This is a genomic window from Mesorhizobium sp. CC13, from assembly GCF_039907765.1.
In the GTDB taxonomy this organism is placed as follows: Bacteria; Pseudomonadota; Alphaproteobacteria; order Rhizobiales; family Rhizobiaceae; genus Aminobacter.
The window spans coordinates 1-57,671 of record NZ_JARDJI010000007.1 but is presented as its reverse complement, the minus strand read 5'-3'; the positions used below and the strand labels follow the sequence as shown (position 1 = coordinate 57,671).

General features: G+C 61.9%; 45 protein-coding genes (1 of these 45 running past the window's edge). 18 read left to right on the top strand and 27 right to left on the bottom strand.

Going from position 1 to position 57,671, the window contains the following annotated elements:
- From gpt to PV773_RS12065, 3 genes are all read left to right on the top strand, one after another.
- On the top strand, positions 1-398 hold the 3' portion of the coding sequence (gene gpt / locus PV773_RS12075) for a xanthine phosphoribosyltransferase (RefSeq protein WP_347966571.1). The gene continues 100 nt to the left of window position 1, outside the view; 398 of the gene's 498 nt are visible here — the last part of the coding sequence; the start codon falls outside the window, past its left edge; the stop codon is at positions 396-398.
- A gap of 157 nt (positions 399-555) precedes the next feature.
- Positions 556-1,041: an NUDIX hydrolase gene (locus tag PV773_RS12070; protein WP_347966570.1), complete on the top strand. Its 486-nt coding sequence runs from the start codon at positions 556-558 to the stop codon at positions 1,039-1,041.
- A gap of 678 nt (positions 1,042-1,719) precedes the next feature.
- On the top strand, positions 1,720-5,526 hold the full coding sequence (locus PV773_RS12065) for a vitamin B12-dependent ribonucleotide reductase (RefSeq protein ID WP_347966569.1): 3,807 nt from the start codon (positions 1,720-1,722) through the stop codon (positions 5,524-5,526).
- Positions 5,527-6,008: 482 nt separating this feature from the next.
- Here the strand turns inward: PV773_RS12065 and PV773_RS12060 are convergent, their stop codons facing one another.
- Genes PV773_RS12060 through PV773_RS12050 form a run of 3 tightly spaced genes read right to left on the bottom strand, consistent with a single transcriptional unit; the run spans position 6,009 to position 9,755 of the window.
- Entirely contained in the window at positions 6,009-7,055 is a 1,047-nt protein-coding gene (locus PV773_RS12060) for a glutathione synthetase (RefSeq protein ID WP_347966568.1), read from the bottom strand.
- Between the two features lie 13 nt (positions 7,056-7,068).
- A complete protein-coding gene (locus tag PV773_RS12055; protein ID WP_347966567.1) occupies positions 7,069-8,934 on the bottom strand; it encodes a flavohemoglobin expression-modulating QEGLA motif protein in 1,866 nt (621 codons plus the stop codon).
- Positions 8,931-9,755 carry an N-formylglutamate amidohydrolase gene (locus tag PV773_RS12050; protein WP_347966566.1) on the bottom strand — a complete coding sequence of 275 codons (825 nt, stop codon included), beginning with the start codon at positions 9,753-9,755 and terminating at the stop codon, positions 8,931-8,933. The genes PV773_RS12055 and PV773_RS12050 overlap by 4 nt, the downstream gene beginning before the upstream one ends.
- 826 nt (positions 9,756-10,581) lie before the next feature.
- On the opposite strand from PV773_RS12050, the gene PV773_RS12045 reads away from it, so the two are divergent.
- Positions 10,582-10,815 (top strand): DUF2188 domain-containing protein, encoded by a 234-nt coding sequence (locus PV773_RS12045; protein ID WP_347966565.1) that lies wholly within the window; start codon positions 10,582-10,584, stop codon positions 10,813-10,815.
- 364 nt (positions 10,816-11,179) lie between these two features.
- Here PV773_RS12045 and PV773_RS12040 read toward each other — a convergent pair whose 3' ends face one another.
- Positions 11,180-11,485: a hypothetical protein gene (locus PV773_RS12040; RefSeq protein WP_347966564.1), complete on the bottom strand. Its 306-nt coding sequence runs from the start codon at positions 11,483-11,485 to the stop codon at positions 11,180-11,182.
- Between the two features lie 1,018 nt (positions 11,486-12,503).
- Here PV773_RS12040 and PV773_RS12035 point away from each other — a divergent pair.
- A complete protein-coding gene (locus PV773_RS12035; protein WP_347966563.1) occupies positions 12,504-13,172 on the top strand; it encodes a BA14K family protein in 669 nt (222 codons plus the stop codon).
- Positions 13,173-13,323: 151 nt separating this feature from the next.
- Positions 13,324-14,871 (top strand): FAD-dependent oxidoreductase, encoded by a 1,548-nt coding sequence (locus PV773_RS12030; RefSeq protein ID WP_347966562.1) that lies wholly within the window; start codon positions 13,324-13,326, stop codon positions 14,869-14,871.
- A 73-nt stretch (positions 14,872-14,944) separates the two neighbouring features.
- Here the strand turns inward: PV773_RS12030 and PV773_RS12025 are convergent, their stop codons facing one another.
- The 3 genes from PV773_RS12025 to PV773_RS12015 all read right to left on the bottom strand — a co-directional run bounded on the left by PV773_RS12025 (position 14,945) and on the right by PV773_RS12015 (position 16,034).
- Positions 14,945-15,292 (bottom strand): hypothetical protein, encoded by a 348-nt coding sequence (locus tag PV773_RS12025; protein WP_347966561.1) that lies wholly within the window; start codon positions 15,290-15,292, stop codon positions 14,945-14,947.
- Positions 15,293-15,346: 54 nt separating this feature from the next.
- Positions 15,347-15,571: a hypothetical protein gene (locus PV773_RS12020; protein ID WP_347966705.1), complete on the bottom strand. Its 225-nt coding sequence runs from the start codon at positions 15,569-15,571 to the stop codon at positions 15,347-15,349.
- Positions 15,572-15,800: 229 nt separating this feature from the next.
- Entirely contained in the window at positions 15,801-16,034 is a 234-nt protein-coding gene (locus tag PV773_RS12015) for a hypothetical protein (RefSeq protein WP_347966560.1), read from the bottom strand.
- A 344-nt stretch (positions 16,035-16,378) separates the two neighbouring features.
- Here PV773_RS12015 and PV773_RS12010 point away from each other — a divergent pair, with 344 nt between their 5' ends.
- On the top strand, positions 16,379-16,663 hold the full coding sequence (locus PV773_RS12010; RefSeq protein WP_347966704.1) for a DUF1236 domain-containing protein: 285 nt from the start codon (positions 16,379-16,381) through the stop codon (positions 16,661-16,663).
- 249 nt (positions 16,664-16,912) lie between these two features.
- Here PV773_RS12010 and PV773_RS12005 read toward each other — a convergent pair whose 3' ends face one another.
- Complete coding sequence (locus tag PV773_RS12005; protein ID WP_347966559.1) at positions 16,913-19,447, bottom strand: NAD-dependent epimerase/dehydratase family protein; 2,535 nt, start codon at positions 19,445-19,447, stop codon at positions 16,913-16,915.
- Positions 19,448-20,166: 719 nt separating this feature from the next.
- Between PV773_RS12005 and PV773_RS12000 the strand changes: the two genes are divergently transcribed.
- Complete coding sequence (locus PV773_RS12000; RefSeq protein WP_347966558.1) at positions 20,167-21,219, top strand: flavodoxin family protein; 1,053 nt, start codon at positions 20,167-20,169, stop codon at positions 21,217-21,219.
- A gap of 402 nt (positions 21,220-21,621) precedes the next feature.
- Here PV773_RS12000 and PV773_RS11995 read toward each other — a convergent pair whose 3' ends face one another.
- The 6 genes from PV773_RS11995 to PV773_RS11970 all read right to left on the bottom strand — a co-directional run bounded on the left by PV773_RS11995 (position 21,622) and on the right by PV773_RS11970 (position 29,692).
- Positions 21,622-22,044, bottom strand: coding sequence for a CHRD domain-containing protein (locus tag PV773_RS11995; RefSeq protein ID WP_347966557.1), 423 nt, complete (start codon positions 22,042-22,044; stop codon positions 21,622-21,624).
- A gap of 974 nt (positions 22,045-23,018) precedes the next feature.
- Positions 23,019-23,930 (bottom strand): DUF427 domain-containing protein, encoded by a 912-nt coding sequence (locus tag PV773_RS11990; RefSeq protein ID WP_347966556.1) that lies wholly within the window; start codon positions 23,928-23,930, stop codon positions 23,019-23,021.
- A gap of 7 nt (positions 23,931-23,937) precedes the next feature.
- Positions 23,938-25,986, bottom strand: coding sequence for an ABC transporter ATP-binding protein (locus tag PV773_RS11985; RefSeq protein ID WP_347966555.1), 2,049 nt, complete (start codon positions 25,984-25,986; stop codon positions 23,938-23,940).
- Positions 25,983-26,864, bottom strand: a complete 882-nt coding sequence (locus PV773_RS11980; protein WP_347966554.1) for an ABC transporter permease — start codon at positions 26,862-26,864, stop codon at positions 25,983-25,985. The genes PV773_RS11985 and PV773_RS11980 overlap by 4 nt, the downstream gene beginning before the upstream one ends.
- A 1-nt stretch (position 26,865) precedes the next feature.
- Entirely contained in the window at positions 26,866-27,876 is a 1,011-nt protein-coding gene (locus PV773_RS11975; protein ID WP_347966553.1) for an ABC transporter permease, read from the bottom strand.
- A gap of 52 nt (positions 27,877-27,928) precedes the next feature.
- Complete coding sequence (locus tag PV773_RS11970; RefSeq protein WP_347966552.1) at positions 27,929-29,692, bottom strand: ABC transporter substrate-binding protein; 1,764 nt, start codon at positions 29,690-29,692, stop codon at positions 27,929-27,931.
- A gap of 34 nt (positions 29,693-29,726) precedes the next feature.
- Between PV773_RS11970 and PV773_RS11965 the strand changes: the two genes are divergently transcribed.
- Positions 29,727-30,584, top strand: coding sequence for a LysR family transcriptional regulator (locus PV773_RS11965; RefSeq protein ID WP_347966551.1), 858 nt, complete (start codon positions 29,727-29,729; stop codon positions 30,582-30,584).
- A 42-nt stretch (positions 30,585-30,626) separates the two neighbouring features.
- On the opposite strand, the gene queC is transcribed toward PV773_RS11965, so the two are convergent.
- The 5 genes from queC to PV773_RS11940 form a co-directional block, all read right to left on the bottom strand.
- Positions 30,627-31,334: a 7-cyano-7-deazaguanine synthase QueC gene (queC, locus tag PV773_RS11960; protein WP_347966550.1), complete on the bottom strand. Its 708-nt coding sequence runs from the start codon at positions 31,332-31,334 to the stop codon at positions 30,627-30,629.
- Between the two features lie 20 nt (positions 31,335-31,354).
- Positions 31,355-31,711 (bottom strand): 6-carboxytetrahydropterin synthase QueD, encoded by a 357-nt coding sequence (gene queD / locus PV773_RS11955; protein WP_347966549.1) that lies wholly within the window; start codon positions 31,709-31,711, stop codon positions 31,355-31,357.
- On the bottom strand, positions 31,708-32,343 hold the full coding sequence (queE, locus tag PV773_RS11950; RefSeq protein WP_347966548.1) for a 7-carboxy-7-deazaguanine synthase: 636 nt from the start codon (positions 32,341-32,343) through the stop codon (positions 31,708-31,710). The genes queD and queE overlap by 4 nt, the downstream gene beginning before the upstream one ends.
- Before the next feature lie 189 nt (positions 32,344-32,532).
- Positions 32,533-33,168, bottom strand: a complete 636-nt coding sequence (locus PV773_RS11945) for an ANTAR domain-containing protein (RefSeq protein ID WP_347966547.1) — start codon at positions 33,166-33,168, stop codon at positions 32,533-32,535.
- A 114-nt stretch (positions 33,169-33,282) separates the two neighbouring features.
- A complete protein-coding gene (locus PV773_RS11940) occupies positions 33,283-34,416 on the bottom strand; it encodes a transporter substrate-binding domain-containing protein (RefSeq protein ID WP_347966546.1) in 1,134 nt (377 codons plus the stop codon).
- Between the two features lie 642 nt (positions 34,417-35,058).
- Between PV773_RS11940 and PV773_RS11935 the strand changes: the two genes are divergently transcribed.
- The 6 genes from PV773_RS11935 to PV773_RS11910 all read left to right on the top strand — a co-directional run bounded on the left by PV773_RS11935 (position 35,059) and on the right by PV773_RS11910 (position 43,208).
- The gene (locus tag PV773_RS11935; protein WP_347966545.1) at positions 35,059-37,119 is read left to right on the top strand and encodes a hydantoinase/oxoprolinase family protein; all 2,061 of its coding nucleotides are present in this window, start codon (positions 35,059-35,061) and stop codon (positions 37,117-37,119) included.
- Positions 37,120-37,161: 42 nt separating this feature from the next.
- Positions 37,162-39,168 carry a hydantoinase B/oxoprolinase family protein gene (locus PV773_RS11930; RefSeq protein WP_347966544.1) on the top strand — a complete coding sequence of 669 codons (2,007 nt, stop codon included), beginning with the start codon at positions 37,162-37,164 and terminating at the stop codon, positions 39,166-39,168.
- A gap of 151 nt (positions 39,169-39,319) precedes the next feature.
- Complete coding sequence (locus PV773_RS11925) at positions 39,320-40,594, top strand: allantoin permease (RefSeq protein WP_347966543.1); 1,275 nt, start codon at positions 39,320-39,322, stop codon at positions 40,592-40,594.
- Between the two features lie 102 nt (positions 40,595-40,696).
- The gene (locus PV773_RS11920) at positions 40,697-42,112 is read left to right on the top strand and encodes a flagellar biosynthesis protein FlgA (RefSeq protein ID WP_347966542.1); all 1,416 of its coding nucleotides are present in this window, start codon (positions 40,697-40,699) and stop codon (positions 42,110-42,112) included.
- Between the two features lie 14 nt (positions 42,113-42,126).
- Positions 42,127-42,546: a helix-turn-helix domain-containing protein gene (locus tag PV773_RS11915; RefSeq protein ID WP_347966541.1), complete on the top strand. Its 420-nt coding sequence runs from the start codon at positions 42,127-42,129 to the stop codon at positions 42,544-42,546.
- Complete coding sequence (locus PV773_RS11910) at positions 42,543-43,208, top strand: XRE family transcriptional regulator (RefSeq protein ID WP_347966540.1); 666 nt, start codon at positions 42,543-42,545, stop codon at positions 43,206-43,208. Before PV773_RS11915 ends, PV773_RS11910 begins: the two co-directional genes overlap by 4 nt.
- A gap of 139 nt (positions 43,209-43,347) precedes the next feature.
- On the opposite strand, the gene PV773_RS11905 is transcribed toward PV773_RS11910, so the two are convergent.
- From PV773_RS11905 to PV773_RS11885, 5 genes are read right to left on the bottom strand one after another with little or no spacing between them, the layout of a single operon-like run.
- Positions 43,348-44,532, bottom strand: a complete 1,185-nt coding sequence (locus PV773_RS11905; RefSeq protein WP_347966539.1) for a M20 aminoacylase family protein — start codon at positions 44,530-44,532, stop codon at positions 43,348-43,350.
- A gap of 30 nt (positions 44,533-44,562) precedes the next feature.
- Positions 44,563-45,336, bottom strand: a complete 774-nt coding sequence (locus tag PV773_RS11900; protein ID WP_347966538.1) for an amino acid ABC transporter ATP-binding protein — start codon at positions 45,334-45,336, stop codon at positions 44,563-44,565.
- Positions 45,323-46,234 (bottom strand): amino acid ABC transporter permease, encoded by a 912-nt coding sequence (locus tag PV773_RS11895; protein WP_347966537.1) that lies wholly within the window; start codon positions 46,232-46,234, stop codon positions 45,323-45,325. Before PV773_RS11895 ends, PV773_RS11900 begins: the two co-directional genes overlap by 14 nt.
- Before the next feature lie 6 nt (positions 46,235-46,240).
- Complete coding sequence (locus PV773_RS11890) at positions 46,241-47,113, bottom strand: ABC transporter substrate-binding protein (RefSeq protein ID WP_347966536.1); 873 nt, start codon at positions 47,111-47,113, stop codon at positions 46,241-46,243.
- A gap of 32 nt (positions 47,114-47,145) precedes the next feature.
- A complete protein-coding gene (locus PV773_RS11885) occupies positions 47,146-48,120 on the bottom strand; it encodes a nitrate ABC transporter substrate-binding protein (protein WP_347966703.1) in 975 nt (324 codons plus the stop codon).
- 99 nt (positions 48,121-48,219) lie between these two features.
- Between PV773_RS11885 and PV773_RS11880 the strand changes: the two genes are divergently transcribed.
- The 3 genes from PV773_RS11880 to PV773_RS11870 all read left to right on the top strand — a co-directional run bounded on the left by PV773_RS11880 (position 48,220) and on the right by PV773_RS11870 (position 54,795).
- Positions 48,220-49,554, top strand: coding sequence for a PLP-dependent aminotransferase family protein (locus tag PV773_RS11880; protein ID WP_347966702.1), 1,335 nt, complete (start codon positions 48,220-48,222; stop codon positions 49,552-49,554).
- 515 nt (positions 49,555-50,069) lie between these two features.
- The gene (locus PV773_RS11875) at positions 50,070-54,461 is read left to right on the top strand and encodes a chemotaxis protein CheB (RefSeq protein WP_347966535.1); all 4,392 of its coding nucleotides are present in this window, start codon (positions 50,070-50,072) and stop codon (positions 54,459-54,461) included.
- Positions 54,421-54,795 (top strand): response regulator, encoded by a 375-nt coding sequence (locus PV773_RS11870; protein ID WP_347966534.1) that lies wholly within the window; start codon positions 54,421-54,423, stop codon positions 54,793-54,795. The genes PV773_RS11875 and PV773_RS11870 overlap by 41 nt, the downstream gene beginning before the upstream one ends.
- Before the next feature lie 213 nt (positions 54,796-55,008).
- Here PV773_RS11870 and PV773_RS11865 read toward each other — a convergent pair whose 3' ends face one another.
- The 3 genes from PV773_RS11865 to PV773_RS11855 form a co-directional block, all read right to left on the bottom strand.
- The gene (locus PV773_RS11865; protein WP_347966533.1) at positions 55,009-55,257 is read right to left on the bottom strand and encodes a hypothetical protein; all 249 of its coding nucleotides are present in this window, start codon (positions 55,255-55,257) and stop codon (positions 55,009-55,011) included.
- Positions 55,258-55,346: 89 nt separating this feature from the next.
- Positions 55,347-55,811, bottom strand: a complete 465-nt coding sequence (locus tag PV773_RS11860) for a YbaK/EbsC family protein (protein WP_347966532.1) — start codon at positions 55,809-55,811, stop codon at positions 55,347-55,349.
- 254 nt (positions 55,812-56,065) lie between these two features.
- Entirely contained in the window at positions 56,066-56,947 is an 882-nt protein-coding gene (locus tag PV773_RS11855; RefSeq protein WP_347966701.1) for an alpha/beta hydrolase, read from the bottom strand.
- Between the last annotated feature and the right edge of the window lie 724 nt (positions 56,948-57,671).

Below are 57,671 nucleotides of genomic sequence, written 5' to 3'. Positions count from 1 at the left end.
AGGCGATCGTCTGCATCACCCGCGGCGGCCTGGTGCCGGCGGCGATCATCTCGCGCGAGCTCGGCATCCGCGTGATCGAGAGCGTGTGCGTGGCCTCCTACCATGATTATGACTCGCAGGGTCAGCTCCACGTGCTCAAGGAAATCACCCCCAGCCTGCTCGAGGGCGAAGGCGAAGGCATCCTGATCGTCGACGACCTGACCGACACCGGCAAGACCGCGGCCATCGTGCGCGCCATGATGCCCAAGGCGCATTTCGCCACCGTCTATGCCAAGCCCAAGGGCCGGCCGCTGGTCGACACCTTCGTCACCGAGGTGTCGCAGGACACCTGGATCTACTTCCCCTGGGACATGGGCTTTACCTATCAGAAGCCGATCGCGGACGATCACAAGGGTTGATCGCCCGTTTTTCGGGTCTCCCCCGACATTCCGACCGCTTTCGACGCCCGGCCAGCTGGCCGGGCGTTTTCGTTATCAGTCTATTTACTTTTGTTACGGAGGATTAACCTTACAATCGGTGAAACGGCAGTTGAGTCTCGGACTCGGGCAGGCGCCTATGCTGATGAATCACAACTATCTGGTCGAGCGCTTGCGCCGGCTCTTTGGAGCCTCGGCCTGCCGGCTCCAGGTCGCCGCCCTGCCCTGGCACCGGACCGCATCGGGCACCATCGAGATCATGCTGATCACCAGCCGCGACACCGGGCGCTGGGTCCTGCCCAAGGGCTGGCCCGAGGAGTCCGAACGGCTGTGCGAGACCGCCGCGCGCGAAGCGAGCGAGGAAGCGGGCCTGAGCGGCTCGATCGATACCCACGAGACCGGGCGCTACTACTACAGCAAGGAGCTTGCCGGCGGCGAGCATGTCGCCTGCGAAGTGCTCGTCTACCCGCTCGAGGTGCGCAAGGTCGCGGAAAAGTGGAAGGAACGGCGCCAGCGCACGCGCAAGTGGGTGACGCCCGGCGAGGCTGCCCGCATGGTCAACGAAGCCGATCTCGGCCGCCTCATCCTCGCCTTCGGCGCGGCACAGGCCAGGGTCGCCGCGTAGGACATCTTGCCGGACAGTATCGTCCGGCGTCGCGCAAATACCACCGGACCCGCCGCCTGGGGGCCGGATCCATGGTCTGGGGCGCTGTCCCCGACGCCGCAGTCGCCCTCTCCGGAGGGCGCCGTTCTCCCCGTTATCCACACTTGCCGCACACAAGATATTGGGGTCACAAAATCTGCATAAACGACTTCTTGACGTTCACCCCCGAGTCGCTTTTTATGACTCAAGCGCGCTAGTTGAGCGTGCGGCCGGAAAGTTTTGAGCCCGGTCTTTTTTCCCAGCTTTCGTGAGTTCTCGCTCGCATTTGCACCTGCCCTGGCGGGGTGTGGACGCGTGCGTTTCCGGGGTGCCAAGGGGTTGGCGGGTAAAAAATGGGGACTGGCGGAAATCTTCTGTTAATACTATATTTAGTGTTTGCAGGCAGTCTGGACGCTAGATAGTGTGAGTTGCCCTCGATGAGGGAGTCGCAACCAAAGTTTCAGCATGACGGGTCCGAGGCGGCTCGCAGGCTGGCGGGAAAGGCCCTCCGCAAGGAGATTTTCCAGTCGGTCGGCAGCTAATTCGGAAAATGGCAACCGGCCGCTCGGACGGCCGGAGAGAACGGGCGCGCGTCAGTCGCAATCACTACGGGCAATCCCCGGCGAAAGACGCTATATATAGACAAAAGGAAATCGACCGATGCAGATCGAGCGGCGTTTCACCAAGGATGGACAATCGGCTTATGCGGAGATCGAATTCCGCAAGGCCGTCTCCGAGATCAAGAACCCGGACGGTTCGATCGTCTTCCGGCTCGCCGACATCGACGTGCCCGCCCAGTTCAGCCAGGTCGCGGCCGACATCCTCGCCCAGAAGTATTTCCGCAAGGCCGGCGTTCCCGCGCGCCTGAAGAAGGTCGAGGAGAACGACGTCCCGTCCTTCCTGTGGCGCTCGGTTCCTGACGAGGCCGAACTCGAAAAGCTGCCCGAGAACGAACGCTACGGCTCCGAGACCGACGCCCGTCAGGTCTTCGACCGTCTCGCCGGCACCTGGACCTACTGGGGCTGGAAGGGCGGCTACTTCAAGAGCGAGGCCGATGCGCGCGCCTTCCGCGACGAGCTCGCCTACATGCTCGCCACCCAGCGCGTGGCGCCCAACTCGCCGCAGTGGTTCAACACCGGCCTGCACTGGGCCTATGGCATCGACGGCCCCGGCCAGGGCCATTTCTATGTCGACCCCTTCACCGGCAAGCTGACCAAGTCCAAGTCGGCCTACGAGCACCCGCAGCCGCACGCCTGCTTCATCCAGTCGGTCGCCGACGACCTCGTCAACGAGGGCGGCATCATGGACCTGTGGGTGCGCGAGGCGCGCCTGTTCAAATACGGCTCGGGCACCGGCTCGAACTTCTCGCACCTGCGCGGAGAAGGCGAAAAGCTTTCGGGCGGCGGCCGCTCGTCGGGCCTGATGAGCTTCCTCAAGATCGGCGACCGCGCAGCGGGCGCCATCAAGTCGGGCGGCACCACCCGTCGTGCGGCCAAGATGGTCGTCGTCGACGCCGACCACCCCGATATCGAGGCCTATATCGACTGGAAGGTGAAGGAAGAGCAGAAGGTGGCGGCGCTCGTCACCGGCTCCAAGATCGTGCGCCAGCACCTGACCAGGATCATGGCCGCTTGCGTCAACTGCGAAGGCCAGGACGACGACTGCTTCGATCCGACCGTCAACACCGCGCTCAAGCGCGAGATCAAGGCGGCCAAGAAGAGCGCGGTTCCGGAGAACTACATCAAGCGCGTCATCCAGTTCGCGCGCCAGGGCTACACCTCGATCGAGTTCTCGACCTACGACACCGACTGGGATTCTGAAGCCTACCTCACCGTCTCCGGCCAGAACTCCAACAACTCGGTCTCGCTCAAGGACAACTTCCTGCGCGCCGTCGAGGACGACGGCGACTGGCACCTGACCGCCCGCAAGGACGGCAAGGTTCTGAAGACGCTCAAGGCTCGCGACCTTTGGGAGAAGATCGGCTACGCCGCCTGGGCCTCGGCCGATCCGGGCTTGCACTTCAACACGACGATGAACGACTGGCACACCTGCGCCTCCGCGGGCGCCATCCGCGCGTCGAACCCGTGCTCGGAATACATGTTCCTCGACGACACGGCCTGCAACCTCGCCTCGATCAACCTCCTGCCCTACCGCATGGAGACCGGCGAGATCGACATCGCGGCCTACGAGCACACCGTGCGCCTGTGGACGATCGTGCTCGAGATCTCGGTGATGATGGCGCAGTTCCCGTCCAAGGAAATCGCCAAGCTCTCCTACGAATACCGCACGCTCGGCCTCGGCTATGCCAATATCGGCGGCCTCTTGATGACCTCGGGCATCCCCTACGACTCCGAAGAGGGCCGCGCCATCTGCGCAGCACTCACCGCGATCATGACCGGCATCGCCTATGCCACCTCGGCCGAGATGGCCTCCGAGCTCGGCGCCTTCCCCGACTACGACCGCAACGCCCAGAACATGCTGCGCGTCATGCGCAACCATCGCCGCGCCGCCTATGGCGACAAGGACGGCTACGAGAAGCTGTCGGTCAGCCCGGTGCCGCTGGTCGCCGCCGACCTCAAGCAGCAGGAACTGGTGAGCCACGCCCGCGCTGCCTGGGACCGCGCCATCGAGCTCGGCGAGGAGCACGGCTACCGCAACGCCCAGGCAACCGTGATCGCGCCCACCGGCACGATCGGCCTGGTCATGGACTGCGACACCACCGGCATCGAGCCCGACTTCGCCCTGGTCAAGTTCAAGAAGCTCGCCGGCGGCGGCTACTTCAAGATCATCAACCGCGCCGTGCCGGAAGCCCTGCGTACGCTCGGCTACAGCGAGAGCCAGATCGCCGAGATCGAGGCCTATGCGGTGGGCCACGGCAACCTCAACCAGGCCTCCGGCATCAACCCCTCGACGCTCAAGGCCAAGGGCTTCAGCGACGAGAAGATCGAGGTGCTGAACGCCGCGCTGAAGAGCGCCTTCGACATCAAGTTCGTGTTCAACAAGTGGACGCTGGGCGAGGACTTCTGCAAGGACGTGCTCGGCTTCACCGACGCGCAGCTCGACGACTTCGCCTTCGAGATGCTGCCGGCGCTCGGCTTCTCCAGGAAGGACATCGAGGCCGCCAACATCCACGTCTGCGGCGCCATGACGCTCGAAGGCGCGCCCTTCCTCAAGGACGAGCACCTCGCGGTCTTCGACTGCGCCAATCCCTGCGGCAAGATCGGCAAGCGCTATCTCTCGGTCGACAGCCACATCCTGATGATGGCCGCCGCCCAGCCCTTCATCTCGGGCGCCATCTCCAAGACCATCAACATGCCCAACGAGGCGACGGTCGACGACTGCAAGAACGCCTACATGCTGTCGTGGAAGCTGGCGCTGAAGGCCAACGCGCTCTACCGCGACGGCTCCAAGCTGTCGCAGCCGCTGAACGCCTCGCTGATCGCCGACACCGACGAGGACGAGGACGATGCGGTCGAGGCGCTGGTCGCGGCTCCCGCCGCCGCCAAGGCCGTCCAGGTCACCGAAAAGATCGTCGAGCGCGTCATCGAGCGGCTCTACCGCGACCGCGAGAAGCTGCCGAACCGCCGCAAGGGCTACACCCAGAAGGCCGTCGTCGGCGGCCACAAGGTCTACCTGCGCACCGGCGAGTTCGACGACGGCCGCCTGGGCGAGATCTTCATCGACATGCACAAGGAAGGGGCCGCCTTCCGCGCGATGATGAACAACTTCGCCATCGCCATCTCGCTCGGCCTGCAGTACGGCGTGCCGCTCGAGGAATATGTCGAGGCCTTCACCTTCACCAAGTTCGAGCCGGCCGGCATCGTCATCGGCAACGATGCGATCAAGAACGCCACCTCGATCCTCGACTACGTCTTCCGCGAGCTGGCCGTCAGCTACCTCGCCCGTCACGACCTCGCCCATGTCGACACTTCCGACTTCACCAACACCGCACTCGGCCGCGGCATCAACGAAGGCAAGGCCCTGCCCTTCTCCAAGGGCCTGACCCGCGGCGCCCCGCTCAAGGTCGTCTCCGGCCTCGCCGGCTCCGATCCCAAGGGTTCGGCCGCGCCCGCCTCGGCACCGGTGAAGACCGCGCCGACCGCGTTCGCGGGCTCGAACGTGCGCGCCATCTCGCCGGGCGCCACGGTGACGGCGCTCAAGTCGGTCACCTCGGAACTGCGCGAGGCGTCGACCGCCTACAAGCGCGACTACGAGGATCGCGCCAGGGAGTTCGCCGAGGACATCGCCGAGGAGGAAACCGTGACCGAGACCACCTCCGCGCTGTTCACCGACACTGCTGCCAACGAGGCGGCCGAGGCCAAGAAGCTCGCCGCCGCCCGCCGCAGCCAGGCGATGATGCAGGGCTACACCGGCAACGAATGCCTCGAGTGCCACAATTTCACCATGGTGCGTAACGGCACCTGCGAGAAGTGCGACACCTGCGGTGCCACCAGCGGCTGCAGCTGAGACGCGCTTGATGCGTGAAAATGCGACCTGACTTTGTCTCTGCAGGAAGCATTTTGGCGCGAACGCGACCTAGTCTAGTCTGGCTTTGAAATATGGCTCACCTGTCGCCTTCGGTCGCGTTCGCAATGAAATCCACGCTGGAAAAACAGGCCGCATAAGGCCAGAAACGAAACCCAGGACTCTCCCTCAAACCGGAGGAGATTGGGGTCTCAGGTCAATCGATATCCACGGAAGGTCACGGGCACGACTCGACGCGATCATGCAGGGACGGCGATCGTCCAAATGAGCAGGAACCAACAAGACAAACCGCCCTGAGGCATGAGCAGAGCGGATTCTAGACTAGTCACCCGGGCAAAAGTCTCCGGCAGGTCATTGGGAGCGATCAGCCGTAAGACAAGCCGGACACGCTCCAAACATAATTTTATCACGCAATCGCCAATGCCGCTGCGCTTCTGTCAGTTGCCCTGGATGTCCCCCGCCGCTCAAGACGTCGCCAGTTGAGAATTCGACATGGCCATCCCATAGGCCTTGCGCAATGTCAGCTTCTCTTCCAGCGAGGCGATCACGCTCATGGCAAAATCCGTTTTGTACATGGCGGCGGCCCGCGCCAGCCCGCCCGGGGTGAATACATTGATCTCAAGGAGTTTGTCGCCGACGATATCGAGCCCGACAAGGAACATGCCGTCGCTTACCAATTTGGGGCGCACCATTTCGGCGATGCCCAGCATTGTGTCCGTAACCTTGACCTTGCGTGCCGTCCCGGCTGCGTGGATGTTGGATCGTAGGTCGCCCTTGGCCGGGACGCGACGAAAGGCAGCGTAGCTGCCATCGCGCTCCAGCGGCCGACCATTCATCAGGAACAGGCGCGCGTCACCTGCCTTGGCCTCGGGAAGGTAGGCCTGCGCTATCAGATAGCCCTCGCCGCTGGCTGCCTCGAAGATCTGGTTGAGGTTGGAATCGTCGGGAGTCGCGATGTGGAAGACATTCTTGCCGCCAGACCCCTGTAGCGGTTTGACGATGCAGCCTTTTGGCTGCTTGTCGATGAAGGCACGGATTTCGGCAACGCTCCGCGATATCAGCGTCGGCGGCCTGACAACCTCCGGGAAAGCCTGAAGGTAGAGCTTGTTTTGCGCCTGAGCCAGGCCATCGGGATCGTTGATGACGAGCACGCCGCGCTCAGCGGCAAGCCGTCCGAACATGATGCCTGCGTTGGCGGCCCAGGACCGGTCGCTTGAGTCAAGCGATGGATCATTGCGCAGGAACAGAACGTCTATGTCCCCTATCGCGAACGTTCTTTTCTGGTTCGCAGCTTCCTGGAGAGCGGCATACAGCCTGTCGGACGTCCTGTAGGCGACGCCGGGCAGAACCACCACACTGACAGCCAGGCTGTCGTCCGGCCGCAGTATGAAGTCCCCCGGTTCAATATAGACGACGGAATGGCCGCGCTGGGCTGCAGTCAGTGCCAGCGTCGTGGTGGTGTAGCCGGGCATCTCGCTCTCGACGGAATTGACAAAGAACGCGATGCGCATCGACCACCTCCGGTCAGGTTTCAATCATGTCGATTGGCTCAATCCCCGCCATCGCCTTTTTGAGGCGCGGCCGTGCCGCCTCGGAGGAGAGGAAGGCCGGCTCCAGTCGGGGCGGCCCCAGCAGGCCGCGGGCGTTGAGCTCTTGAATCGCGCCGAAATGCGCGGCTGAGATCTTGCCGATCCAGAACGGCGTGAGGCTCCCGCCGCTCCTCAGATGATGGAGTACCTGCGTTACGCCGCGCAGATAAATGGCGTCCTTTGCGAGACCTCCACCACGGAAGACCCGCAAGACGACGTTGAAGGCACTGCGTTCATCTAAACCGTGATCTCTGTGGAGGAGCCGGAAGACCTCTTCGAAGGCCGCCCTGGAAAGCATGGCCTGGCATGCGATGACCCTGGCCGCGATCAGCCTCAACCGCGCTGCGGTCATGCCGCCGACCAGATATTCAGCCAGAACGGCCAGCCCCTCCTGCATGCCCTCGTATCCGGCGAGCCCATTGCGGAGCATGGAAAGCCCCTGCATATCACCATTGAAATAGGTCAGCAGGTGAACACCGACCTCGTGGCTGAGGAGCGCCGCCAAACGCTCTGGTGCGAGCCTGGTGTCGCGCGAGACGAATAGCCGGTTACGAGAAACGAGGAGGCCGGCAGGCAGGTCCGCGCGGATTTCCACCGAAGCGTCGAAATCAGGATGCATGGCGCGGTATGCGGCGATCATGTCTCGTGCTGCTGCGGCAACGGCGTCAGCACTGAGACCCTCCGCCTGGATTGCCGCTGGGGCGTCAGGCGTTTTCTCAAGAATTGCGCGTGCCCTTGCGGCCAGACCTGGCTCGACGTCTCCATAGAGCGCTCGCCCAAGCTCGACGAAGCGGGGCGTCTCGCGCGCCGCGAGCATAGATAGTTGCAGGTCGAGTTCCTGCTGCTTTTCGGAAAGCAGCTCGGTCAGGACCGGATCCTCCAGATGGTCGAGTGAAATCGAGTAGAGCTTCCGTTTTTCGGCGGAGACCTCGAACTCGAGCGGCCTGTAAAGGAGCCTCGGAGCTTGCTCGAAATCGCGTGCCCGGAACTCAAGCCATGCCGACTCGGCATTGATCGGCGTGACGGCAAGCAGGAAATCGAAAGCCGTCGCGACCTCGTCGATTGCCCGGTCGGCACGGGCCACGGCGTCTATGAAGGCGCGCCGGCCGAGCGAACGATGGGTTGCGGGCGGCTCGAGACTTGATGCGCTCAGAAAGGCGCTGACGGCCTGGAGCGCGGAATCGACCATGTTGGCGACAACAAGATCGCGCAAAGCGGGGTAGATGCGCTCGGCGCCGGGCACCTTGTAGATCCTTGCGAAACGCACGGCGAGCCATGCAACATCGTCGAGGCGATCGGAGAGCCTGGCCTCCCCGCCTGAAGCGGGGCCGAGGTCGCCCACACGGGGCGTCCGGTATTTTGCTTCCCGCTCCGACGCGGCGGCCGCGAAACGCTTGAGGGCCGCCTTCTCGGCTGTCGTTCCACCGCTCGCCAACGCGATCTCGAAAGGCGTGAGGAATGGCGCATCATCTGTCAGGAACCGGTCTTCGGCCAACTCGCCGAAATCTAGTACGAGGAATGCGCCGCAATGATCGCGCATCCTTCGTGCCACCATCCGCACCACGTCGCCGGCGATGTCGACGTCGGCTGCGATCAAATACGACGCGCTGGCGGAGGCGATATGGAATGCCGCATTCTGGTACCGCCCTATATGAACGCAGAGAAAGGGCAGTGGCCGGTCCATGTGCAGCCGGTTGCCGTTGCAGAAATCGTGACGGACTGGCTTGCCATCCTTCAGCAACCCGTCGAGCGACAGCTCGATAGCCGGCAACGAATCTGGCTCGACGAGCTTCGGCTTCATGTCATGCCCCGCAACGCCGTTTCGAGGACAGGCACAGTGGAGGCCAGCGCCACGCGCAACTGTCTGATCGCTGGCCAGTCCGGCTCGCCGCTCCATTCGTCCATGAATATCTTCTTGAACTCCACGGCGATGGCGCACCCGGTTCTGGGAAAGTTCGCGTGAACGAAACGGGTCTGTTCGCCCTTACCCTGGAAAGACACGTTCTCGCGCACGTCGAGACGTCTCCCGTCAAGACGATGGCCACGCAGCTTCTCCATGAAAGGGTCGACGACGGGCGCCCATCGCTTGCGGTCCATCGAGAACGTGCCGATGTTGATGTCGGGCGCCTGGTCCTGCGCTGCCGGTCTTGCCTTCGGGCCATCGCGGCGGTGGTTGTAGCTATGGACGTCGACAAGCACGAACTCGCCGTACTGCCTCTCGATGCCGGTGAGCACACGCCTCAACTCGCCGTAAAAGGCGTCATGGAAAGCGAGAGATTCCGTGGCAATGTCTTCGCCGGGCAGTTCTCGCCACACTTTCAAGCCCCAGGATTGTTCGGGCGACAGGTAGATTGCAACGTCGCGCGCCCGGTTCAAATCGACCTCGAAGCGCGATCTATGGACGACTATCTGTGTTGGGAAGTCGGCAATCAGGCGTTCAGTGAATGGGTCTTCCTCTCGACGCCTGCCAGGTTCGGAAAGGCACATGAGAGGTTGGCAGGCGCGTCCCACGTCGCTGCCGCTATGGATCGCGGTGCCCACGACCGGAGAATCCCCCAGCTTGATCGTCCAACCTGCCGGTGATCCGCCTAGATCCGTACTCGTTGCGCGCGAGTTCACCATCCATCGAAATGCTCGAAAGGCGCGGACGGTTCCGGTCCCTGATACCCCCCGCGGCCTGTCTGACGATCGATGTGACGCTACTGCCGTTCCTCTCCTAGGCCGGTCTGAGTTTGCCTCGCGGAATGCTCGCCCGCAAATATGCCTCGTCCCGCACGCCGGCTCGATAAAGTCGGATCAGCGTGCGGGCAATCTCTGTGGCCCAAATTGAAGTTGGGTCCTCGCCGCGATCGGTGCAGACCCTGTCGAATGCTCGTTGAAGCAAAGCCAGATCCCGCGGGCGAAGGGGTGGGTATGTATTGCGAAAACTCTTGGGTCCCACAGGAGCCTCCTACGGTAGGAACGGGAGCAAAAATCATTCGCGCCCTCAACCACCTAGAGCACGCCGGCGGTCCAGGTAGACGCCCGCCTCAAGAAAACCGCTGTCTTTCAAAGCGACGCCGGTTTGTCGCCCGACGGCACCACGCCGGCGGAACACTCCCCAACTCTTGGCGTTGTGAAACTGTCACGATGCGAAACTCTACGAGGCTTGGGAGAGCAACAATGAACAACATCATCTATCTGGTCGGCCTGGTCGTCATTGTCCTGGTGATCTTGTCGTTCTTTGGCCTCAGGTAAGGGCTTGCCAAGGCCCCGAAACACACCCTTCGATCCCCGGCTGCCAAATATCCACATCCACTCGGCGACGTGGCGCCGGGGCGGAGCCTCAGTCGAGCAGCGACCTGAAGGCAGGTTCATGCGGCCGGTGATGCGACCAATCACATTTCGGGTCGGACGCAACTCAAGCATCCGATCGGCATTCTATCGATACCGCTCGCGGGAGGTCGCCATGGTCAAGCACAACATATTCCACACCGTGCCCGGCAAGAAAGGCTGGAACGTCAAGGAAGGCGGAGAGATAGTATCCAGCCACAAGACGCAGAAGCTCGGCTGGGCTGCTGCCGTCAAGGCGTGCCGGGCGGCCTGTGAAACGGGAAGGAGCAGTAAAGCCGTGCTGCACAGGGTCGACGGCAGTATCCGAGAGGAGCGGCTCTACGACCGATCCCCCAGCCAATTGGGGTGATTGCATGCGATGAGCGCCGGCGTCCCGCCTTCGAGCGCATGTCACGATCTGTGCGCAGGCGCCCATGTCGGCCACATCGCCGCCAAAGTCTAGCGCTCAGGGCGTTGTCGCGGTGGCTGCCAGTCCGGCCCCGCCTCGATCGCCCGAACGTCTCCCTCCTGGATGGTTATGGCTCCAAGGCTCGGTACCAGAACCACCAGTTGCCCATTATCCAGTTTGTCGCGGACCTCAAGCCGCAGGTAGACGAAATCGCCCACATTTATCACGCGTCGGGCCACCGAAGATGTCCTTCCCAGAACTTTTCACGAGGTCGCACCGCGGCCTATCCCGAAAGTGCCAACCTGAAACGGGTGACGCGACACCGTCAATGCAGCTCTACATCCGGCTCGCAACATTGTCTCAAGTCCTCGAGCCGCCGGCGGGCTTCGGCTCGGAAGGGCTCTGCAACCGCAACGGCTTGGTCCCGGTCGCCCGCATCGGCCATTTCGAGGGCAAACAACAACAAGGCAAAGCTGATATTGAACGCATCGATCGCCTCGGCAAAGACCTGGCTCTCGTCCCCAGCCGATGAGACGTCGCCGATCAGTGGTCTAACTTGCGATTGAAGCTCGCAGATTGGCTCCGGCAATTCGGAGATCAACCTGGAAATCTCGTCAAGAGCATCACCCACGCCAGCCTCCCAGCGCAGTCTCCGCATCCTTTGGCCGGATGGCACTGCCAACAGCGGCCGTTCGTCTCCGGCATTCTACTCCCAAAGTCCGGTGGGCCGCAGCAAGAACGTGGCGGCGCACCGAAGGCCTGCCGTCACAGGTGCTCCTGCTGCGTGGCGCAGGATCGTGGGATCGGGCAGCCTGGCTTGGTAGGGCGCGTCATTGCTCCGGGCTATGGCGTGGCGCTCATGCTGCCCGATCGATCAGGGCGCTCGCGCCTTCCTGTGAGGCACAATGCGCACAGCAATAAATCACGTCGGCCTGTTCAACGCCGTGGCCAATTACACGGCAAGCGCAGTGGGCGCACAATGGAGCCAGCTTCTGGACCGCGCATTCGAAGCAGTCGAAGGTGTAGATCGAGCCGTCCATGTTCACCTGAAACGTCTTGTCGTAGTCGTTCCCGCATTGATCACATATTGCCATCTCTCTTCACTCCCGTTCGACAGCCCAAGCTCGGCCGAGCCGCGTTGGGCTAGTTTCACCCTCCCCACCCGCGACGAGTCGAACAAACGCTGCTGGATTTGGTTCCGCGCGGTCCAGTGGAGGTGACGGCCGGCGCAAGTCGCCAACTCCTGGACGTCGCCGCAATCGATCAGCGCTCGTCCTCATCGTCATGGACATTGCCGTGCTTGACGAAGTCGTCGTTCTCCTCGGATCCTTCATCCGGACCTAAGGGTGCGGGCCGCCGATCTTTCCGGCTCGGTTCATTGCCAGGCTGGTTGGGGTGAAATGGATCCTCACGCCGAGGCATTCCCGCATCGCGCTCAATGCCTCTGTTTGGTCGTCGTGCCGACATCAGACTTGCTCCTCGTTGCTCGTTTCGGGGTAGGAGCAATCACGCCCAAAGGATCTGGTTCCGGCCGGACGTAAAAGTGAACAGCGGCAGGCTGGAGTTGCAGGCTTCTCCCCGAAGGCTCATTCGGAACCAACCGAGGCGTCCCGCATTTTCACCTCGATCACCAGCGGGACCAGTCTGTCGTGAGAGCCGTACTGTTTGCACTAAATGGCCTTGCCCTGGCGATTTTCGTTTTCGTCAGCGGCTTGATCACGGCGACGGCATTCTTTTCGGCCGAGCCCGAGCGACATCTCGATATGACGCAGGACACTGCCGGACTCTGGACCACCCAAGCCGTGAAGGTGGACACATCCGCACAAAAATTCGAGCGTGTTGCGCCCCGACCGGTTCCGAAGCAGGCGCTCGTCACAACGGCCGAAGAAAAAGTCTCCGCGGCCCTGCCCCAGGCTGGCACCGACCTGCCTTCGGTGCCCTTTGAGCAGACCGATCAAGCGACCTTGGAGCCGCAAGTCCAGATAAACGATGCTCAGGTCGAGTGGTGCTCAAGCCGCTACCGATCCTATCGACCGAGCGACAATAGCTATCTTTCCTACAGCGGAAGACGACGCGAATGCGTCTCGCCATACTCTGACGCTGCGGGCGACGGAATTTCGTCCTATCCCCCCACGAACGATGTCGAATTTGTTGGAGCCATTCCCGAGCCGACATCGGCAGATGTGGAGCTTGCCTACCCGCAGGCCTATCCCGATCAGGAGCACGTGGAATCCTGCTTCAGCCGATATCGGTCGTATCGGCCAGAAGACAACAGCTACCAGCCATTCGATGGCGGCCCGCGGCGGCAATGCCGTTAGCCACGGGGCCTCCGGGATACTTCAGGACACGAGGAAGCGACGCCTGCGACTATAGACATGGTCGCAAGCAACGGAACGATCACGATAGCAGTCCGTTGGGCTTTTGGTCGATGCAAACGGCGCCTTCCGGCCGACCCAAAGGAGCGCAGCGATGACAGATCAAGCTTTGAGCCGTCCTTTCTGGTTTCCGTCGGAACCAAACGCAAAGAACTACCCTCAGTTGAACGGTGACCGACACGTCGACGCGGCGGTCGTGGGTGCGGGCATAGTGGGGTTGACGACCGCTCACCTTCTCGCCGCAGCGGGTTTGAAGGTGGCTGTAGTCGAGGCACGGCAAGTGGGCAGACAAGCCACCGGGCGTTCCACCGCCAAAGTGACGTCCCAACATGGGATGCGATACGCGAAGCTGATCAGGGAGATTGGCGAGACCAGTGCCCGTCGGTATGCCGGAGCCAACGAAAGCGCGGTGGATCAAATCCGTACGCTGGTGGCAGACAATGACATCGATTGCGGAATGGAGGACCGATCCGCCTGTGTTTTCGGGTGGGACAAGAATGATCGCCGGAACCTTGTCGAAGAGGCGGACGCGGCCAGCAGGCTGGGCCTGCCGGCAAGCTTTGTCGAGGAGACCGGACTACCCTTCCCCACCGCAGGCGCCGTGATCTTCGCGCATCAGGCTCAGTTTGACCCCTTCAGATATCTTCTCGGCTTGGCCGAGGTCGTCTCGCATGAAGCCGAACTGTTCGAGCATACGCGCGCGACCGAAATCGACCTTACCGAGCCGGCTCGAGTGAAGACCGAGAGGGGAACCATTGCGGCCGCTAGCGTGGTCCTGGCAACTCAGCTGCCCACCGTGGCCGAGGGCCGTTTCTACATAAAGGCATATCCTGTCGCCCACCCGCTCGTTGCGGCGCGGCTTCCGGTTGAGCACCGGCTTGACAGAATGTACATCAGCAATTCCTCGCCCATCCGCTCCCTCCGAACAGCGCGCCAGTCAGACGAGACCTATCTTATCGCTGTCGGAGACGGTTACAGGCCGGGCTCCACTGTCGACGAAATCCGAGCCATGCAGGAACTTCATGAATTCATTCGTCGCCATTTCGCCATCGAGCAGACGTCCCATTCCTGGACCAACGAAGACTTTGTGCCGATGGATGGCCTGCCCTTCATTGGACCGATCTGCGCCGGAATCGGTAACATTCATGTAGCGACCGGCTTCGGCGCCTGGGGAATCACGCAAGCAACCGTGGCGGCGCAATTGCTGGCCGATCGGATTCTCGGACGATCCAACGACCTTGCCGGACTGTTCGACCCGTCCGATAGAAGCGTCATTCGATCGGCGCCGACCTTCATCTCGGAAAACCTGCGAACCGGGGTGCGGCTAGTTTCCGACAAGTTGTTCAAGGCACGGATCGAGAATCTCGCCGACATTCCCGACGACGAGGGAGGGATCATCGAGTTCGACGGGGAATTGATCGCAGTGCTAAAGCAGGGCTCCGAGGTCGCCAGCGCGTTTTCGGCAAGCTGCACGCATCTGGGCTGCGTGCTGGGATGGAACCCGGTTGATCGCAGCTGGGACTGCCCCTGCCATGGCTCGCGCTTCGATACCGAAGGGCAGGTGATTGCTGGGCCGGCGGTATCACCTTTGAGGCCTCACCGGCTCAGAAAGGCCGCGCAAAAACTTACCCAAGCAAGCTGACCATTTGCGCGAAGATGACGAAAATGATCGCCGTCTCGCCAGCGCCTCCCGGAGATGCCAAGGCGCAAGCCTCTTAGTAGTACCATCGGCGGTACGTGTCCTGGCCAACCTGGCTGAACAGGCAGCCGAGCGCAAAGCCGACCATGCAGCCGATCAGCATGGAAGAAGAGAAAGTGCCTGGGTTGTCGCGAACTGCTTCAGAAACAGTGACGGCCCGGCTGCGCAAAGCCTGCGTCGCTCTTGAGGCGCGGTCGCTGGCGCCATCGTACCAGTGTCGAGCCTCCTCCGCGGCCTCTTCAGCCTGTTCGGCTAGAAGACGATTGATCTTGCTCACCTCGCGCTTTAGCTGGGCCACCTGCTTTTCCAGAGCCTCCTGGACCTCGCGCTGGGTCATCTTCGATGTGTTGTTGTCGTCTGGCATCGCAAACTGTCCTTTCGGTAGAGGTGAATGGTGCAAACGAACCGCGGGACAACGTCAGCCCCGCCCCTTTTCGAGCACATCGCCAAGATCGCTCCTGTCGGGATCCTCGAGGTTTTCGCCCGCGGCGTCTCGGTCGCTTTTCGGATCGTCCTTTGCAGGTAGATAGCCCCTGGGGCGGTTCTCCGGGGGGCCTTCCCACCTTGGGCGCTGCTCCGTGGTGCCTGGTTGCCCGTCCGGGTTTTGGTCCGGCGCTTCCCGAGTATCCCGAGGCGGACGTATGTGGTCGTGGCGCTTGGGCGTTTCGGACCTGCTGGGACCAGGTTCATCAGTTGGTTTGTCAGGCATATCCGGTCACTCCAGCTGCTCGGTTTTGTTGAGGAAACTGGCTAGCGGCCAGATAGGTTCCCGGACGGGGCGATTGCAGGCGCGAGCGGAAGGCGGCGAGTGAAACCGCGGAATAGCTCAAGATGTCTGATGAAGGACCGCTAGACCTGGTTCGGGATGCCATCTAAGCCAATGCCCCGAAGAGCAGGATAATTGCACCGACCACGATCAGAAGCAGCGCCGGCCCGTTGCGGCCGATTCCGAGAAACCGCATGCCACCATGACGAGGCTCCAAGGTGCGGCCTACCTCCGTGTCGGCACGACTGTTGCTGAGCTGGTCCCGATAGACAGCAGACAACGCCGACATCACCACGCCACAACCAAGCAGCAACGCACCAATCCACATGACCATGGCCATTCCGGGCTCCCTCGGCCAACTTCGGATCAACGCATAGAAGAGGATTTCGATCCGGACCGGGCCGGACCGGGGGAAGCCGTCACGTCGCCTGGGTGTTCCGTCAATTTTTGAGCGGCGTTCCTAGGTCGATGGCAGACTTCGTGGGCGCAAGGATCGCGGAACCAGCCATCTGATCCCGGCCCACCCATGTGGTGCCAGCCAGAAAACGCGGACACGTTAAGGTAGCGCTGCCAATCCGCCTTTGTCGGAACCCCTCACGTTCGGCCACGTTGTGCAGTGTGGTTTCCGCCCATTTCGGCAACCAAAGCCAGGAGAACGTGATGAAAAAGCAAATTGCAGCCCTGATGTCCGGGCTCATCCTCGCCGTCAGTGCGACCGTTGGCTACGCACAGACAGCCGTGGTCATCCAGCCAGAGCAGCAGACCCTTATCAGAGAGTATGTGAAAAAGAAGCCCCTCGCCTCGATCACACTGCCGGGTCTGGAACTTAACATCGGCAGCAAGCTGCCTGAAACTGTCGAGCTACACGCCGTCGAAGTGCCAGACGTCACGTATCAATATGTCATCGTCGACGGTCGCACGGTGCTGGTGGACCCTGGCACTCGCGAGATCGTCTACGTCATGGACTAGGTTCAAGTTGGACCAGAAGTGTCAGTTGCGCCCCAATCAAACTCCCAGCGGCAAAGGAACTCCGGCATGAAGCCTCGCAGCGACCCTCTTCACCAAAAGGTGGCGAGGGTCTGCGCGTCGATGTGAGTCATCGCACGACCTGTCACCGACTCTGAGGGCGAGAGCAGGGTGGGGCCGTTTGGCCGGCTAAACCCACTTCTACAGCGGTTCTGGTCTTGACCGAATCTACAGGGATTCCGGTCGGTGCTCTCACACGACGTATCGATCCCAAGGGCCGTAGTGCTCGTCGCTCCTTTTTCCGCGCGGCAAGCTGAGGCAGATCACCAGGATGCCCGCAACGATGTCGTTGAAGGTCGCGCCGATGGTCACGCCACTGAGCAGCCACGGGGCTGCGATCAGCCATATACCAAACACAACATTGAGCAACCGTAGCGGCCGAGCCACTTCAGCCATGGCGCAGACCGCAATGGTTATGATCATGGCGCCCGCTAGGTGATTGGCGTTTGCGGCGGCACCCACGGCGTCGAACACCAGCGGTGAAAACATGAGCCAGGCGCCAACGATGCAACTTGCAACGAGTGTCCAGGGAGCCGTCACGCCTCGGAGTGCTGCCTTGGATTGAGCGGGGAAATTTGCAGAAAAACCGGGATCGTTCCTGTCGGTTTCTCCATTGGGCTCTGGACCACCCTGGAAGAAGGTCCGCCAGAACGGACGGCCTTCGCGCGTGCTGCGCATCATGTACTGCCCCATCGCCACGACCTCATCGAGCGTGAATGGGATCATGATCAGCATGCCGGCCGCCGCGATCAGGCAGAGCGTGCAATAGGTGCCTATCATGACTGGCTGGATGATGATGAAGAAGATTGAGACGCCGCCAAGCGGTACTACGAGAATAAAGAAGAATGTAACCATCCAGGGCATGGTGCGCCAGCGGTCAGCGGTGCCCATCGCGCCCATCAGGGTCTCAACCATATAGGCCACGGCTCCGAGTCCAGCATCAGCAATCGGCCATGCCCTCGACACGTCGGACGTGATGATGAACTCCGTACCATTCTTGTCGTCGCTCCCGGAGAAGAACGGCTCCCAGATCGCCCCTGTATGTCCGAGCTGATAGGCAGTGAGGTAACGCGCAATGAGGAACCCGAAGAAGCCGAGTGCAATGATGGGCAGGCGCTGAAGCCACGACGACGGGGAATAGGTCCAGCCGGGCGGAACAGTGCTCTTGTCCATCATCCCTTCGTGGCTCATGCCAGGCATCATCGGAACGAGCACCGAGAACGAGATGGCCAGCGACCCGACTATGATGTCATTCAACGTCGCCGCTGCACTCGGCGTCCAAAAGACCAGGGGCGCAAATAGAAGCCAGAGGCCAACGACCGTTGTGCCCCACTGCGCAACTGAGAAGCGGGGCGACAGTGCGAGCGCGCCGAAGAGCATCAGCAGCACCCCGGACGCGATATCGCTCCAGCCCGTGAGTGCATTGCGCAAGGCGGGATCCCATAATCCGCGCTCGTCTGTAACAGAGCGTACCGTACCAGCCGCCGCCGGATCAAAAAGTGCGAGCGACACCGGACTGGTAAGAAGCCAGGCACCAAGAGCGAAAACCAGGAAATGAACCCAAAGCATTTGCTGGCCCATTTCCGTCATATCCGCCATGTGTCCAGGCTTCATTTTGTCGTGTTCGGCGTGAAAAGTCCGGGCTCGCTCTCGTGCCTTTGCTCCGCTACCGGCCACCTTGGAGGCATTGAGCTTGTTTGCCCGGTACCAGGCGGCAGGATCGGCCTTGAGCGCATCGATCATCCGTGGCAGCGTGTCACGCAAGGAATGCCGCGGTTGCCAGTCGAGAAACTCGCGGGCGCGGCTGATGTCGATGGCGTAGTGGTCGTCGGCGATATCGACCATCCATGGACGAACGAAGGTATCCTCACCGAGCAGGTCCTGCTGTACCCATGCCCCGGTCTTGGCCAGAGACTTGGAGACCTCCTGCGTCTCCCAGGCCTCATCGTGAATCAGCCGACCGATCTCAGCTTGCAAGTCGCCGTAGCCAATGACTTCGGGTTCGCCTAGAAGCAGCGCCAGCTCGGACGGAAGTTCTTTCCGTTTCGCTATCATGCGCGCCAGTGCAACTGTGAGATCGTCCAGATGCAAATACGACTGTCCGGTGCGCAAGTCGCCCGGATAGACGTGGCCGATTGGATCCCGTTCGAAGATTCGCGCAATCTGATGGGCGAGGAAGGCGTTGCGACATAGGTCGTCATAGACACCGGCCGGCCGCAAATAGACGACTGGTATCGAGCCGTGCTGGGTGTGGACAACACGCTCGGCTTCGATCTTGGACGCACGATAGGGAAGGTTTGACTCCAGCGGCCAGTCTTCGTTGATTACATCGCCAGGTCGCCCTGCCTTGTGCGCCAGCATCGAACTCGCGAAAACAAATTGTTCCACTTCGAACGGCCGCAATGCGCGCAGCAGCCTTTCGGTGCCGCGGACGGTTATCTGCTCATAGAGCGGATTTGGCTCTCCAGTGAGATCGAAATACGCCGCGAGATGAACCACACAGGCAATGCGGCCGCCATAGGCCGTTCGCACGCGTTCCAGGCCGGCCGCAAGGGCTTCTTCAGACCTCAGGTCAATACAGACGCACTCGGCCGCTGGAGGCGGTTGCCGTGTTGCAGCCGTGTCGAAACCGACGAGGGCAAACCGCCCTGCGAGCCTGTTGACCAAGGCAGATCCGATGAACCCGGTGCTGCCCGTCACGATGATCGTCTCTTTCCGTTTCGGCACTTGACCCTCCAAAGCTCTCGATGGACGACATTGGGCGACCTGCGTCACGGATTTGATCGGTTTGTATTCGTAAGAACTTCCGAGATGCGATTTAGCTCCCAGGTCAGCTCTCCTATTCCGAAAACAATTCGGCGGAAGGCAATTTCGTCAACATTACACTTAACTGGATGGTCGACTTTATTGGAAGGTCGCGGCCAAGACTTGGCGACCCCTTCGGCATTCCAGATAGTACGTTATCGACCCGGTTGTTGCCTTTCCGAACCGGCAGGGGCGCCGCGCCGGATCGTTGAGACCATGGATGCCCCCTGCCCTCGTTCTTCTTGGCCCTTGTTGCCCGACCATCAATGGCAAGACAAATGGGCCTCGTCCGCAAGTCGGGCGCTAGTCGCAAGCCAGCAGCCAAGCCGGCGCCGAAAGCCCGGAAGTCAAAACAGTCCGACCTCTGACGCCTGCCCTGCGCACGAGGATCTCGAACCCCTGATCGTGTGAATCGCGCCGGACAAAAGACCTGCAGGAACCGGCTTGCCCGGACTAACCAGAGGTGGAGTGATCTGACGTAGGTACGAATAGCGGACTAAAGATCGGCAACGAGCCGGGTTGCCGGGTGAGGAAACCTATCGATGCCTATGGGCGTTGACATTGCACGCTCAACGGCAGTGCGACGGAACGTCATGAAGGCAAGATCCCGACAGTCATCTGCACCTATCATTCGAACCGGAATGCCGAGTCCGCAACTTGGTGAGGATGCCTTCAAGGCCAGGTTCCGTCAGCAATTCATGGACCCGGAGTTTAATGCCGTGGAGGGTCAAATCCAGGCCGTCGCGGATGTTGCATGGAGGGCATACTCGGCTTCGCGCAAGAGCCCGAACACGCGTCGGGCTGGAAAGGGGTTCAGCGACCCCAGCTTCGAGCTGCCGTCTGAATGGCTTGCCGCGCGCGCCAGCGTTGCTGCCGCGCAAGCCAGGCATGACGATTTGTCCCTGCCGGCCCGGATATTGCTCGTCAACGGCTCTTCGCGCAGCGAGCATACCTGCCCCGGCGAAATGTCGAAGACCTATCGTTTGGTAGAGATCGCTCAGAAGGCCATCACGGACATCGGTCGATTCGACGTCGAAATCCTGGATCTGTCTCGTCTCGCATCGGAATACGGCCGCAACATTCATCCCTGCAAAGCGTGCTTCTCAACCGCGGCTCCGCTCTGCCACTGGCCGTGTTCCTGCTATCCAAATCACGGCCTTGGCCAGACTCAGGATTGGATGAACGACATTTACCCAATGTGGGCCGCGGCCCATGGCGTCATGATCATCACCCCGGTCAACTGGTATCAGGTCAGCTCGCCGTTGAAGCTGATGATGGACCGCCTGGTATGCGCCGATGGCGGCAATCCGGACCCGACCGCAACCCATGGCAAGCGTGCGGACGAGGCCAAGGCACTGGAGATGGCGGGCTGGCATTATCCCAGGCATCTCGAGGGACGATTGTTTTCCGTGATTGTTCACGGCGACGTCGAAGGTGCCGAGAACGTGAGAAGACTGCTTGTCGACTGGCTGAGCTTCATGAAGCTGGTGCCAGCGGCCCCAAGGGCACAGCTGGATCGCTACATCGGCTATTGGCAACCCTATGCCACCAGTCATCTAGCGCTCGACGAGGATCACGCCTTGCAGGAGGAAGTGGCAAATGCAGGCAAGGCACTGGCCGAAGCGATCGTCAAGCAACGCCAGGGACGTTTGCCGCTTCCGGGATCGGGCTTGTCGGATCCGCGGTGCAAATGAGCCGAGGAATTGCGTTTGGGCCCGCGACACTTCGCTGATGAGAGCTGTCAACGACCATGCCGAGGCAGATCGGGATGGGCGCTGACAGGATTGCGATAGCGTGCCAGCCAGCCAATCCGATCGCGCTTGTCCGCCATATTGCATCCCCGGTAGTCGACTCGTCTGAGGACGGAACATGAGGAGGCCGAAAGCGCCAGCTTGTGGTCGCTCCAGCGGCTCGGACGCAGGCCGCCACAGGCCGGCCCCCAATCATGCCGGCCAGTGAAGCCCGCCCCAGCCAACTCCATGGCAGGGCGGGTCTTCTTGGCAGGGAAGACCTACGACCGAAACAGGGTCTGCACATCAGGCAGGCCAGGTCGTTCGGCCATTCCTGACGCCGGCGGCAGTGCAGTCGGGATCAGCTTACTGCGCTTTCTCGACCTGGCCCCTTATCTCACCGTCCGGGAACTTCTCGGTGTGGATGTTCAGGTACCATTTGCCCGCCTGCAGATCGGCCAGGTGCTGATCCGAGATGTCTGCGGTGCCGCTCGCCATGCTGGCGGAAATGTCAACCACGGGTCCCGCATTTTCGCCGGCCGCAGCCGGTCCATGGAAGTGAGCTGCGGTGGCATCGCCGCTCAGGCCGCCGGAAGTTATCGTCCAAGCCAGCTTCTTGGTCGCTGTATCCACGGTCACCTCGGCCATGCCCTTGCCGCTGCTATCGTTGGGCGGCACTTCGCTCGCAGCGGTGAGGTCCGCTTTGAAAGTGACCGTCTCTGCCATCGCCGGGCTGTTGGCGAAAACCGCTGCAGTGGCCATCAAGGCCAGCAAGCCTGTGCGTTTCATCTGCCTTCTCCCTGTCTTGTTTGGGGGCACGTCAACCCAAAACACCCCTGGCGGGAGCCGGTTCCCCCGTGGCAGACGATTGTGCTGCGGTGACGGCCTGGAGCGCCAACGTCGCGCAGGGCGAGTGGTTGCGGGCATATCCGGCGGAAGTGCGAAGGCCCGCCGAGGCGAGTGCACCTCGGCAGACCCTATCCGGAGCGCGGGGCTTGAGGGGGGAAGCGGGGCGCGCTCGCGAATTCTGAGAAGGCCCGCCTCGGCATGTAAAGCGGGCCCTCCATGCGTGGAAGAAAGGTAGCAAAGACCACGCATCTAGCAACGTTTCCGAGAGCACGTTGGTTCCGCGCGGATGGATCTGTAGGACCCAGGAAGCCGCTTGCCTCAACGTCCTGAGTTTGGCTTGGTCAAATGCGGCGCGTCGCATGTTCCGGCGCGATAAGGCCGGATCAGAGTGCGCCTCGCGGGAACTGGATTTGGGGTGGGCCCGGGATCGGGCAACGGCCCTGGCGGCGTCGACGGATCTGGATAAGGCACCGGCCGCGGCGGGATTGCCGCGTGCACCGATGGCACCTTGGCCTCGTCGGGGTTTGGTACTGTCAACTCGTCCGGCAAGCGATCAAGCTCAGGCTCTTCGATCGGCCTGGTCTCCGGTGACGGCAGCAGCGGATTGGGCACTGCGTCTGGAACCGGCTTTCTCGGTCCTGCCATTTGTGCACCTCGTTGGCTCTTGAAAGCCAAACAGGCCATCGCTTCTATTGTTCCCTTCCCATCGTCACGTCGCTGAAGCGCTAAGCAAGAGCCCGCCCCATCTCCCCACTCTGTTCACATTTGCCGCTGTACGAGACTTCCGTCGGAACGCAGAGGCCCCCTTTGAGGTCTAACCACAAGGAGGCCAGGCCATGGACCACACCAGTCATGGGCGGATCGCAACCAACAGTGATCCGCCCGGAATTTGGGTCCAATGTGCGTATCGATCCTTAGCCGTGGATGGCGACCTGCTCGCCTTTGGCCGGCACCGCAAGGTTTGCCGCGAGAGGATGGGGATCTGCCCGGTCGGAGCCCAGCGAGAATGCGGTGACGGGCCGTGGCTGTTCCTGCCCATCAACGACAATCTTGTCCACGAACTCGCTCGCAAACGATACAAGACCCCGCGCCCGTGCCGATTCATGCACAGGCTCCGGATAATACCAGACCAGATCGGGATAAATCATCTCCCCCAACATGACATTGTAGTAGTTCGCCCATCCCTTGTAGGGGCATCGGCTGACCGTCGCACTGGGCCGCAGGATACCGGAAACCACGTCCTCGACGGGGAGATAGTAACGCGTCGGCAGCCCTGTCTCGAACAACAGATGCGCACGACGCGTTTCAGCGACCAGCTTGCCGCCGAGCCAGATCTGGACGTGCCTGCTCGATGGCAGAACGTCGACGCGGCGGAACGGATCGCGGGGATGGACGAAAATCTCCTCGTCTTCCTCGAACCAGCGATCCGCTTTCGGCCAATCGAAGCTGGCATAGCCGGAAAGCTGCGGGCAACCGTCCACTGCCCCGTCAAAGCGCCACATCAGGTTTTCGATGCTGCCCGCCGGCGTCTCCAGCGAGTAGTAGGTGGCGGTTCCCTTGAATGGATCATGAGAGACGTGGCCACTTTCGGCCATCAAATCGGTGCGGATGTCTGCGAGAGGAAAATAGTAGACCGGAACATGGTCCGACTCGTTCAGCAGTATGCCGTGGATGGTATCGGCTATCGTGATGCCGCCGGCTTCCACGCGCAGGCGCTTTGGCACGGCCGTGGGGAACAGCACGTAGCCCGGCTCGAAATCGTATTGAACGACGTTGTCGAGCGGCGGAATGTGCGGTCCGCGTCCTCTGAGATGGGCATGACGCATCTTACTATCAGTCTCCTTGCACTTTGTTCGAGTTGGCGCCCGGCTGCCCCGCGAGGAATGAAAATTCGTGGTGGCAGGCGAGAAAATGACTTTCGGAACGCTGGCTCCGGGGCGGCGCCATCCGGTCGCAGAGTCCTTCGACACGAAGGCCGCATCTGTCGAAGTAGCGGCATCCGCCGACCGGCGGCTGGGCCGTTGCCTCGAGCTCCGCGTTGGCAGGCTCCGGCACGGAGACGTGGCCTGTCGCGGCCAGGAGCCTCGCGGTGTAGGGATGGAAGGGGGGCGAGAAGACCTCCTCGACCGTACCGGCTTCCATCACCTGTCCGCGATAGAGCACGGCGACGCGATCGGAAATGTGCCTGACCAGGGCAACGTCGTGGCTGATGAACAGAAACGTCGTTCCCGAGCAGGCCTGCATGTCGAGCAGAAGGTTGACGATCGAGGCCTGGATCGACACGTCGAGCGCCGAAACCGGCTCGTCGGCAACGACGATTTCGGGATTGCCGGCGAAGGCGCGGGCGATGCCGACCCGCTGGCGCTGCCCGCCCGACAGTTCGTGCGGATACTTGTGCCGGAACTCCGCCGGCAGTGCGACGGCGGCCAGCAAAATATCCACCCGGTGACGGATTGCCTCCGAGGACTGCCGATCGCCGAGGCGACGCACGGCCCGCGCAATGATGGCACCGACGGTGTGGGCCGGATTGAGGGTGCTGTCGGGATTCTGGAACACCATCTGCATCTTTCGCAGCAGCGGCCTTGGGCGCCGCCCCGCCCGGACGCTGCCGACCTCATGCTCAAAAGCGACGATCTTGCCCGACGTCGCCTCCTCCAGCCCAATCGCGATCTTGGCCAGTGTCGACTTGCCCGACCCGGACTCGCCCACGATGGAGAGGATCTCGCCGCCCCTGACTGAAAGTGAGATGTCGTCGTTGGCGTTGAATTCTGGTGCCCGCCTGCCAAAGCCCAGCATGCGCCGGGAAGCATAGTTCTTGACGAGATTGTTGACCTCGATGACCGGCATCCCAGGAGCCGGTCGCTCGGCAGCCGGTTGAGGAATGATGGGCTCGGGCACGATCTCGGCATGCCTCAGGCACCGCACGCTGGCATTGCCGCCGATTGGTTCAAGCGGCAAATCAGGCAGCCTGTCGCAGCGGCCGGCAGCGAAATACTGGCAGCGCGGCGCAAAGGCGCATCCCGGCGGCACCTGCCCCGGCAGCGGAACCTGACCGGGGATGGTGGCCAGACGCCTGCGCGCGGACCTGTCGTCCGCGGAGGGGCGGCAGCCCAGAAGACCCGCCGTGTATGGATGGCGCGGAGACGAGAAAAGCTGGCCTGCCGGGGCTTCCTCGACGAGGCGACCGGCATACATCACGCCAACTCGCTCGCAGATGCGGCCGACCAGGGCGAGATTGTGCGAGATGTAGAGGATGCCCATGCCGAACCGGCGTCCCAGATCGGCGATGAGGTCGACGACTTCGGCCTCGACGGTCGCGTCGAGGCCCGTCGTCGGTTCGTCGAGCACCAGCAGCTTCGGCTCGGCAAGAAGCGCCATGGCAATGACGATCCGCTGTGCCTGTCCGCCGGACAGTTCGTGCGGGTAGCGGTCGAACAGCGTATTCGGATCGGGCAGCCGCACCGCTTGCATCATCGCGATCGCAGCCATGCGCGCTTCGGCCGCCGAACATGTCCTGTGTGCTTGCCTCGCCTCGACAAGCTGACGTCCGACCGTCAGCACCGGGTTCAGGGCGCTGACAGGCTCCTGATAGACCATGGCTACGTCGCCACCCCGCAAGCCACGCAATCCCGCGTCGTCGAGCGTCGTTACGTCAACTCCGTTCAGCCTGATCGTGCCACCCGTGAGTACGCCGTTCTCCGAAAGATAGCCCAGTAAGGCGTAGGCCACGGTGGACTTGCCGCAGCCGGATTCGCCGACCAGCCCGTAGGTCTCCCCGGGAGCCAGCCTCAGCGAGAAGTCCCTGACGACCGGAAGCGTCGCGCCGCCCTTCCGGTAGGCGATCGACAGGTCTTGCACGGAGAGCAGCATCTGTTCGCTCATCGTCCCGGATCCCTTCGCAGGCTGTCGGCAAGGAGGTTGCAGGCAATGACCACGCTCGAAATCGCCACGCAGGGAAACAGGGACATGTGCCAGTAGGTCGAAAGGAAATGGGCGCTCTCCACAACCATGCCGCCCCAGTCGGGCGTGGGCGGCGGCAGGCCCAGACCGAGAAAGCCAAGCGTGCCGACCATGATGACGGTGTAGCCGGCGCGCAGGCACAGATCGACGAGCAGGGGTCCGCGCGCGTTCGGCAGGATTTCGACCAACATGATGTAGAGGCTCGATTCGCCCCGCAGCTGCGCTGCCGCGATATAGTCCTGTTCGCGCAGCGACAGGGTGATGCCGCGCGCCAGCCGGCTGACGCCAGGCGCGTAGGAGAGGGTCACGGCGACAATGATGTTGATCAGCGACGGGCCGAGCGCGGTGATCAGGATGATGTAGAGAATGAGCACCGGGAAGGCGAGGATGACGTCCGAAACGCGGCTGATGAACGTGTCCGCCCAGCCGCCGAAATAGCCGGCCGGAACGCCGAGCGCGATGCCCAGGATGAAGGCCGAGCCGACTGCGAGCGGAACGACGGTGTAGGTCGTGCGCGCGCCCCAGATGATCCGGGAAAGAAGATCCCTGCCGGACGAATCATTGCCTAGCCAATGCGACCATGATGGCATCGGGTCGGCGGCCGCGGAGAAATCGATCGCGGTCGGATCGTATGGCGAAATCAGCGGCGCCAGGACGGCAACGGTCGCCCAGAAGACCAGAACCGACAGGCCGGCGAACGCGGTGGGATTGCGCGAAATGGCGGCCACCCGGAGCAATAGGCGGGAGCCTGCCGTCGCCCAGGACAGAGTCTCCCTGTAGGTGGATGACGATAGTGTCATGTCAGACCACCTTGATCTTGGGATCGAGCGCCATGTAGCACAGGTCCCCAATGAGCTGGGTTCCGACCGCCACGGCCAGCGCCAGCAGTGTCAGCGCCTGGACCAGATAGATGTCGCCGAACAGACCTGCCTGGAGGAGAAGTGAACCAACCCCGGGATAGGCGAAGATCGACTCGACCACCACGACACCGGTCAAGAGCCAGTTCACCTGCAACAGGATGACCGTGATGGGCGGGATCATCGCATTGCGCAGAACGTGATGAACAATGATCTGCCGGCGAGGCAGGCCCTTGAGCAGGGCAGTTCGGACATACGGCCGGCGCAACGTGTCGACTACGGAAGCTCTGACAATGCGCGAGACATAGCTTGCAGAGGCGATTACGAGCACAGTCACCGGCAGGATGAGCTGAGCGGTCGTGGACCATGAGCCGCCGGTCATCGTGCTGGTTCCGGGAAGCAAGCCGAGCCATGCGACCGCTACGAAAATGAGGGCGACGGCGACTACGAATTCCGGCAACGAGGTCAGGACCGCGGCCGAAGTGGAAAGCACCCGGTCAAGCGCCTTGCCCTGGTTCATGCCTGCCGCGACGCCGACCGCGATCGAAATCGGCACGATGAAGACGACAGCCCAGAGCGTGAGAAGAACCGTATAGCCGAGCCGGTCGCCTATCACATCGACAACCGGCTCCTTCAGCATCAGCGAATAGCCGAGATTACCGAAGTAGCGGCTGCCGCGCGGATCGGTCAGGCCCAACCCGGTCGTATCGCCTCCAAGGGGGTTGTCGACGAGTCCGAGCAGGGTCCCGAGCCAGCGAAAATACCGAACCGGCAGAGGGTCGTCGAGTTTCAACCTCTCGTGCAGCAGGTCGACCTGGCTTTGCACCGCGTAAGGTCCAAGGATCTTCGATGCGATGTCTCCGGGAGAAAACTCGGTCACCGCAAAGAGCAGGAACGAGGCTGCCGCAAAAGTCAGTGCGAACTGGGAAAGACGCCTCAGGAGAAACCCTATCATCGGCGCTTCCCGACCGAACGAGTTCCGCGGAAATGGGACGCGCGCACGGTGCTCATGCCGGCTTGATCGCGAGTTCGTTGGCCGAGACCATGTAGGTGGGATGCATGGCGACGCCCATCACACGCTTGTCGTAGAAAGTGATCAGGTTGCGCCAGTAGGTCTGCACTATCGGGCCCTCGCGTTGCATGAACTCCTCGATCTCAGCCATTTTTAGGCTGCGTGCCTTCGGATCGGGGATGGCCTCGGCCTCGTCGAGAAGCTTGTCGAATTGCTCGCTGGCGAAGGCGGTTTCGTTCCACGGAACGTTTGACCGGTAGGCGAGCGAGAGGTTCATGACACCAAGCGGACGATGCGCCCAGACGGTTATGCCGAGAGGCGCGGAGGTCCAGATGTCCCAATATTGCGCGTTGGGCACGACCTTGATCGTGGCGCGTATGCCCGCTTCCTTCCACATCTCGGTCAACGCAGTCGCATTGCGCATGTGGTGGGGCGGGTTCTGAGCAATGACGAGTTCGACATCCACGCCATCGGGATAGCCGGCCTCCGCCAGCAGCGCCCTGGCTTTATCGAGATCGCGCCCTAGCGCCGGGAGCTTTGCGTATTCGGGATGAATCGGCGAGACATGGTGATGCTCCGCCGGGACGCCGAACTGGCCGAGCGTGACCTCCTTTGCCTGGGGAACATCGACCGCAAGACGGAACGCTTGGCGCACGCGGACGTCGTCGAAGGGTTTGTGCTTGAGGTTCATGCGGCAGACCGAAGTATCGGCCGTGGTGACTTCGTAGTACTGCAGATTTTCCTGCTTGCTCAGGACCGGAAAGAACTCGGGCAGCACCTGGAAGGCGCCGTCCACCTGTCCCGACATCAACGCGTTGACGATGGCCTGCTCGCTGCCGCCGAGGTCGATGAACTCGACCTTGCCGAGATAAGGGCCCTCGCCCCAATAGCCTTCGACCGCCTCGAGTACGGCGTTGCGCGAAACGTTGATCTCCTTCAGCGTGAAGGCACCGGTGCCAATCGATCCGACACCGAATATGCCTTTCTCCTCCGGGTACAGCATGACTGCCGGATAGTGGGCGAGGTGTTCAGGCACTGCCAGCTGCGGCCGCTTGAGGTTGAGCCGCACGGTCATGTCATCGACCTTCTCGATGGCCTTCGGGTCCCAGAGCTCGTGCCGAATGATCGCCTTGCCCTTCTCGTCCTTCTTGCCGGTGTCGACGGAATTCAGCATGTAGCCTTCCATCAGGCCGACCATCGAGGACCCGGCTTCGTCACTGAGCAGTCTTGTGAGATTCCAGACGACGTCGGCGGCGACGAAGTCACGGCCGCTGTGCCACTTCACGCCGCTGCGGATGTGCAGCGTCCACGTCTTGAGGTCGGCGGAAGGCTCCCAGGACGAAAGCAGATGCGGACGCGTAACGTTGTCCGCGCCGATCTTGGCCAGATACTCGACCACCTGCGAATAAACCACCGGATGAGCAAGCGTTGCGGCCGTGGCGGGCGACTTCACGTCATAAACCGTGGTGCTGATGCGCAGCGTGCCACCCTTGGGTTTTGCCTCCTCCGCCCGCAGCGGCGTGGCGCTGCCCCCGGCAAAAACATACGCGCTGGTGGCCGACATGCCGAGAAGCGTAGCCGTCCGCAGGAAAGATCGGCGGCTGATCTTGCCATCGGAAAAGTCGTTCTTGAGGATCGGGAGGTAGTCATGATCGCGGCGGCTAGGCATTCGTAACTCCTGGAGCGGATCGAAGCAAAAATGCGATGACGCCGCCACATTCAGAGGCGGAAGCAGCCTTTGCAAGATAATCTTTTGCATGCACTATATCGAAAATTTCGATGGACCCCCCTTAATGAGAGCAGAACAGCTGCGCAGTTTCCTGGAGATCGTCGCGACGCGCAGCTTTACGGTCGCTGCCGAACGGCTGAACGTCACGCAATCGACGATCAGCGCGCGCATCCGGGCTTTGGAGGATCAGCTTGGCCAGACCTTGTTCCGGCGCGATGCCGACGGAACGGTGATGACCGACGCCGGCAGGCAACTCGAGCCAAGAGCCAGATCGATCCTGCATGACTGGCAGGAAGCGCAACGCGAGATAGCCCTGCCGCCAGGCTACAAGACGAGCCTGCGGCTCGGCGGCGCCAGCAGCCTCTGGTACACGCTTATGCACCCCTGGGTTTCCTACATGCGGGAGCATGCGCCTGACGTCGCCTTGCGCCTGGAAGCCAGCTATTCGGACAACGTCACCGAGCGGCTGATCGGAGGAAAACTCGATCTGGGCCTCGTTTTCGTACCGCCACGCCAACCAGGTCTGGCACTCGAAGAGCTGACGCAGGAGCGGCTGGTACTGGTCTGCGACACCGAGCGCGCCGAGAAATGGGAGGAGCATTACGTCTATGTCGAGTGGGACGAACAGTTCCACGCCGGACACCGCGCGGTGTTCCCCGGATTGTCGACGCCGGCGATCACCGTAAACCCAGCTTACCTTGGCCTGCAATTCGTACTGGACCGGCGCGCCTCGGCCTATCTGCCGCACAGTATCGTGCTGCCCTGGATCGAAACTTCAAGACTTACGGTTGTTGCCGAAGCCCCCGAATTCGTTCGTCCCGTCTATCTGACGTATCCGGAGAAACCCCTGAGCGACTCCCTATTGCACTTGGCAACAGCCGGTTTGCGCGCGATTGCGGCTGCCGAAAAACGGCGAGGATAGAACGAAGCCGTCATCGCATTTCAATGTTGGCCAGTTTCGGTTTCAGTGGCCCCCGACCGAGGCCTTGTAGCCTCGCCATCCCTGTGCGCGCAGTTGGCAGGCAGGGCACTCGCCACAGCCGTAGCCCCAGTCGTGCCGCTGCCCGCGTTCGCCGAGATAGCATGTATGGGTTTCCTCGACGATCAGATCGACAAGGTTCTGGCCACCGAGGTTCTGCGCAAGCAGCCAGGTTTCCCGCTTGTCGATCCACATCAAAGGCGTGTGCAGGACAAAGCGGCGATCCATGCCGAGGTTCAATGCGACCTGCAGCGCCTTGATGGTGTCGTCGCGACAGTCCGGATATCCGGAATAGTCCGTTTCGCACATGCCGCCGACAATGTGCCGCAATCCGCGACGGTAGGCCAAAGCCGCAGCGAAGGTGAGAAAGATCAGGTTGCGGCCCGGCACGAATGTGTTCGGCAGCCCGTCACCGTCCATCTCGATGGCGACCTCACGGGTCAAGGCCGTCGAGGAGACCTCGCCCAAGGCAGCCAGTCCAATCGTGTGATCTGCGCCAAGCCTGGATCGCCACTGGGGTCTGCTTCCCACGACGCCCGCGCGTACCTTCTCTCGACAATCGAGTTCGATGCGGTGTCGCTGCCCGTAGTCAAAGCCGACAGTCTCGACCTTCTCGAAGCGATCGAGCGCCCAGGCGAGACAGGTGGACGAATCCTGCCCGCCAGAGAAGAGAACAAGAGCACTCGTTTCCATCTTTTCACCTTTGAACCGGGTCAGCCGCCATCATACTCGGCCCAGCAGTGCGGCGTTTCGAACACCTTCACCCCTGAAAGCAGCGGCAGCAGCGGTTTTGAATGTCGCCAGATCCAGACGGCGATGTTTTCCGCGGTCGGGTTGGCAAGACCGTCGATTTCGTTCAGGCAGTGATGATCCAGCCTGGTCAGGAGTGGGCCGAAGGCGCCTTCGACTTCGAAGAAGTCCACCACGAAGCCAGTCTCTGGATCCACTGGCCCCTCGAGCTGCAATTCAACGCGGTAGGAGTGGCCATGCATGCGATGGCACCGGTGTTGTGCCGGCACGTTCGGCAATCTGTGGGCCGCCTCGAAAGTGAATGCCTGGGTAATCTTCATCGGATTCCAACAAGCTTGTGGGTTTGGATGCTCAGCCGCCATTGCGGGTGAGCCAGGCAATAGGCAATGGCGCGCCGAGTATTTTCCATGGCGTCCGGCCCATCCATGGGCTGGAGCGAAAACTGTTCGAAGCCGAGGCCGGCAAAACGCTCAGGCGGTGCGTCGACTTGCGGATACACCAGCTTGAGTTCCTGGCCGGTTCGGACCTTGAGCTCCGTGTCCCCTTTCGGACTGACGCAGATCCAGTCCAGCCCGGTCGGTGCAGCAATCGTCCCATTGGTCTCGACTGCAATTTCGAAGCCGTGATCGTGCAACGCTGCGACGAGTTCCGCATCGACCTGCAAAAATGGCTCGCCGCCGGTGAGAACGCAGAAGCGGCGGCTTTCTGCCCCCATCCATTCCGAAGCAATTGCCTTGGCCAGCTCGTCCGCCGTCTGGTAACGTCCACCTTTCGTGCCGTCCATTCCGACGAAATCCGTATCGCAGAATGTACATTGCGCACCTGGCCGGTCTTCCTCCCTGCCCGTCCAAAGGTTGCACCCCGTAAAGCGGCAAAACACGGCGGCTCGTCCGGCGTGCACCCCCTCCCCCTGGAGCGTCAGAAAGATTTCTTTGACTGCGTAACCGCCCATGAGCACTCCCTAATATGAGCGCCGTATGCCGCATCGAACGGAAGGAGACAAGTAGGAATCGGGCTTCCTGCCGGAGTGCCGCCATCGAGCGATGCGACCGTTCGGGACAGCAGTGCGTCCCTTAGGTGTTATCGACGCGGGGGCACGAGCTTCTGAGCGGACCGCATCAACCCGCCCAGCGGCGTGAGATTAGCCGACGTCTGCAGCGTGATGCAGTGGGAGGTTTAACATGTCGCTGGCGTTGATGATCGTAAGGGCAATCGCCTCGATCGTGGTGCGTTTGTTCATGGCCTGCTCGCGTAAGGTCTCGTAGGCGACCTGTTCCGACACTTTGTTGGTGGCCATCAGGATTTCTTTGGCCTTGTCGATGTCGCGGTGCGCCTTAAGCTTCGCGGAAAGCCGATCCACGCGGGTGCGCAGGCGAGCCTCGCGCCGGTGATTGTTGACGCTGAGGAGTATGTTGGCAAGAATTCCAAAGGTCCGAAGCGGCAGGCCGATCACCGCCTGGGCCCGCAACCGCAGCACTTTCTCGACGATGATCGGATTCTCGTAGTCGACGATCGCAATGAGCACCGCCGGTGGATCGTCCGCATTCCAGTTCCAGGCGATGTCGCCTTCGACCAGTGGGCGGATGAAGGCGAATACAACGTCGATGTTGGCAGGAATTTCCGCCGGCGGTGGCCAGTTGGTCTGGACCTGGCAGCCGATCCTGTTGAGGTGCTGCCACAACTCCTCGCCCTCGTTGCTCTTGGGCTGAAGCAACAGGACGCGGAGCGACCGTATGTCCTTGATCTGGATCGGCGCGGATCCGTCATGCGGCGCCACGTGGGGGCTACGTGATACCATTGTTCCTCATCGCGGCAATGTCGTTGTCCCGGAAAATCCAACGCCTGCCAATGGTCTTGTTCCGTTGCTTGCCCTGCGCCCCTCGGCGCAGGGTCATATCGAGTGCAGTGCCAATTGCTCACCCCATTCTTCGGGGTTGTAGCTGGCCAAGTAGGGATCGGGCCGAATTGCAGATGCAGATTTCGACAGGATCTCAAACTGTCCGTCTTCGCGCGCCCGCGCCACCCGTGGCCACACATAAGTGTGCGCGTTGTCGGGGTCGATTCGGATGCGCCCCTGGGGTGCATCGAACTCCGCACCGAGAATGGCCGGCCGCAGCGCCTCGACATCGTCGGTGTTGGCTTTGCGCAGGGCATTCGCCACAACATGGACTTGGAAGTAGGCCGCCTCCCAGCACATGTTCGTCACTGCATCTGCGCCGAATTTCTTCTTGTAGCGCTCTACGCACCGTTCGTTCTGCAGCCCGCCGACGGACTGGAAATAGGTTGCCGATGTGATGTGCCCGGCGCCTAGCTCGACGCCCATCGCCCGGATGTCGGACTCGCTGGTGGTCAGGCTCGCAATTGGCATCGACTGCGCGTCCAGGCCGGCCTCCGCGAACGCCTGATAGAAATGGATAATGCTCTCGCCGACGAAATTGCAGAAGATCAGGTCTGGCCGCTTGCGTTTGATGTCGGCGATGAGCGGCCTATAGGCCAACCGCCTTGCGTCGAGTTTCAGGTATCCTCGGCCGGCCACTTCTCCGCCATGCTTGAGCACCATCTCGCTCATGATGCGATCGGACTCGCGCGGCCATATGTAGTCGGAGCCGACCATGTAGAAGCGCCTGCCGACATGGTTCAGCAGATGCTCCCCCAGCTGAACGCTGTTCTGGTTCGGTGCAGCACCGCAATAGATGGCGTTGCGTGAGTACTCGAAACCTTCATACTGGGCGGGATAGCACAGCAACCCGTTGCGTTGTTCGACCGCCTTCAGCACCGCCTTGCGGGTGCTCGACATGTAGCAGCCGAAGATGATCTTGACGCCGTCATCGACAAGCAACCTGTTTGCAAGGCGATTGTAGGCGACCGCGTCAGAGGCCGGATCATAGTGAACGGGGACGAATTCGCGCCCGTTGATGCCGCCGGCCTCGTTGACCTCGTGGATGGCAAACAGCGTCGCATTCAGCATGCTGCGCTCCGTCACCGAAGTGACCCCGGTCTGGGAGAACAACACGCCGACTTTCATCGGCTCATCGGTTCTTGTCGCAATCAATTGCCAACTCCGTCAGATTGTTCATCCGCGAACTCGGCACAAAAAAAGCGCCCAGCGCGGGAGAAACCGCAGCAAGCGCCTTTGCTCGACCGACATGGGGACATCGCTGTCCTTACGTAAGTTCTGCCTGAAGCCAGGTTGCCAGTCAACTCGCTTGCGGCCGACCGGAAGCCAATCCCGATCGAACGCACATCCCGCGTCGATCCGCGAATGATCGAACAGAACCTGCACCAGCGTACCCAATCCTGGCGATAGCCGGCTTTGCTGCGCCGACGCGCCCAAGCGAATTGCCAGTTGACAGAAAAATGTAAATCTCGGATGGTTATGGCCATCACGCCCGCGACGATGCGGGCTGAGACAAGAGCAAAAAGGCTCCTGCGGGTCGTTCCGCCGGAGCCTTTTTGCGTTCAAGACCAATGCGCTGCGCCCGCTCTTACCGCGGCTCCGCAGGCAGCAACGACGCTGACAATACCCATTACCGCCGCGAGCAACGCGAATTGCTCACCAACAAGAACAACTGGGATCCCCGCTGGATCTCAGGCGTGCGGAGCTTTGCCGAGAAAATCTCCGCTTCTGCAAAACCGGAACAAACATCAGCATGAGGAGGAACCGGAAGTGAACAAGGTCGAAACCTTCAGCACTGCGGTGCGTGTGGCCTGCGATGTCGGCGGCACGTTTACCGACGTGTGCATCCTGAACGAGGCTTCCGGCAAGATACATGTCGCCAAGACGCCGACGACGCCGGATCCTATCGACGGCGTGCTCAAGGGCATCGAGGCGGGCGGCGTGGCGCTGCGCGACATCATCCTGTTTTCGCATGGTACGACGCTGGCCACGAACGCCCTGATCACCCGCCGCTTCCCGCCGGCCATCATGGTCACGACCAAGGGCTTTCGCGACGTCATCGAAATCCGGCGCGGCACCCGTGACGATCTTTGGGACACCTACAAGGAAATGGCGCCGCCCTATCTGCCGCGCCGCGACCGGTTGGCCGTCACCGAGCGCGTCGACTACTCGGGCAAGGTCATCGAGGGCGTCGATGAAGCCGAGGCGCGCGAACTCGCTCGCGTGATCAAAAAGCGCAATGTCAGCAACGTCGCAATCTGCTTCGTCAACTCCTTCGTCAATCCGGAAAACGAGCAGCGGATGCGCGACATCCTGCTGGAGGAACTGCCCGGCGCTTCGATTTCGCTGTCGAGCGACATCATGCCGGAGATCTTCGAGCACGAGCGTTTCAACACCACCGTGGCAAACACCGTTCTGGGACCGGTCGCGGGACAATACGGCGCCGAACTCGAAAGCCGCATGCAGGACGGCGGCTATAGCGGCGAGGTGCTGCTGCTCCATTCCGGCGGCGGCGTGATGACGGCCAAGGGCGCCACCAAGTTTGCCGCGCGACTGGCCGCATCCGGCATTGCCGCCGGCGCCATTGCAAGCCGCTTCATCTCGGAACTGGCCGGGTACAAGAACTCCATCAGCCTCGACATGGGCGGCACGAGCACGGACATCAGCCTCTGCTCCGACGGCCACCTTCACGTCACCAACGACTGGCATGTCGAATACGGCTATCCGATCCGCTTCCCCAGCATCGAGGTCCTGACCATCGGTGCGGGCGGCGGATCGCTGGCCTGGCGTGACGCAGCCGGCGCCCTGCGCAACGGTCCGCAGTCGGCGGGCTCGACGCCAGGTCCCGTCTGCTACAACCACGGTGGCACCGAGCCCACCAATTGCGACGCCAACGTCTTTCTCGGACGTCTCGGCACCAAGCTTGCCGGCGGCAGGGTCGAACTCGACGTCAAGCTGGCCGAAGGCGCGATCAACCGCGTCATCGCCGAACCGTTCGGGATGGACACCGAGCAGGCGGCGCTGTCGATCCTCAAGGTCGCCAATGCCAACATGGCCGATGCCGTTCGCCTGGTCTCCCTCCGCAAGGGTTACGATCCGCGCGACTTTGCGCTGGTTGCCTTCGGCGGTGCCGGCGCGCTGCATGGCGTAGCGCTGGCCAGGGATCTGTACATCCCTGTCGTGCTCATCCCACCAAACCCTGGCGTCACCTCCGCATTGGGCTGCCTGCTGGTCGACATCACCCACGACATCACGCAGATGTACACCGATACGGTCGGTGATATCGACATGACCGAACTGAACAGCGCATTCCGCGTCCTCGAGGAAGACGGCCGCGAACGGCTGCTCAGCGAGGACATCTCGCCCGACCGCATGCTGTTCCAGCGCTACATCGACATGCGCTATCTCGGCCAGTGGCGGTCGATGTCGATCCCTGTGAGTGCCGACATCGCCAACCTCGATGAGGCGGTCAGGCAGTTCCACGAGGAGCATGGCCGCGAGCACAACTACTCCCGGCCGGATGCCCCGGTCGAAGTGTGCCGCATCCAGGTCAAGGCGACCGGCCTGAACCGCAAGGCCGAACTGGCGAAGCACCCACTGCGCGACGCCCCCCTTCCGGCACCGATCGGCCAGCGCCTGGTGCGCTTCGACGAAGCGCCGCAGCGCATCAAGACGCCGGTATACGACCGCTCAATCCTGCATGCAGGTGCGGTCGTCGAGGGTCCTGCGATCATCGACCAGCTCGACTCCACCATCGTCGTGCCGCCCGGGATCAAGGCCGAAGTGGACGAGTATCTGATCATCAAGATGCACGTTCCGCAGCTTTCCTGAACCCGCCCCCAACGCTGAACAAGCTTGAATCGGAGAATTGAAATGGCACTGAAGAAAGACCGCCGCACGCTCGATCCGGTCACGTTCGAAGTTCTCAAGAACGCCTATGTCAACATCGTCGACCAGATGGCCGAGCAGATCCTGCGAACCTGCTACTCTTTCGTCATCTACTCGCGAGACTTTTCGTCCGCCCTGTGCGATCCGACCGGCGACACGATCATGCAAGGCAGCGGCGACATCGCCGCGCATGTCGGAACCCTGCACCTGACCGCCAAGGCGGTGATCAAGAAGTTCGGCCAGGATGTCCATCCCGGCGACGTCTTCGTCATCAACGACGTCTACCAGGGCGGTACCCACTTCAACGACACGCGCCTTTTTGCGCCGATGTTCTACAAGGGCGAATTGTTGGGCTTCGCCCAGGCCAACGGCCACTGGGCGGATGTCGGCGGCGCCGTTCCGGGCTCGTTCAACGTCAACGCGCTCGATCACATGGCCGAAGGCCTGCGCATCACCCCGATCCGCGTCTACAGCAAGGGCGTCTACCTCTCCGACGTCGCCGAACTGATCGCCCACAACACCCGCGCGCCGAACGACATCATCGGTGACCTGCAGGCCCAGTCGGAAGCCTGCCGGCTCGCGGAGCGCGAGATCCAGCGCCTCTGCGACAAGTACGGTGTCGAGACCATCAAGAAGTCGTTCAACGAGGTCCAGGACTACGTCGAGGACATGACGCGCCAGCGCATCTCGGAACTGCCGGATGGCACCTGGGAGACAATCGACTACATCGACGTCGATCCGGATGAAGGCGAAGGCCTGGTGCCGATCAAGGTCAAGATGACCATCGACGGCGACCGCGTCCACTACGACCTGACCGGGTCGCACCCCAAGACGGTCGGCTCGTTCCTGAACTGCTGCTATGGCGGTGCGTTCGCAGCGGTGGTCGCCGGCACCAAGATGCAGTCGCCCGACATTCCCATGAACTCCGGCTTCTACCGCGTCGTCACGGTCGATGCCGGCCCGTTGGGATCGGTCGTCAACGCCGAGTGGCCGACGCCCGTCGCCGGCTTCGCCTCCGGTCCCTTCGAGAAGATCATGAACGCGGTTTTCGAACTCTGGGCCGAGGTTCTGCCCGAGCGGGCCATGGCCTGCACCTTCAATCTCGACTACCTGCTCATCGGCGGTCGCGACACGCGCCACGAAGGCAAGCCGTACTTCATGTGGTACGACTGGATGGTCGGGGGCTGGGGGGCGCGCAACGGCCGCGACGGCTGGGCGGCCACCGGCCCGGTGTTCGGCGTGCAGCTTGGAACGCAGCCCTTCGAGGGCCAGGAGCGCCTGTCGCCGGTACTCACGACCTGTCACGAGCTGATGGTCGATTCCGGTGGCCCCGGTGAATTCCGCGGCGGCCTCGGGGTGCAGAAGGGTGGCACGCTCTATGCCTGCGAACGCACCGTGGTGTCCTATTGCTGCGACCGCGAACGCTCGATCACCTGGGGGCTGTGGGGCGGATTGCCGTCAATTCCCCATGGCGTCTGGATCAATCAGGGCCAGGAGAAGGAGCGCTATCTCGGCTCCCTCTTCTCGGGCGTCCCGCTGCAGCAGGGCGACACCGTCCAGCGCCCCTCGGCCGGCGGTGGCGGCCTCGGCGATCCGCTCAACCGCGACATCCAGGCGGTGCTGAACGACGTGATCGAAGGCTATGTCTCGGTCGGACGGGCCAAGAAGGACTACGGCGTCGTCGTTCACGAGGTCGACGCCGAGCTGTGCGAATACAGGCTCGACGAGCAGGCAACGCTTGCCGAGCGCGCCCGGATCGCGTCGCACCGCAGGGAATGGCTGAACGAGGACGCCGAAAGGATCGCGGCGCGCTATCGGGCGCGGGAACTCGATATGTTCGACCTGATCCGGCAATACGGCGTCATTGTCGACTGGGGCTCCGGCGAACTTCTCGCCGACACGACCGCCGAATTCCGCGCCATGCTCAAGCGCAGGACCGTCCCCTACTGGACGGCGGACCAATCCGCCAGGGCGACCTTGAAGGTGGCCTGATCTCACCAGCGGCAAGCCCGGCACCGGGCTTGCCGCCGCCTCAGCCAATATAGCCCAAGAACAAGAAATACGGAGGAGAGCTATGTCTGGAAGTATCGATGTCGCAGGTGAATTGGACTATTCGCAAAGGCCCGTGCCGCCGAGCGGTCGCATGCCGAAGCTTAATCTCACGATGGCTTTCTGGGCGATCTGCAGCGCCATGTTCTTTCTGATCATCTCGGCTACGCTCGCCGAGATCTACGGTACGGCCAACACGATCATCGGCCTGATCCTGACCGTGATCTCGTATTCGGCGATCAATGCCGTGATCACGCGCTACGCGATCCGCTCGGGATTGTCGGTCTCGCTGTTCTCCAGGATGCTGTTCGGGCGTTACGGATCGGCGATCGCTACCTTCATCTACGCCGTCAGCAGCATCTATTACGCTGTGTTCGAAGGCTCGGTGATTTCCACCGCCGCGACATACTATTTCGAAGGCCTAAGCTTCGCGGTCGCGGCACTTATCGTCTGCATCTACAGCGTGCCGCTGATCCTCGGCAGCGTCCAGCACTGGCTCGACAAGTTCAACGGCTACCTGCTGCCGCTGTATCTCTTCGGCCTGATGGGTACGGTGGTCTACGCGATTTCCCATTACGGCTACAGCAACGCCTGGCTCACGATGACGCCGGAAGGCGGCGCTCCACCCTATGGCTGGATCAATGTCTTCATCGCCTTCATGGGCGTCTGGTGGATGATGATGTGCACGTTCGACTTTGCCCGCTTCGGCAAGCAGGAGGACGAGAACTACCACGCCATCTTCAACTTCGGCCTGCCGTTCTACACGCTCACCTATTTCGTGAACGGCCTCGTCGGGATCTTCCTCGTGCAGACGATCCCGCTCGAGGGGGCGACGTCAGAAGTCTCCGTCGTCAAGGCTCTCATCGTGATGATGGGTGCTCTGGGCCTGCTGTTCGTCTGGATCAGCCAAACCCGGATCAACACCACCAACTTCTATCTGTCGACCGTCAACATGCAGGCGTTCTTCCGGCTGGTGTTCAAGCTCGACATGCCGAAATACGTCTGGGCGATCATCGTCGGCGTCATCGTCTACTTCGTGATGCTCGCAAATATCTTCCAGTATCTGCTCGTTGCGCTCGCCTATCAGGGGATATTCGTGGTCGCATGGGTCGGCGTCGCGCTGGCCTACATCCTGTGCGGGCAACATGACGGCACCGGCGAGGAAGGTGCGCGGCCAGACGACGATTTTCCGGCCTACTATGCGCCTGGAATGGTCGCCTGGTTCGGTGCGGTTGCCATCGGCATCGTGCTGCTCGCCATTCCGCAGCTGGAACTGCTCTCCGCGCCGGCCACGGTGACAAGCAGCTTCCTTCTGTTCTGGGCGCTGTCGACGCGAACGATGGTCGCCAAGGCCGCCTATCAGCGCTGACGGCCCGTTGATCACGACGCCGGCCGGCAACGGCCGGCCATTTCCATCCCGTGCCGATTGTCTGCAGCAACGCGCTGACTGCAACCACGATGGAGACGCTCGATGAACCTGCACGCCAAGCTCTGTAGCCTGGAGGCGCAAGGACGCGGCATACGCGTCGGCCTGATCGGCGCCGGAAAGTTCGGCTCGATGTTCGTTTCGCAGTGCCTCAGGACACCCGGTCTACAGCTGGCGGCGATCGCGGACCTTTCGCTTGGGAATGCCGAGGCGGCATTCACGGTCGCCGGCCATCCCGCGGAGATGGTCTCCCGGCGTAACATCGAGGACGCGGTACGCGAAGGACGCATCGGGCTGACCGAATATCCACTCGACCTGATCCGGAGCCCGTTCGTCGACATCGTTGTCGAAGCAACCGGCGATCCGCTCGCCGGCGCCCGGCACGCGCTGGAGTGCTTCCGTTTCCGCAAGCATGTGCTGATGGTCAATGTCGAGGCCGATGCCCTGGTGGGCCCGGCACTGGCCGCGGAGGCCAAGCGGGCGGGCGTGATCTACTCGCTGGCCTATGGCGACCAGCCTGCACTGATCTGCGAAATGGTCGACTGGGCGCGTGCCTCGGGCTTCCATGTGGTTGCAGCCGGCAAGGGCACCAAGCACCGCCCCCACTATCACAATTCGACGCCGGACACGGTCTGGGAGCACTACAGCCTGACGCCGCAGCAGGCCAGGCTAGGCCGCCTCAACCCGAGGATGTTCAACTCGTTCCTCGACGGCACGAAGTCGGCCCTGGAAATGGCATCCGTGGCCAATGCAACCGGCCTCGATGCCCCTGTCGATGGCTTGGAGTTTCCTGCCTGCGGCGCGGGCGACCTGGCAGAGCGGCTGAGGCCGCGCGACAATGGCGACATGCCCGCGGGCACGGGCCGGGTGGAGGTCGTCTCGTCGGTGCTCGACGATGGCAGCGAGGTGGCGGATCACCTCAGATGGGGCGTCTTCACCGTCTTCGAAGCACCCTCCGATTATGTCGCACGCTGCTTCGGCGAATACGGCATCAGCACCGACGTCAGCGGACGATTTGGCTGCACGTACAAGCCCTTCCACTTCATCGGTCTGGAGCTCGGCATCTCGGTTGCACACATGGCTCTTCGCAACGAGCCTACCGGCGCGCCAATGCGGTTCGGGGCCGACGTCGTCGCGGTCGCAAAGCGCGATCTGGCTGCCGGCGAAATTCTGGACGGCGAAGGCGGTTTCTGCGTCTGGGGCAAGCTGACTACTGCGGCTCGCAGCGTTGAGATGGGGTACCTCCCGATCGCACTGGCAAGAAATGTCCGGCTCCGGACACCGGTTGCGCAAGGCCACAACCTTCGCTTGTCAGATATCGAGCTTCCGACGCACTGCCCTGTGATCGAGCTCCGGCGAAATCTGGAGCGTCAGGTCCGCCCGCGGGGCGTGCCCAAGACTGCCCTGCCGCAGGAAGCTGGCTGGCTGCGGAATGCAGCGCCAGCCCCGGAATCCAGGTAAATCGGAGGTGTCAGGTGAGAAGAACGGTCAGCAATGCTCGTGTTCGTTTGCAAGAACGCGGCCGCCTGCCGCCAAGCTTGTGGCCTGTCGCGGAAGCCAGCCAATACCTGGCTGGAAGTTTTCTCGAGGTGACGATCGGACAGAAGGTGAGATCGTGCCGCCGACAACGCGGAATTACCTTGGCCGAACGTGCGCGGGCCGCCGGTCTTTCGCTCGGCATGATGTCCAAGATCGAGATTCGAACTATATCGGCGTCGCTGTCGACGTTGCAGGCGCTTTCCCAGGCCCTGGTCATTCCACTTACAGCTCTTTTCCGGACTTCTGACGCCGGCCGGCAGGATCCTCCGTTTGCAAGAGCGGGGATGAGGGAGCGCATGGAACCGGGCGCTTCCCGGTCCAGTCATCACGAGAACCTTTTGTCCTACCTTGGATGAGCCTCCGATTGGGCGGGTCACCCTTGATTTTCGCTCTCTCCGCCGCACGTCCTTCCCAAACCCGGCAGGTCACGATGATAGTGAAAAACGCCAGGGAACCATCATTGCACTCCGCAATTGGTCGAGCAGTTCGCGCGATTCGAACACGACATGGCATGAAAATCAGCGACTTGGCGGCTGCTGCAGATCTGTCCATAGGAATGCTGTCAAAGATCGAAAACGGAGGCATCTCCCCCTCGCTGACGACCTTGCAAGCGATATCTCGAGGATTAGCCGTTCCAATCACTTGGCTGGTGAGTTGCTTTGGCGGGGAACGTCCCGCTGTATTCACAAAGGCTGGAACACCTGGGGCCGCGACCGTGCTTCGCTCTGCGCCTTGTCGACAGCTCCTAGGAGATATCCGCAGTGCTGGTCTAAGTGTTGAACCCCACTTGATCACAATGCATCATGAAACGAATACTTTTCCCTCAGTCGGTCGGGAGGGAACGATCTTCCTGTATGTGTTGCAAGGCACGATCGCCTACCGTCATGGAGACCAAATCTACCGAATGGCCGCCGGCGACAGCTTGATCTTCGACGCCGACATACTTCATGGCCCTGATGAGCTCATCGAACTGCCCTTTCGCTGTTTGTCCATCATGTCCTGCCGCCAGGGCGCTTGATGCGGCGTGCAGAGTGAACCCTTCGCACAATTGCCGCGATGTTGGTTAGGCGCGGGAGAATGGCCAACGCGGCTCACGCCGTTGCGTAAGCTACCCGTCCCGTCGTGCGCAATGCCGTCCGATGAAAGCTACGGACGCGCTACGCTGACAAAAACCGCTCGGCGAGCCGTGCCCACATGGCCGCGCCAGCGGTCAGGCTGTCGTCGTTGAAGTCATATCTTGAGCTATGCAGGATCGCCGAGTTTTCGCCATTGCCGAGGCGCAGGAAGCAGCCTGGCTTGTGTTCCAGAAAATAGGCGAAATCCTCGCTGCCGGGGATCATCGGGCAGACACCCACCTTGTCCTCGCCCACGAGTTCCTGGACCACGGTGGTGGCGAAGGCGGTCTCCTGTTCCGAATTGGTGACCACAGGATAGCCGCGCTCATAGTCTATGGAAACGCTGGCCCCGTGGGCACCGGCAACGGACGTCGCGATATCACGCACGCGCTGTTCGAGCGTGTCACGCACCTCCCGCGAGAATGAGCGGATGCTGACGGCGATCTCGGCACTTTCGGGGATGACGTTTGACGCCGTGCCGCCGTGAATGGTCCCGACCGTAACGACAGCGGTTTCCGTCGGATTGACGTTGCGGGACACGATGGTCTGCAGCGTCATGACCATGTTGGCCGCAACCACGATCGGATCGACCGTCAAATGCGGGCGCGACGCGTGGCCGCCACGGCCAGTGATGGTGATCGTCGCGGTGTCGGCGGCCGCCATCAGCGGCCCCGATCGCATGAGGAAGGTTCCTGCCGGCGCACCCGGATGGTTGTGCAGGCCAAAGATCGCATCGCAAGGAAAGCGCTCGAAAAGGCCGTCGTCGATCATAGCCTGGGCACCACTGCCCTTTCCTGCCTCCTCGGCCGGCTGGAAGATCAGGTTGACGGTGCCGTTGAAATGGCGCGTGCGTGCCAGATATTCGGCTGCGCCCAGCAGCATGGCCGTGTGGCCGTCATGGCCGCAGGCGTGCATCTTGCCGTTCGTGGTGCTCGCATAAGGCAAGCCGGTCGCCTCCTGGATCGGCAGGGCGTCCATGTCGGCGCGTATGGCGATGCTGCGGCCGCCCTCGCCCTGCTTCAGCCGGCCGACGACCCCGAGGCCGCCGACATTGCGTGTCACCTCGTAGCCCCAGCCTTCGAGCCGCTCGGCGACATAGGCGGCCGTTTCTACTTCTTCGAACGACAGTTCCGGATGCGCATGCAGATGCCTGCGCATTTCGACAAGTTTGGCAGCCCCGTCCTCGAAATCCTCAATACGGGCGAACTGGTTTGAAGCTTGAGACATGAGGCATTCTTGCTTGGTCAGGCCCAGCGGTCAGATGAAGCGGCTGAGGAAACTTCTGGTGCGCGGATGCCTGGGATTGGTCAGGACCTCAGCGGGCGGACCCTGCTCGACCACGACGCCTCCATCCATGAACACGACACGGTCAGCCGCTTCCTTGGCAAAACCAATCTCGTGGGTGACCACGATCATGGTGAGCCCTTCCCTGGCCAGATCACGCATCGTCGCCAGAACCTCGCCCACGAGCTCCGGGTCGAGGGCGGAAGTGGGTTCGTCGAACAGCATCAACCGCGGACGGATCGCCAATGCACGGGCAATCGCCACGCGTTGCTGCTGGCCACCGGACAATTGCCTAGGATAAGCGTCGACCTTCTCGGCAAGCCCGACACGCGTGAGGAGTTCGCGGGCATGGCGCGTGGCTTCAGCCCGGTTCTGCTTGTGCACGCCGACGGGCGCCTCGATGACGTTCTCGAGGGCCGTCATGTGCGGGTAGAGATTGAACTGCTGGAACACCATTCCGATCCTGCTGCGCTGGGCGGCAATATCGCGGCTGCCGAGCTTGTATAGGCGGCCGTTCTTGAGGCGGAAGCCGATCTGCTCCTTGTCCACCTCGACGAAGCCCTGGTCGATCGTCTCGAGATGATTGATGCAGCGGAGGAAGGTCGACTTGCCCGAACCGGACGGCCCGAGGATGACCACCACTTCGCCGGCCGCGACATCGAGGTCGATGCCCTTCAGGACCTCCAGCGGACCGAATGCCTTGTGGACACCACGGGCACGTACGAGGACGGTTTCAGACGCGCTCATCGGCGGCTCCCGCAGGCATGGCATTTTCCTTCTTCCGATCCGTGGCGGCCGCACCGCGCTCGCCGCGATTGTAATAGCGTTCGATGGCGCCCTGCCCGACATTCAGGATCGACGTGATGAGCAGGTACCAAAGCACCGCCACCAAGAGCATCGGGATGATCTCGAATGTCCGGTTGTAGATCGACTGGACGGAGTAGAGCAGATCGGCCATGGCGATGACGCTGACCAGCGAGGTTGCCTTGATCATGCTGATCAACTGGTTGCCGGTCGGCGGCACGATGGACCTCATCGCCTGCGGAATGATGATGCGCCTGAGCGCACGCGCCTTGGTCATGCCGAAGGCTTGCGCCGTCTCGGCCTGGCCCCTGTCCACCGAAAGCAGGCCGCCGCGAATGATCTCCGCCATGTAAGCCGCTTCGTTGAGAGCAAGACCAACGATGGCGGCCGTCAGGGGGGTGATGAGGTCATTCGTGTCCCAGCTCGCGATTCCGATGGAAATGCGCGGGAACAGCGTCGACATGTTGTACCAGAAGATGAGCTGAACGAGCAGCGGTGTTCCGCGGAAGAACCAGATGAACAGGCCGGCCAGCGAAGACGCCAGCCGATCCTGCGACATGCGTGCAATGGCCAGGATCAGCCCGAGGACGACGCCGATGATCATTGCGACGACCGTCAGGCCGAGCGTCACCCACAGGCCCTGCATGACGGTCGGGTCGAAGAAGTACTGACCAACGACCGGCCAGCCGAAGTTCGGATTGACCGCCACGATATAGGCGAAGCCGAGAGCGACGACCAAGGTGATGGCCCACAGGGCCACGCGCGTGAGGGGGAACGGTACGTGCGCGAGTTTTACGTCGCGCAGCGCGTCCTCCGTCTGGATCGGAGCGGAACTGGACATTGGCCCTTACTGCCCTTGATTGATGCCGGGGGTGTCGATGATGTTGTTCTCAAGACCCCACTTCTTCATGATCTGGGCATAGGTGCCGTTCTCTTTCAGGATCTTGAACGAGTCGAGCAGCACGCCGCCCAGCGGTGAGTCCTTCTTGACGACTGCACCCTGGTAGATGTCCTTGAAACCGTTGGCCTGACCGACGGCTGCCAACTCGAGCTGGCCATTGGCCTGCTGTACGAAATAGGTCAGCGGTGCCTGCGAGGAGAAGAATGCATCGGAGCGCTTCGAGCGCACGGCGAGGATCGAGCTGGGCTGATCCGTGAAGGACTGCACCTCGACCGCCGGCTTGCTGGCGCCAACGCACTTTCCCGACTGCTCCTTGATGACCTTTTCCGCCGAGCCGCCGGCCATCACGGCGATGCGCTTGCCGCAGGTCGCATCGAGCGAGGTGATGCCCGCGGGATTGCCCTTCTCGACGGCGAAGACTACATACTCGCGCGCCCAGTCAACGAAGTCGTTGGCCTTCTGGCGGTCGGGATAGTCGCCGACCGGCCCCATGGCGAACTGATAGCGTCCGGAATTGACGCCGCTGAGCAGTGCCGGAAGACCGGCAACCGATGCATGGTCGATGGCAATCCCGAGCAATTCGCCAATGGCTGTCGAGATATCCTTGGTGGCGCCGGTCAGTTCGGTACCGGTGACGATTTCATAGGGAGGGAACGACCCGTTGTTGACGGCGACCATCTTGCCCGCGTCGCGAATCTCCTGCGGCAGGCGTGCGCGCAACTCGTCGTTCTGGGTCTGCTTCTGGATGTCCTGGGACCAGGCCGTGTTCGCAGCCAGCAAGGCCGCGAGCGAGGCCAGAATGCAAAGCGATTTCTTCATGATATTCTCCTCCATGATGTTGGTGAATTGCTTCAGGCAGCTTTCGCCGGAAGCTTGGCTTCAAAGGGAAAAAGCGACTGGGGTGTAAGGTCGGCCTTCAGGACGCCCTGCTCGCGCAGTTCGGTGATGAAGTCCTTGATCATTGCGGAATTGGCTTCGAGCCCGCTGTCGTTCCAGCTAGTCGGCAGGTCGCGTGACGAGCGCAGCAACTCATCGAAGATCCACGGCGTCGTTTCGGCGTATTTGCGCCGCTTGGCCGTCCAGACCCGCTGACTTTCATCCACGAGGCGCGCCACCTCGCCAGGAAGCCAGGGGTACTGCTCGGCGAGCTTTGCCTTGACCGCAACGATATGCATGCCGGGCACATAGCCGACTTGGTCGAAATAGGCCTTTTCCGCGGCCGGGAAGTCGGGCAGCAACTGGCGGAAGCCTGAACCGTTCTCGAAGTAGCCGTGCGGCATGAACGGAGTGAAGATGGCGTCGAGCTCTCCTTCCGCGAGGAGCTCCATCATCGGGCGCTCGCCGGGCGCTGCCTCGATACGTCCAGGGCGACCAAAGCCATCCAACCGGTCGACGACCGGATGATCGGCCGTCAGGCGTCCGGCGACCCAGAATGCATCTTCGACACCGACGCCTTCGCGCCGCAGCGCCGCCCGCGTCCAGGTGTTGCCCGAGTCGCGCCAGCCGGTGACGCCGATGCGCTTGCCGGCAAGGTCCGACAGCTTGGTCATAGGACTCGCTTCGGTCGTGATGATGCACCGGTGGCGAAAGCCGCGCATGATGAAGCAGGAAATGCCTACAATCGTGTCGATGCCTTCCGCCATGGCAGAGGTGTAGCGGCTGAAGGACACTTCGGCGGCATCATAGACATCGCTCGCAGCAAGGTCGGGGATCAGCGTCCCGACCCGGTCGACCTGAAGGTCGATGCGTTCCGACGTCACGTCACCCAGGATCAGCGGCGTCAGATAGTCCCAGTCTCGGGTGGCGATTTTGATCGGAACGCGCATGAAATTCCTCGTGCCGGCGTATTTGACGAAAGCTCCGTAAATGTTTAAGCCAGTTCCAGCAAATGTTATTATGACATTAAACATTTAAAGTTGCTGGCGATGGTTGATCGATATGATGCACAGTGGTTTGCGGATCGGCTTGGCGATCGGACCTCGCGCGGCATAGCGCTCGAGACCGGCGCGATGATCCGCTCAGGGCGCCTGCCCGTCGGCACCAAGCTGCCGTCCGTGCGTGATCTTGCCTTCAGGCTTGGGATAAGTCCGGCGACGGTCTCGATCGCCTGGGCCGATCTGCGCCGCCACAAGGTCATCGGCGGGCGGGGCCGGAACGGCGCCTGGGTGATGGGCGATCGTTTTGCCCCACGTCCGACGCGCCTGATAAGCAGCGGCAACTATGGCCCGGATGTTCTGAATCTCGGGCTCGCCTCTCCAGATGTCGAATTGCTGCCCTCGCTCGAACAGGCGTTGGTGCATGGAGCGAAGGCCAGCCAGTTGAACAGCTATGAGCGTGTCCGCATCCTGCCGGAACTCGAGGCGGTCGTGAGGCCGACATGGCCTTACGATCCCGGAGCCTTCCTCGTCACGAACGGCGGATACAACGCCGTCTACACGCTGCTGCATGCACTCGTCCCGCCTGGCGCACCGGTCGCGATCGAGGATCCGACGGCCATGCGCCTGCTGGACATTCTGGAAGACCTCAACGTCCCGATTATCCCGGTTGCGTGCGACCGTCTGGGGCCAATCCCGGAAGCACTGGCGGAGGCGATGAAGGCAAATCCCGTCGCGTTCCTTTTCCAGCCGAGGGTACACTCTGTTACCGGCACCTCCCTCTCAAGAGAGAGACTTGAAGCCTTGGGCGACGTGCTGGAAGGTTCCGGGGCGCTCGTCATAGAAGACGACGGCGTGGGCGACGTCTCCGAAGCGGACCGACACTCATTGGGTCGTCGCTTTCCGGACCGAGTCATCCATATCCTGTCGTATTCGAAGACGTTGGGGCCGGATTTGAGGCTGGCGATCTTGTCGAGTTCCGCGAGCGTTGTGGAACAGATCCAGTCATATCGAAGCTTCAGCGCAGGCTGGACGAGCAGGATTCTCCAGGGTGCAGTGTCTTGGCTCCTTCAGGATGCCGAAACGGACAACGTCGTGCGCCGGGCAAGAACGATATATCGCGAGCGTCGGCATGCGCTGGCCTCGGCCTTGCTCGATCATGGCGTGGAGATCAACGAAGGCGAAGGGCTGTGCGTGCTGATCCCGGTCGAGTCGGAGAACTTTGCGCTGGTAACCCTGGCCTCCCGTGGCATCGCCGTCAGCGCCGGCTCGAGATTCTCGATGAAGCCTATCAATTCCATTCGCGTCGCCACGAGCGTCCTACAATCGTCGGACGTCCAGCGCGTCGCTGGTGCGATCGCGGCTGCCGCCGCTACGCCGAGATAGGCGCCTGCACCAGACAAATCACCTCGAGGCCGTGGTCAAGGAGCAGGTAACGCCACATGACGGTCGAGATCGATCATCATCGACCGCCCGCACCGGCGCTGCGCTCCGCGTCCTCGATGTCGGCCAGGATGCGGGTGTCTCCGAGAGCGAGAGATGGGTCGGGCTGTCCATGACGGGTTGAAGCCGCAAGAGAGGCTTCCGGCGCCCGTCACGAAGATTTGTGCCAGGAAATGCATCGGTGAAACGTTCGGCGCGCAGCCGATAGGCGTTGGCGATGTTGGGATGGATGCCGATAGCATCCGAACGGCCAAGGACGCAGCCAGCTCCATTCAGGGATACGATTGTTCCAAGCATCGATGCCCCACGTTCTTCCAAGACGGACCAAGAGCTGGAAATCGCTGGCTTGGAGTTCAGTGACATTTATTGTGGCATCCATCCGAGTTTTTGCGCGTTCTTAGGAAGCGCGGACGGTCGTCGTTCTGTGACGCCAGCCGTGTATCCTTGTAGAGGCGCCGATGGCGAAACAAACAGATAAACAGGAAGATCGGTCCAGGCGCGCTTCGAAGGTGCGACGAAGCCGCACCACCGAGGCGGAGGCCAACGAAACTTCGCATGCGGCCATTACGGTCGTCGGCATCGGAGCCTCGGCAGGCGGCATCGAAGCCCTGAGCGGCTTCTTCGATGCCATGACGGTCGACAGCGGGTGCGCATTCGTCGTCGTGTTGCATCTCGACCCCAAGCGTGAGAGCGAGATGGCCCGCATCCTGGGCGGGTACACGAAAATGCCTGTCGCGCAGGTCCGGGACGGAATGCAAATCGCGCCCGACCACGTCTATGTCATCGCCCCAGACAGCGAGATAAAGCTGGCCGGGGGTGGGCTGCAGGTTTCGAAGCCGTCGGAGGCGCGCGGTCAGCGGCATCCGATCGATGTTCTGTTCGCCTCGATCGCCAAGCAGCAGCGCGAGCGTTCGGTCGCCATCGTGCTTTCCGGCACGGGGAGCAACGGCACCGAGGGCCTAAAGGAGATCAGAGCTCAAGGCGGTATGAGCTTGGTGCAAGCGCCGGAAACGGCGAGATTCGACGCCATGCCCAGGAGCGCGATCGCCGCGGGTCTTGCCGACCACGTACTGGCGCCGGAGAGGATGCCGGAAACCCTTCTCGCCTACATCCATCACGGCTACGTCTTCGACCCTGCCGAGATCGAACCCATCTCCCCAACGGGCGAGGGAATCATCGACCAGATTCTGGAGACCCTTCGCGCTCGCCACGGACACGATTTTGGTAGCTACAAGCGCAACACACTCAGGCGGCGCATCCATCGTCGCCTGGGGCTGAGGAACATCGAGACGATCGCAGAATATCTCGACGACTTGAACACCAATCCACAGGAGGTTTCCGCCCTTGTCACCGATCTGATGATCAGCGTGACCGGCTTCTTCCGCGACCCCGAGGCATGGCAGGCGCTTGGCGAACTCGTAATCAATCCCCTCGTCGCTGAACGCGCCAGTGGTGAAGCGGTTCGGGTTTGGGTACCCGCGTGTGCCACGGGAGAGGAAGCCTATTCCATCGCCATGCTTTTGACGGAGCATGCCGAAGCCGCCGGGAAACACTTCGATGTGAAAGTTTTCGCCACTGATGTGCAGCAGGACAATCTGCGCAAAGCGCGCAACGGCGTCTACCCGGCGGCCGCGCTGGCCGATTTCTTCCCGGAACGAACCCGCCGCTTCTTCGAAAGGCTCGACGGCTCCTTTCAGGTGACCAAGCAGCTCCGCGACATGGTGGTGTTTGCGGCGCAGGACATGCTGCGCGATCCGCCGTTCTCGCGGCTGGACATCGTTTCCTGCCGCAATTTCCTGATCTATCTCGAGCCGGAGGCGCAGCAGCGCATCATCCCACTCTGCCATTTCGCCCTGCGTCCGGACGGACACCTGTTTCTCGGCACCGCCGAGACGATCGGGCGAAATGGCGATCTCTTTGACACGGTTTCCAAGAAATGGCGGATTTACCAGCGGATAGGGCCTACGAGGCACGACCTTATCGATTATCGGCAGCCGCCCGGTTCGATGGGGGCGGAATTGGCTGGCGAGCTGCTGCACATGTCGGCGGAAGGCGCCTCGACATCTATCGCCGACATCGCGCGGCGCGCATTGGTGGAGCGCTACGCCCCAGCCTCCGTACTCGTCGACCAGAAGGGACGGGTCGTCTACTTCCACGGAACGACGAGCGACTATCTGGAACAGCCGCCGGGCGAGCCCACCAGGGATTTGCTGGCCATGGCCCGCGAGGGCCTCGCCTTGAAACTGCGTGGAGCGATGCGCGAAGCCTCCAAGAGCGAGAAAAGTGTCACAGTCCATGGCCGCCTATACATGAGCGGATCGTCGCGAGGCGTCACCATGACGGTGGTCCCGCTACCCGCCTCGCCACAAGGCAGCAGGTTTATCCTCGTCAGCTTCATGCCCGGACTGCCGCCTGACGATCTTGAACCACCGCCTCCAAGCGAAGATGCCGGAGAAGCGAGCTCCGGCGATCGGATGCAGGAAGAGCTGGCTTCGATGCGGTTGGAATTGCGCAACACGATCGAACATCTGGAAGCCGCCAACGAGGAGCTGAAAGCGTCGAATGAGGAAGCGACCTCGATCAACGAGGAGCTTCAGTCCACCAATGAGGAGCTGGAAACCTCCAAGGAGGAACTGCAATCATTCAACGAGGAACTGATCACCGTCAACAATCAGCTCGAGAACAAGATTGCCGAACTGGAACGGATCACCAACGACCTCAACAATCTGCTGGCGGGGTCGCAAACAGCTACGTTGTTTCTCGACAACGATCTAGCGATTACGTGGTTCGCGCCAGCAACAAAGGAACTGTTTGATCTCGTGACGTCGGACATCGGCCGGCCAATAACCCATTTCGCGCGGAAATTCTCCGACGAATACCTGCTCGCGGACGCCGAGACGGTGCTCAAGACGCTCACGACCAAGGAAGCCGAAGTCCGCAGCGACACGGGGCGCTGGTATCTGCGGCGCATGCTCCCGTACCGCACGCGCAACAACCACATTGCCGGCGTCGTCGTCACTTTCAGCGACATAACGCTGCGGAGGGCAGCCGCGCTGGCGGTCGACGACGCGAGGATCTATGCCGAGGCCATTGTCAGCACCGTCCGGCAGCCCTTGCTTGTGCTCGACACCGACCTGCGTGTTCAGTCCGCCAATCCGGCCTTCTATGAGTTGTTCAAGGTTGCCGCAAATCAAACCGAGGGCCACCCGCTGTATGATCTCGGCAATGGGCAGTGGGACATACCCGCCCTGCGCGCACTTCTCGATGAGGTCCTTTCATTGAACCGGGAAGTCACCGATTATGAGGTCGAGCACCAGTTTCGTGAGATCGGACGGCGGTGCATGTTGCTGAACGCTCGCAGGCTCTCTCGGGGAGGCGGCCGCGACGATCTGATCCTGCTCGCCATCGAAGATGTCACCGAACGCAGGGAGGGTGAAAATATCCTTCGCGCGAGCGAGCAGCGCCTGCAGGACCTTATCGAAGCCCTGCCGGGCGCCATCTACACGACAGACGCGGAAGGCCGGATCACGTCCTACAATCCGGCTGCCGCAGACTTGTGGGGCCGCAATCCCAGATTGGGTACAGAGAAGTGGGCCGGCTCGTGGCGTATGTACCGACCTGACGGCACACCGCTGCCTCTAGGCCAGTGTCAGTTGGCCATTTCCCTGAAAGAAGAGAGGGCGGTGCGGGGCGCGGAAGCCGTTGCCGAACGGCCTGACGGTATCCGAGTGCCATTCCTCGAATATCCCACGCTGTTGCGCGATGCCGCAGGCGCAATCATCGGCGCGGTGAACATGCTGGTGGACATTACCGAGCGCAAACGCGCCGGGGACCTTGCGGAACGGCTCGCCGCAATCGTCGAATATTCCGACGACGCGATAGTCAGCAAGACCCTCGAGGGCACTATAACCAGTTGGAACAAAGGCGCGCAGCGTCTGTTTGGCTATGAAGCCGATGAGATCATCGGCAAGTCTATCATGACATTGGTGCCGCATGATCGCCGCGAGGAAGAGGCGGATATCCTGCGCCGCCTTCAAAAGGGCGAGCATATCCAGCACCTCGAAACGCTTCGCAAGCGTAAGGACGAAAGGACCATCTGGGTTTCGCTGACCATATCCCCGATCAGGGATGGGGGCGGCAAGGTCGTGGGCGCGTCCAACATCTCGCGCGACATGACTGAGCGGCGTCGCGCCGACGAAACACGAGATACCCTGATGCGCGAACTCAACCACCGCGTCAAAAATACCATGGCGGTCATCCAGGCCATCGCTTCCCAGACACTCGGGCAAGCATCGACGCTGGAAGAAGCACATAGTGCATTTAGCGCACGACTGTTCAATTTGGCGAAGGCGCATGACGTGCTGACGCGCGAAAGCTGGCAGAGTGCAAAACTAGTCGACATCGTCTCAGACACGATCCAGCCACATTCGGGAGTCGCAAATCGCTTCAGGATCGAAGGGCCCGACGTCCGGCTTGCGCCAAGTACGGCGCTTGCGATTTCCATGACCTTGCACGAACTCAGCACCAACGCTGCCAAGTACGGTGCGCTGTCGTGCAAAGATGGAAGTGTCGCGATCGTTTGGCAGATCGAAGGTAAAGACGCCGACCGCCAGCTTGTTCTCCGTTGGGAAGAGAGTGGCGGCCCACGCGTCATGAAACCCAAGCGCAAAGGATTCGGTTCACGCCTGATCGAGCGCGCTCTGGCATCGGAACTCGGTGGCGAAGTGCGCGTTGACTATGCGTCTACCGGCCTTGAGTGCAGGATCGTTGCACCCCTGCCCGCCGGACAAAAGTTCCTTGGAGGACGGCGTGACGCAGCAAACTCGACGGATTCTGATAGTCGAGGATGAGTTCATTCTCGCAATGCTGTTGGAGGATCTTCTGTCCGACATGGGACATCAAGTGGTAGCGTCTATTGCTTCTCTGGATAAGGCCATGGAATTTGCCGGCCGAGGGGACGTGGACTTCGCAATTCTCGACATAAATCTGGGAGGCGAAAAATCCTTTCCCGTAGCTGCGATCCTCCGCCGACGCGGCATACCTTTCGTATTCGCTACCGGTTACGGTTCCGCCGGCCTTACGACCGAGTACGACAACGAATTCACACTGCAGAAGCCGTACGAGCCCAAGCAGCTGCGACGTGCGATTTCGGAAGCACCCGTGACGCTCCGCGACGGGCCGTAACCCGTTCGTGCGTCGGTTCGCGGGAAACGCTGAAGAAAGACGATCTGTCGATAACCATCATAGAATAGACGACCGAAGACAATGCAAATGTGTTGTTGCAGGCCGCCAGCGCAACGGCATGACCTGCAATCCGGGCTGAACGACATTGCAAGGCCGTCGCCATGCCGCGGCATGGCGACGGCTTGCGTTCCCTATTTGGCGATCGTGGTGCCTTCAACGGCAAGCAGCGAGGCAGGCGTTCTGCCGGGCGGCGGCCCGCATCGATGGGGCAAAGCTCCTTGCGCCGGCGCCGAGGCGGGATTTCTCCGTCGCCTGCCGCGCCAGAAGGCGGATGTCGTCGGCACTGTATCCGTCGCGTTCCATCAAGGTCAGGATGATGGGTTCGCGCAGCAGTTCCTCAAGCGTCGGTTCCGGGTTACCGGCCATAGTCGCCTCCGTTCGTGACCATTCGACCTCAAGCATCCTATCCGCCAACCATGACCGGCGAATGGCGGTTGCGTGACACCAAGCGGGCATTTCGTTGGCCGCCCGCCGGCCAGGAACGGCCCCGGCTACCAGCTGATGCGCGCCTGCGGCATGCCGTACATCAGCCTGCCGAACTCGTCGCCGGTGACGTGCACCAGCGTACGGTGGTCGCCGCCCTCGAAATAGATGTCGCCGCCGCGGCGCAGCTGCTCGTCGATGACGCAGGCCACCCGGTAGGGCACGCCAAGGATCGGCACAGCGCCCTCCTCGCAGTCGGGGAACAGCGAGCTGGCCTCCCCCTCGGTGGCCAGCCTGATCTTGTCGCCGATGATCTCGCGCATCCGCGCCAGATCGACATGGCGGGTGGCCGGCAGCACGGCGAGCACGTAGCCGTCGTCCCATTTCAGCACCACACCCTTGGCGATCGCATTGCCGGGCACGTGGCAAGCCTCGGCCGTCATCATCGAACAGCCGGTCCGCGCATGCTTGGTGGCGTCGTAATGGATGTGGTTGTCCTCGAGATATTCCTGCACTGTCAATGAGATAGCCATGACCACTTTCCTTCCGCGGCAACATCGCCTCACTGCGGCCGGAAATGGCGAAAGCGTGCGGCACGCGCCGCGCGGCAAGGGTTCGGCCGCCTCATCGCCAGCCGTGTCTCGGGGGCGGCTGGCCGCATCCTACGAAGCCCGCATGGGGCATTCTCAGCGTGCCGGAACGATACATCCCCTCGCCCCCGCCGGGCAAGGGCCTTGGCCGCGCGTGCCCTTTCGGTCCCGCGCGGCCGGAAAGCCGGATTCCGGGCCTACTGCGCTTGCTTGACCTGCTCCTCCCAGGTCTTCACCTTGGTCTCGCCATTGAGGAAGGGCAGCGCCATCGCCGCCAGCTCGGGGGCGAAGAAGACGTCGTAGTGGGTGCGGTTGGGGATGATCGCCAGCCGGTTCTGCGACATGTTCTCGCGCATCCATCCGGCGTCCTTCAGCCCGCCGCCGAGCAGCTGGTAGAACTTCACGATGTGCTCGGGGCGATACATGTCGCTGTCGCCATAGACCAGCATCACCGGCATCTTCAGCGTCTTGACGTCCTCGGACCAGTCGAAGGGCTTGCGCATCATCTCGCCCATCAGGTCGAGCAGCTTCGGAAAGTCGTCGACCTTCGGGGCGACGGCCGCATAGGACTGGTACATCGGCGTCGGCTTCATCATCTCGGCCATGGCGGCGCCCACCTGGGCCTGCATCGGCAGCATTTCCGGATAGAAGCCATCCTGGGCAAAGCCGGCCGAGACCAGCACCAGGCGGCGCACCATGTCGGGATGCTGCACCGCAAGCCGCATCGCCACGCCGCTGCCCATGGAATAGCCCATGGCGTCGACCTTGTCGTAGCCCAGCTGCTCGAGCAGCCCGGCCATGTCGTCGCCCATGTCGATCAGGCTCATCTTGCGGTCGGTCAGGGCGGTGCGGCCGTGGCCGTAGAGGTCGACCGCGATCACCTGCCTGCCCTTCGACAGCGCCGGCAACACCGGCCCGAACATGTCGATCGAGCCCAGCCCGCCGTGCAGCAGCAGCAGCGGTTCGCCCTCGCCGCGGATCTCGTAGTAGTAGTTGACGCCGTTGACCTTGGCATAGCCGCTCTTGACCCCGTCGGCCGCCGCCTGGGCCAGCGCCGCGCCGCCGACGATGATCGTCATAGCCGCCGCGACCAGCATGGTGATGAAACTGCGCATCTGTCGTCCTTCCTCGATATGCGGACCATCCCGGCCCCTCGTCCCCTAGGACGAACCGACCGTAGCAGACCCGACATGGTAGAGAAAATTTTCGTGCGTGAGCGGAGTTGCCGGAGTGCCCAGGGCACAGGGCGGAAATTGGTCGGACGCCAGCGCACGCTCATTCTGGGGCGGAACAGGCGCGCAAGCATCGTCGCGCAGACCCTGGGATCCAGGCCGTGACCCTAGCATGTGGAGGCATTTTCCACTTGGCCCGGTTTTTTTTCGTTTGGACCGGCCTTCGTCTTGACCTGCCCGAGGGACGACCATTTCCTACGTCTCATTCCGTCCCACCCCCCTCTGTCCTGCCGGACATCTCCCCCACAAGGGGGGAGATTGGCAGCTCCGCCGTCACGCCCGTTTCTGCCTGCCCTCAGGGCAATTCTCCTGCAACGCTGGTGGTTGGGAGGGACGCCGATGACGGCCCAATCTCCCCCCTTGCGGGGGAGATGTCCGGCAGGACAGAGGGGGGTGGGAAGGAATGAGACGCTGAAGGTCTGCGTCGTGAACCGGCTCAGGATGTCCGCCTCTTGTCAGGAACTCTGTCAGCAATGTGCGTGGAGAAATCTTGCCGTTTTTCCACCCCCTGCAGAACCTCGCGTATTCTTGTGCCATCGCCCTTGTCGGGACCTGGTGCGCACCGGGTGTC

Coding starts and splice junctions, on each gene's coding strand:
- queE (WP_347966548.1), bottom strand. CDS start 32,343: ATGGGCGGTTACGCAGTCAAAGAAATCTTTCTGACGCTCCAGGGGGAG.
- PV773_RS11990 (WP_347966556.1), bottom strand. CDS start 23,930: ATGCGTCATGCCCATCTCAGAGGACGCGGACCGCACATTCCGCCGCTC.
- PV773_RS11985 (WP_347966555.1), bottom strand. CDS start 25,986: ATGAGCGAACAGATGCTGCTCTCCGTGCAAGACCTGTCGATCGCCTAC.
- PV773_RS11970 (WP_347966552.1), bottom strand. CDS start 29,692: ATGCAAAAGATTATCTTGCAAAGGCTGCTTCCGCCTCTGAATGTGGCG.
- PV773_RS11885 (WP_347966703.1), bottom strand. CDS start 48,120: ATGCGCGTTCCGATCAAAATCGCCACCCGAGACTGGGACTATCTGACG.
- PV773_RS11865 (WP_347966533.1), bottom strand. CDS start 55,257: ATGCTTGAGGTCGAATGGTCACGAACGGAGGCGACTATGGCCGGTAAC.
- PV773_RS11925 (WP_347966543.1), top strand. CDS start 39,320: ATGCCGAAGCTTAATCTCACGATGGCTTTCTGGGCGATCTGCAGCGCC.
- PV773_RS11910 (WP_347966540.1), top strand. CDS start 42,543: ATGAGCCTCCGATTGGGCGGGTCACCCTTGATTTTCGCTCTCTCCGCC.
- PV773_RS12065 (WP_347966569.1), top strand. CDS start 1,720: ATGCAGATCGAGCGGCGTTTCACCAAGGATGGACAATCGGCTTATGCG.
- PV773_RS11875 (WP_347966535.1), top strand. CDS start 50,070: ATGGCGAAACAAACAGATAAACAGGAAGATCGGTCCAGGCGCGCTTCG.
- PV773_RS11855 (WP_347966701.1), bottom strand. CDS start 56,947: ATGACGATCATCGTCGGCGGCGCGGCGCTGGCCCAGGCGGCGGCCGAC.
- PV773_RS12000 (WP_347966558.1), top strand. CDS start 20,167: ATGCCGAGTCCGCAACTTGGTGAGGATGCCTTCAAGGCCAGGTTCCGT.
- PV773_RS11975 (WP_347966553.1), bottom strand. CDS start 27,876: ATGATAGGGTTTCTCCTGAGGCGTCTTTCCCAGTTCGCACTGACTTTT.
- PV773_RS11980 (WP_347966554.1), bottom strand. CDS start 26,864: ATGACACTATCGTCATCCACCTACAGGGAGACTCTGTCCTGGGCGACG.
- PV773_RS12060 (WP_347966568.1), bottom strand. CDS start 7,055: ATGCGCATCGCGTTCTTTGTCAATTCCGTCGAGAGCGAGATGCCCGGC.
- PV773_RS11965 (WP_347966551.1), top strand. CDS start 29,727: ATGAGAGCAGAACAGCTGCGCAGTTTCCTGGAGATCGTCGCGACGCGC.
- PV773_RS12050 (WP_347966566.1), bottom strand. CDS start 9,755: ATGGTGAACTCGCGCGCAACGAGTACGGATCTAGGCGGATCACCGGCA.
- PV773_RS12015 (WP_347966560.1), bottom strand. CDS start 16,034: ATGGCCATGGTCATGTGGATTGGTGCGTTGCTGCTTGGTTGTGGCGTG.
- PV773_RS11930 (WP_347966544.1), top strand. CDS start 37,162: ATGGCACTGAAGAAAGACCGCCGCACGCTCGATCCGGTCACGTTCGAA.
- PV773_RS11905 (WP_347966539.1), bottom strand. CDS start 44,532: ATGTCTCAAGCTTCAAACCAGTTCGCCCGTATTGAGGATTTCGAGGAC.
- PV773_RS11890 (WP_347966536.1), bottom strand. CDS start 47,113: ATGAAGAAATCGCTTTGCATTCTGGCCTCGCTCGCGGCCTTGCTGGCT.
- PV773_RS12025 (WP_347966561.1), bottom strand. CDS start 15,292: ATGCCAGACGACAACAACACATCGAAGATGACCCAGCGCGAGGTCCAG.
- PV773_RS11895 (WP_347966537.1), bottom strand. CDS start 46,234: ATGTCCAGTTCCGCTCCGATCCAGACGGAGGACGCGCTGCGCGACGTA.
- PV773_RS11995 (WP_347966557.1), bottom strand. CDS start 22,044: ATGAAACGCACAGGCTTGCTGGCCTTGATGGCCACTGCAGCGGTTTTC.
- PV773_RS12070 (WP_347966570.1), top strand. CDS start 556: ATGCTGATGAATCACAACTATCTGGTCGAGCGCTTGCGCCGGCTCTTT.
- PV773_RS11900 (WP_347966538.1), bottom strand. CDS start 45,336: ATGAGCGCGTCTGAAACCGTCCTCGTACGTGCCCGTGGTGTCCACAAG.
- queD (WP_347966549.1), bottom strand. CDS start 31,711: ATGAAGATTACCCAGGCATTCACTTTCGAGGCGGCCCACAGATTGCCG.
- PV773_RS11860 (WP_347966532.1), bottom strand. CDS start 55,811: ATGGCTATCTCATTGACAGTGCAGGAATATCTCGAGGACAACCACATC.
- PV773_RS12010 (WP_347966704.1), top strand. CDS start 16,379: ATGTCCGGGCTCATCCTCGCCGTCAGTGCGACCGTTGGCTACGCACAG.
- PV773_RS11920 (WP_347966542.1), top strand. CDS start 40,697: ATGAACCTGCACGCCAAGCTCTGTAGCCTGGAGGCGCAAGGACGCGGC.
- PV773_RS12030 (WP_347966562.1), top strand. CDS start 13,324: ATGACAGATCAAGCTTTGAGCCGTCCTTTCTGGTTTCCGTCGGAACCA.
- PV773_RS12045 (WP_347966565.1), top strand. CDS start 10,582: ATGGTCAAGCACAACATATTCCACACCGTGCCCGGCAAGAAAGGCTGG.
- PV773_RS11940 (WP_347966546.1), bottom strand. CDS start 34,416: ATGAAAGTCGGCGTGTTGTTCTCCCAGACCGGGGTCACTTCGGTGACG.
- PV773_RS12055 (WP_347966567.1), bottom strand. CDS start 8,934: ATGAAGCCGAAGCTCGTCGAGCCAGATTCGTTGCCGGCTATCGAGCTG.
- PV773_RS11880 (WP_347966702.1), top strand. CDS start 48,220: ATGGTTGATCGATATGATGCACAGTGGTTTGCGGATCGGCTTGGCGAT.
- queC (WP_347966550.1), bottom strand. CDS start 31,334: ATGGAAACGAGTGCTCTTGTTCTCTTCTCTGGCGGGCAGGATTCGTCC.